This window comes from Pseudomonas segetis (genome assembly GCF_900188155.1).
Lineage (GTDB): Bacteria > Pseudomonadota > Gammaproteobacteria > Pseudomonadales > Pseudomonadaceae > Aquipseudomonas > Aquipseudomonas segetis.
In genome coordinates this window covers 461374-519044 of sequence record NZ_FZOG01000001.1, presented here as the reverse complement: position 1 = coordinate 519044, position 57671 = coordinate 461374, and the positions used below count along the sequence as shown (strand labels likewise).

Annotated in this window: 52 protein-coding genes and 2 pseudogenes (1 of these 54 running past the window's edge); 32 read left to right on the top strand and 22 right to left on the bottom strand. The window is 56.1% G+C overall.

What is annotated here, in order from left to right; all coding sequences use genetic code 11:
• Together CHB79_RS02515 and lpcA are read left to right on the top strand one after the other, a co-directional pair.
• Positions 1-653, top strand: partial view of a M18 family aminopeptidase gene (locus CHB79_RS02515; protein ID WP_089358781.1) — the 3' portion only. 637 nt of this gene lie to the left of the window's left edge; 653 of the gene's 1290 nt are visible here — the last part of the coding sequence; its start codon lies off the left edge, out of view; it ends in the stop codon at positions 651-653.
• Positions 654-660: 7 nt separating this feature from the next.
• Positions 661-1248, top strand: a complete 588-nt coding sequence (gene lpcA, locus CHB79_RS02510) for a D-sedoheptulose 7-phosphate isomerase (RefSeq protein ID WP_010485060.1) — start codon at positions 661-663, stop codon at positions 1246-1248.
• Positions 1249-1402: 154 nt separating this feature from the next.
• On the opposite strand, the gene CHB79_RS02505 is transcribed toward lpcA, so the two are convergent.
• Positions 1403-2119 carry a UTRA domain-containing protein gene (locus CHB79_RS02505; RefSeq protein WP_010485058.1) on the bottom strand — a complete coding sequence of 239 codons (717 nt, stop codon included), beginning with the start codon at positions 2117-2119 and terminating at the stop codon, positions 1403-1405.
• A 325-nt stretch (positions 2120-2444) separates the two neighbouring features.
• Between CHB79_RS02505 and CHB79_RS02500 the strand changes: the two genes are divergently transcribed.
• The 8 genes from CHB79_RS02500 to CHB79_RS02465 all read left to right on the top strand — a co-directional run bounded on the left by CHB79_RS02500 (position 2445) and on the right by CHB79_RS02465 (position 8700).
• Positions 2445-3503, top strand: a complete 1059-nt coding sequence (locus CHB79_RS02500) for an ABC transporter substrate-binding protein (protein WP_089358780.1) — start codon at positions 2445-2447, stop codon at positions 3501-3503.
• A gap of 91 nt (positions 3504-3594) precedes the next feature.
• Positions 3595-4401, top strand: coding sequence for an alkaline phosphatase family protein (locus CHB79_RS02495; RefSeq protein ID WP_089358779.1), 807 nt, complete (start codon positions 3595-3597; stop codon positions 4399-4401).
• On the top strand, positions 4398-5252 hold the full coding sequence (locus CHB79_RS02490; protein WP_010485053.1) for an ABC transporter permease: 855 nt from the start codon (positions 4398-4400) through the stop codon (positions 5250-5252). The genes CHB79_RS02495 and CHB79_RS02490 overlap by 4 nt, the downstream gene beginning before the upstream one ends.
• Complete coding sequence (locus CHB79_RS02485) at positions 5239-6036, top strand: ABC transporter permease (protein ID WP_089358777.1); 798 nt, start codon at positions 5239-5241, stop codon at positions 6034-6036. Before CHB79_RS02490 ends, CHB79_RS02485 begins: the two co-directional genes overlap by 14 nt.
• A complete protein-coding gene (locus CHB79_RS02480; RefSeq protein WP_089358776.1) occupies positions 6033-7022 on the top strand; it encodes an ABC transporter ATP-binding protein in 990 nt (329 codons plus the stop codon). Before CHB79_RS02485 ends, CHB79_RS02480 begins: the two co-directional genes overlap by 4 nt.
• Positions 7022-7675 (top strand): HAD family hydrolase, encoded by a 654-nt coding sequence (locus CHB79_RS02475; RefSeq protein ID WP_010485048.1) that lies wholly within the window; start codon positions 7022-7024, stop codon positions 7673-7675. The genes CHB79_RS02480 and CHB79_RS02475 overlap by 1 nt, the downstream gene beginning before the upstream one ends.
• 237 nt (positions 7676-7912) lie before the next feature.
• The gene (gene msrB / locus CHB79_RS02470; protein WP_089358775.1) at positions 7913-8356 is read left to right on the top strand and encodes a peptide-methionine (R)-S-oxide reductase MsrB; all 444 of its coding nucleotides are present in this window, start codon (positions 7913-7915) and stop codon (positions 8354-8356) included.
• Positions 8357-8418: 62 nt separating this feature from the next.
• On the top strand, positions 8419-8700 hold the full coding sequence (locus tag CHB79_RS02465; protein WP_089358774.1) for a DUF427 domain-containing protein: 282 nt from the start codon (positions 8419-8421) through the stop codon (positions 8698-8700).
• A gap of 28 nt (positions 8701-8728) precedes the next feature.
• Here the strand turns inward: CHB79_RS02465 and CHB79_RS02460 are convergent, their stop codons facing one another.
• Positions 8729-9127: a nuclear transport factor 2 family protein gene (locus CHB79_RS02460; RefSeq protein ID WP_010485043.1), complete on the bottom strand. Its 399-nt coding sequence runs from the start codon at positions 9125-9127 to the stop codon at positions 8729-8731.
• 189 nt (positions 9128-9316) lie between these two features.
• Here CHB79_RS02460 and CHB79_RS02455 point away from each other — a divergent pair, with 189 nt between their 5' ends.
• The 7 genes from CHB79_RS02455 (at position 9317) to CHB79_RS02425 (ending at position 17744) form a co-directional block, all read left to right on the top strand.
• Entirely contained in the window at positions 9317-10513 is a 1197-nt protein-coding gene (locus CHB79_RS02455) for an ABC transporter substrate-binding protein (protein WP_089358773.1), read from the top strand.
• A 49-nt stretch (positions 10514-10562) separates the two neighbouring features.
• Positions 10563-11432, top strand: a complete 870-nt coding sequence (locus tag CHB79_RS02450; RefSeq protein WP_089358772.1) for a branched-chain amino acid ABC transporter permease — start codon at positions 10563-10565, stop codon at positions 11430-11432.
• A complete protein-coding gene (locus CHB79_RS02445) occupies positions 11429-13921 on the top strand; it encodes a branched-chain amino acid ABC transporter ATP-binding protein/permease (RefSeq protein ID WP_089358771.1) in 2493 nt (830 codons plus the stop codon). Before CHB79_RS02450 ends, CHB79_RS02445 begins: the two co-directional genes overlap by 4 nt.
• Positions 13918-15177 (top strand): amidohydrolase family protein, encoded by a 1260-nt coding sequence (locus CHB79_RS02440; RefSeq protein ID WP_089358770.1) that lies wholly within the window; start codon positions 13918-13920, stop codon positions 15175-15177. The genes CHB79_RS02445 and CHB79_RS02440 overlap by 4 nt, the downstream gene beginning before the upstream one ends.
• Before the next feature lie 33 nt (positions 15178-15210).
• Positions 15211-15795: a TetR/AcrR family transcriptional regulator gene (locus CHB79_RS02435; protein WP_010485033.1), complete on the top strand. Its 585-nt coding sequence runs from the start codon at positions 15211-15213 to the stop codon at positions 15793-15795.
• A 212-nt stretch (positions 15796-16007) separates the two neighbouring features.
• Positions 16008-17045, top strand: a complete 1038-nt coding sequence (locus tag CHB79_RS02430; protein WP_010485031.1) for an NADP-dependent oxidoreductase — start codon at positions 16008-16010, stop codon at positions 17043-17045.
• A 21-nt stretch (positions 17046-17066) separates the two neighbouring features.
• On the top strand, positions 17067-17744 hold the full coding sequence (locus CHB79_RS02425; protein WP_010485029.1) for a type 1 glutamine amidotransferase domain-containing protein: 678 nt from the start codon (positions 17067-17069) through the stop codon (positions 17742-17744).
• A 26-nt stretch (positions 17745-17770) separates the two neighbouring features.
• Here CHB79_RS02425 and CHB79_RS02420 read toward each other — a convergent pair whose 3' ends face one another.
• A complete protein-coding gene (locus CHB79_RS02420) occupies positions 17771-18466 on the bottom strand; it encodes a GntR family transcriptional regulator (RefSeq protein WP_089358769.1) in 696 nt (231 codons plus the stop codon).
• Between the two features lie 87 nt (positions 18467-18553).
• Entirely contained in the window at positions 18554-20122 is a 1569-nt protein-coding gene (locus CHB79_RS02415; RefSeq protein WP_089358768.1) for a gamma-glutamyltransferase family protein, read from the bottom strand.
• A 178-nt stretch (positions 20123-20300) separates the two neighbouring features.
• Between CHB79_RS02415 and zapE the strand changes: the two genes are divergently transcribed.
• Together zapE and CHB79_RS02405 are read left to right on the top strand one after the other, a co-directional pair.
• Positions 20301-21473: a cell division protein ZapE gene (gene zapE / locus CHB79_RS02410; RefSeq protein WP_089358767.1), complete on the top strand. Its 1173-nt coding sequence runs from the start codon at positions 20301-20303 to the stop codon at positions 21471-21473.
• Positions 21474-21564: 91 nt separating this feature from the next.
• A complete protein-coding gene (locus tag CHB79_RS02405; RefSeq protein WP_089358766.1) occupies positions 21565-22440 on the top strand; it encodes a YihY/virulence factor BrkB family protein in 876 nt (291 codons plus the stop codon).
• Between the two features lie 29 nt (positions 22441-22469).
• On the opposite strand, the gene CHB79_RS02400 is transcribed toward CHB79_RS02405, so the two are convergent.
• A complete protein-coding gene (locus CHB79_RS02400) occupies positions 22470-23528 on the bottom strand; it encodes an NAD(P)H-dependent flavin oxidoreductase (RefSeq protein WP_089358765.1) in 1059 nt (352 codons plus the stop codon).
• Positions 23529-23622: 94 nt separating this feature from the next.
• Positions 23623-24801, bottom strand: a complete 1179-nt coding sequence (gene hmpA, locus CHB79_RS02395) for an NO-inducible flavohemoprotein (RefSeq protein WP_089358764.1) — start codon at positions 24799-24801, stop codon at positions 23623-23625.
• A 172-nt stretch (positions 24802-24973) separates the two neighbouring features.
• Here hmpA and norR point away from each other — a divergent pair, with 172 nt between their 5' ends.
• Entirely contained in the window at positions 24974-26527 is a 1554-nt protein-coding gene (gene norR / locus CHB79_RS02390) for a nitric oxide reductase transcriptional regulator NorR (protein ID WP_176443133.1), read from the top strand.
• Positions 26528-26616: 89 nt separating this feature from the next.
• Positions 26617-27084, top strand: a complete 468-nt coding sequence (locus tag CHB79_RS02385) for a nuclear transport factor 2 family protein (RefSeq protein ID WP_089358762.1) — start codon at positions 26617-26619, stop codon at positions 27082-27084.
• A 148-nt stretch (positions 27085-27232) separates the two neighbouring features.
• Here the strand turns inward: CHB79_RS02385 and CHB79_RS02380 are convergent, their stop codons facing one another.
• Entirely contained in the window at positions 27233-27901 is a 669-nt protein-coding gene (locus CHB79_RS02380) for a TIGR04211 family SH3 domain-containing protein (RefSeq protein WP_010485012.1), read from the bottom strand.
• Positions 27902-28259: 358 nt separating this feature from the next.
• Here CHB79_RS02380 and CHB79_RS02375 point away from each other — a divergent pair, with 358 nt between their 5' ends.
• Positions 28260-28814, top strand: coding sequence for a UPF0149 family protein (locus CHB79_RS02375; RefSeq protein ID WP_089358761.1), 555 nt, complete (start codon positions 28260-28262; stop codon positions 28812-28814).
• 16 nt (positions 28815-28830) lie between these two features.
• Here the strand turns inward: CHB79_RS02375 and CHB79_RS02370 are convergent, their stop codons facing one another.
• The 5 genes from CHB79_RS02370 to CHB79_RS02350 form a co-directional block, all read right to left on the bottom strand.
• Positions 28831-30330, bottom strand: a complete 1500-nt coding sequence (locus CHB79_RS02370; RefSeq protein ID WP_089358760.1) for a flavin-containing monooxygenase — start codon at positions 30328-30330, stop codon at positions 28831-28833.
• A 172-nt stretch (positions 30331-30502) separates the two neighbouring features.
• The gene (locus tag CHB79_RS02365; protein WP_010485007.1) at positions 30503-31750 is read right to left on the bottom strand and encodes a c-type cytochrome; all 1248 of its coding nucleotides are present in this window, start codon (positions 31748-31750) and stop codon (positions 30503-30505) included.
• A gap of 10 nt (positions 31751-31760) precedes the next feature.
• Positions 31761-33941, bottom strand: coding sequence for a xanthine dehydrogenase family protein molybdopterin-binding subunit (locus tag CHB79_RS02360; RefSeq protein WP_089358759.1), 2181 nt, complete (start codon positions 33939-33941; stop codon positions 31761-31763).
• A gap of 14 nt (positions 33942-33955) precedes the next feature.
• Positions 33956-34408 carry a (2Fe-2S)-binding protein gene (locus CHB79_RS02355; RefSeq protein WP_010485003.1) on the bottom strand — a complete coding sequence of 151 codons (453 nt, stop codon included), beginning with the start codon at positions 34406-34408 and terminating at the stop codon, positions 33956-33958.
• Between the two features lie 330 nt (positions 34409-34738).
• Positions 34739-35404, bottom strand: a complete 666-nt coding sequence (locus CHB79_RS02350) for a phosphatase domain-containing protein (RefSeq protein WP_089358758.1) — start codon at positions 35402-35404, stop codon at positions 34739-34741.
• Between the two features lie 344 nt (positions 35405-35748).
• On the opposite strand from CHB79_RS02350, the gene CHB79_RS02345 reads away from it, so the two are divergent.
• Positions 35749-37182, top strand: a complete 1434-nt coding sequence (locus CHB79_RS02345; protein ID WP_010485000.1) for a catalase — start codon at positions 35749-35751, stop codon at positions 37180-37182.
• A gap of 247 nt (positions 37183-37429) precedes the next feature.
• Here the strand turns inward: CHB79_RS02345 and lpdA are convergent, their stop codons facing one another.
• The gene (gene lpdA / locus CHB79_RS02340) at positions 37430-38833 is read right to left on the bottom strand and encodes a dihydrolipoyl dehydrogenase (protein ID WP_010484998.1); all 1404 of its coding nucleotides are present in this window, start codon (positions 38831-38833) and stop codon (positions 37430-37432) included.
• Between the two features lie 61 nt (positions 38834-38894).
• Positions 38895-40103 (bottom strand): MFS transporter, encoded by a 1209-nt coding sequence (locus tag CHB79_RS02335; protein ID WP_010484996.1) that lies wholly within the window; start codon positions 40101-40103, stop codon positions 38895-38897.
• Positions 40104-40247: 144 nt separating this feature from the next.
• On the opposite strand from CHB79_RS02335, the gene CHB79_RS02330 reads away from it, so the two are divergent.
• Together CHB79_RS02330 and CHB79_RS02325 are read left to right on the top strand one after the other, a co-directional pair.
• On the top strand, positions 40248-40787 hold the full coding sequence (locus tag CHB79_RS02330; protein ID WP_089358757.1) for a PaaI family thioesterase: 540 nt from the start codon (positions 40248-40250) through the stop codon (positions 40785-40787).
• A 93-nt stretch (positions 40788-40880) separates the two neighbouring features.
• Positions 40881-41444, top strand: coding sequence for a TetR/AcrR family transcriptional regulator (locus tag CHB79_RS02325; RefSeq protein ID WP_089358756.1), 564 nt, complete (start codon positions 40881-40883; stop codon positions 41442-41444).
• Positions 41445-41521: 77 nt separating this feature from the next.
• On the opposite strand, the gene CHB79_RS02320 is transcribed toward CHB79_RS02325, so the two are convergent.
• The 4 genes from CHB79_RS02320 to CHB79_RS02305 all read right to left on the bottom strand — a co-directional run bounded on the left by CHB79_RS02320 (position 41522) and on the right by CHB79_RS02305 (position 46135).
• The gene (locus CHB79_RS02320) at positions 41522-42316 is read right to left on the bottom strand and encodes an SDR family NAD(P)-dependent oxidoreductase (protein ID WP_089358755.1); all 795 of its coding nucleotides are present in this window, start codon (positions 42314-42316) and stop codon (positions 41522-41524) included.
• A gap of 292 nt (positions 42317-42608) precedes the next feature.
• Positions 42609-44165 carry an alkyl hydroperoxide reductase subunit F gene (ahpF, locus tag CHB79_RS02315; RefSeq protein ID WP_089359184.1) on the bottom strand — a complete coding sequence of 519 codons (1557 nt, stop codon included), beginning with the start codon at positions 44163-44165 and terminating at the stop codon, positions 42609-42611.
• Between the two features lie 179 nt (positions 44166-44344).
• Positions 44345-44908 carry an alkyl hydroperoxide reductase subunit C gene (gene ahpC, locus CHB79_RS02310; RefSeq protein ID WP_010484989.1) on the bottom strand — a complete coding sequence of 188 codons (564 nt, stop codon included), beginning with the start codon at positions 44906-44908 and terminating at the stop codon, positions 44345-44347.
• A 261-nt stretch (positions 44909-45169) separates the two neighbouring features.
• Complete coding sequence (locus CHB79_RS02305; protein ID WP_089358754.1) at positions 45170-46135, bottom strand: alcohol dehydrogenase catalytic domain-containing protein; 966 nt, start codon at positions 46133-46135, stop codon at positions 45170-45172.
• Between the two features lie 127 nt (positions 46136-46262).
• Here CHB79_RS02305 and CHB79_RS02300 point away from each other — a divergent pair, with 127 nt between their 5' ends.
• From CHB79_RS02300 to CHB79_RS02270, 7 genes and pseudogenes are all read left to right on the top strand, one after another.
• Positions 46263-48344, top strand: a complete 2082-nt coding sequence (locus CHB79_RS02300) for a carboxy terminal-processing peptidase (RefSeq protein ID WP_238530366.1) — start codon at positions 46263-46265, stop codon at positions 48342-48344.
• A gap of 148 nt (positions 48345-48492) precedes the next feature.
• Positions 48493-49836: pseudogene (locus CHB79_RS02295) on the top strand (EAL domain-containing protein); the annotation flags it as partial.
• Between the two features lie 270 nt (positions 49837-50106).
• A complete protein-coding gene (locus tag CHB79_RS02290) occupies positions 50107-51351 on the top strand; it encodes a hypothetical protein (protein WP_089358752.1) in 1245 nt (414 codons plus the stop codon).
• Positions 51348-51872 (top strand): hypothetical protein, encoded by a 525-nt coding sequence (locus tag CHB79_RS02285; protein ID WP_089358751.1) that lies wholly within the window; start codon positions 51348-51350, stop codon positions 51870-51872. Before CHB79_RS02290 ends, CHB79_RS02285 begins: the two co-directional genes overlap by 4 nt.
• A complete protein-coding gene (locus tag CHB79_RS02280) occupies positions 51860-53824 on the top strand; it encodes an AAA family ATPase (protein WP_089358750.1) in 1965 nt (654 codons plus the stop codon). The genes CHB79_RS02285 and CHB79_RS02280 overlap by 13 nt, the downstream gene beginning before the upstream one ends.
• A gap of 98 nt (positions 53825-53922) precedes the next feature.
• Positions 53923-54360: pseudogene (locus CHB79_RS02275) on the top strand (diguanylate cyclase domain-containing protein); the annotation flags it as partial.
• Positions 54361-54497: 137 nt separating this feature from the next.
• Positions 54498-55544: an FUSC family protein gene (locus CHB79_RS02270; protein WP_089358749.1), complete on the top strand. Its 1047-nt coding sequence runs from the start codon at positions 54498-54500 to the stop codon at positions 55542-55544.
• 25 nt (positions 55545-55569) lie between these two features.
• Here CHB79_RS02270 and CHB79_RS02265 read toward each other — a convergent pair whose 3' ends face one another.
• The 4 genes from CHB79_RS02265 to CHB79_RS02250 form a co-directional block, all read right to left on the bottom strand.
• Positions 55570-56037: an SEL1-like repeat protein gene (locus tag CHB79_RS02265; RefSeq protein ID WP_089358748.1), complete on the bottom strand. Its 468-nt coding sequence runs from the start codon at positions 56035-56037 to the stop codon at positions 55570-55572.
• A 4-nt stretch (positions 56038-56041) separates the two neighbouring features.
• Positions 56042-56407, bottom strand: coding sequence for a hypothetical protein (locus tag CHB79_RS02260; RefSeq protein ID WP_010484977.1), 366 nt, complete (start codon positions 56405-56407; stop codon positions 56042-56044).
• Entirely contained in the window at positions 56404-56721 is a 318-nt protein-coding gene (locus CHB79_RS02255; RefSeq protein WP_010484976.1) for a helix-turn-helix domain-containing protein, read from the bottom strand. The genes CHB79_RS02260 and CHB79_RS02255 overlap by 4 nt, the downstream gene beginning before the upstream one ends.
• A gap of 202 nt (positions 56722-56923) precedes the next feature.
• Complete coding sequence (locus CHB79_RS02250) at positions 56924-57373, bottom strand: YkvA family protein (protein ID WP_089358747.1); 450 nt, start codon at positions 57371-57373, stop codon at positions 56924-56926.
• Positions 57374-57671 lie beyond the last annotated feature (298 nt).

Sequence of the window (57671 nt, the reverse complement as noted above, 5' to 3'; positions counted from 1 at the left end):
GTTTCTACGACACCCAACCAGCGGCAGTCATAGGCCTCAACAGTGATTTCATCGCCGGTGCACGCCTGGACAACCTGCTGTCGTGCTACGCGGGGCTGCAAGCACTGCTCAGCGCCGGCGATGCCGAAACCTGCGTCCTGGTCTGCACCGACCACGAAGAAATCGGCTCCAGCTCAGCCTGTGGTGCCGACGGCCCGATGCTCGAACAGGTCTTGCGCCGTGTCATCCCCCAGGACCAGGACTTCGTGCGCACGATCCAGCGCTCGCTGCTGGTATCGGCTGACAATGCCCACGGCATTCACCCCAACTACCCGGACAAACATGACGAAAATCATGGCCCTAAGCTCAACGCCGGCCCGGTAATCAAGATCAACAGCAACCAGCGCTATGCCACCAACAGCGAAACAGCGGGCTTCTTCCGGCACCTGTGCCTGGAAAACGAAGTGCCGGTGCAAAGCTTCGTGGTACGCAGTGACATGGCCTGCGGCTCGACCATAGGGCCGATCACCGCAAGCCAACTGGGTGTCCGTACCGTCGATATCGGCTTGCCAACCTTTGCCATGCACTCAATCCGCGAACTTGCCGGCAGCCATGACCTGGCTCACCTGGTCAAGGTCCTGAGTGCGTTCTACAGCAGCCCGGAGCTGCCTTGAGGCCCCTATGATCGAGCACATTCGCAACAGCCTGCTGGAGGCGCAACGCGCGCTGGACGACTTCATCAATAACGAGCAGACCCTGCAAAAGATTGAAAGTGCAGCGCAAATGCTGGTCGAGAGCTTCGAGCAAAAGGGCAAGGCCTTCTCGTGCGGCAACGGCGGCTCGATGTGCGATGCCATGCACTTCGCCGAAGAGCTGACAGGACGATATCGTGGCAACAGGCCCGGTATCGCAGCCGTTTCAATCAGCGACGCCAGCCATATCAGCTGTGTGGCCAACGACTTTGGCTACGAGTACATCTTCTCGCGCTATATCGAATCGCACGGCCGTGAAGGCGATGTATTGCTTGCATTCAGCACCAGCGGCAAAAGCCCCAACGTGCTTAACGCGGTGGCGGCGGCGAAACAGCTTGGGGTCAAGGTCATAGGCCTGACTGGCAAGCCCGGTTCCAAGCTCGAAGAGCTGGCGGATATCTGCATTTGCGCTCCGGGCGGCAATTACGCCGACCGTATCCAAGAGCTGCATATCAAGGTCGTGCATATCCTGATCGAGCTGATCGAGCGTAAGCTCAACCCTGAAAACTACGCATGATGCAGGGCGTGACAAGGCGCAGCCTGTCCGCCAGAACTCGACAAATCAACTCAATATCCGCTGCGAAAATGGTGGGTGGTTAAAGCGCCACCCACCCTGCAAAACAGCCATTAGGGTGTGACAACGCGAGGCTTGCCCACCAGACCCGGCACAATTAATCCGGCACCTCGACGCTGACGTGAATGGCGTCATGACGCCAGTATTCGAGGTCACAGTCGATCAGCCGACCATGTTGATCGCGATTGACCCGGGTGATACGCAACGCCGGGCTGCCCACTGCCACTTTCAAGCTACTCGCGGCCTCGGCATGCAGCGCCGTGGGCATCATGTCGAACCGCACCCGCCCGTAACGAATCTGGTATTGCCTGGCATAGAGTTCGGTGAGCGAGCGTGTCAGGTCAAACTCGAGAATCGCCGGGAAATACAGCGGGTTCAAGTAATGCTCGACGTAGAGCACCAGGCGTCCGTCTATACGCCGCGCACGGCGTATCTGAAACACACTGGTCAAGGCTGGCAGGTCGAGTATCTGGCAGATTTCCGCATTCGCCGGAATCAACCGGGCGCTGAGCACCTCAGTCGCGGGCTCGCGTCCCTGTTCGGCGACCATTGCATGAAAATGGCTGCGCACTAACGGGTTGTAGGCTACGCGCGCGGGGGAAACAAACCAGCCACGGCGTTCCTCCCGGTACACCAGCCCTTGAGCCTCCAGCTGCCCCAGCGCCTCGCGCAAGGTGATGCGCGTGGTAGCAAACAACTCACTCAGCTTACGCTCGGCGGGCAACTTGTTACCGGAGACGAGCAAGCCGTGCTCTATCTGCTCTTGCAGCGCCCGGCAAATAGTAGTGACCGCTCGCGGAGTGACCTCAGGCATCAATTTGATCCTCCTGGACTAGTCCAGCCCTATTGAGGGGCATGAAATACGGCATTTCGGTTGCACAACGATTGCTGCAAGCCTAGGCAGTCTAGATGACCGCTAGATGACAGCCAGGCTCCAAGCAGATTTCCTGCCAGCAGATGGTTAGATATGCCCCATTAAAACAGCGACTTATCTATGGTCTACGCTTGAAGAGCAGTACGCCGCCAGAGCGTATAAACAATTAGCGGTAGCGCACGACATAAAACTGTCATTTATTGCGCCTAAATTGGCTCGGGTATTGCTGATCTAGACCAACACTTAATCTGCAAGGGAGTTTCAAATGAAACAACTGCTGCTAGCTACTTTGATGGGCTCGGCCATCGCCATGGCAACACAGGCAATGGCTGCGGATACAGATGTCAAAGCACTCGAGCAGGCCGCTCGCGCCGAAGGACAAGTCAATAGCGTCGGCATGCCTGACAGTTGGGCCAACTGGAAAGATACCTGGGAGGACCTGAACAAGAACTACGGCCTCAAGCACCTCGATACCGATATGAGCTCGGCGCAGGAAATCGCCAAGTTTGCCGCCGAAAAAGATAACGCCACGGCCGACATCGGCGACGTTGGTGCTGCATTTGGTCCCATTGCCGTGCAACAGGGGGTCACCCAAGCCTACAAACCATCGACCTGGGAGCAGATTCCAGACTGGGCCAAGGATAAAGACGGCCACTGGATGCTCGCCTACACCGGTTCCATCGCATTTATCGTCAACAAACAGCTGGTCAAAGATGTACCCAAGAGCTGGGCCGACCTGAAAAAAGGCAGCTACAAGGTTGCCATCGGTGACGTCAGCGCTGCTGCACAGGCGGTAAACGGCGTTCTGGCCGCCGCGATCGCCAATGGCGGTGACGAGAAGAACATTCAACCGGGCCTGGACTTCTTCGGAGCAATTGCCGAACAAGGGCGCTTGTCGCTGTCGAACCCGACTATCCAAACCCTGGAAAAAGGTGAAGTCGAAGTCGGTGTGGTCTGGGATTTCAATGGCCTGAGCTACCGCGACCAGATCGATCCTAGCCGCTTTGAAGTACTGATCCCGTCCGACGGTTCGGTAATTTCGGGCTACACCACCATCATCAACAAATACGCCAAGCACCCCAATGCAGCCAAGCTGGCCCGTGAGTACATTCTCAGCGACGCAGGCCAGATCAACCTGGCCAAGGGTAATGCGCGGCCGATTCGTGCGGAGCACCTGACGCTGCCAGCCGAGGTTCAGGCCAAGCTGCTGCCCAACGAGCAGTATGCCAAGGTCAAGCCGATCAAGGATGCAGCCGCCTGGGAAGCAACCTCCAAGGCATTGCCGCAACTGTGGCAGGAAAACGTCATCATCAATATGGAATAAGCCATCACGGCTAGCTTGAACCATAGGGAGGCAACCTGGGTTGTCTCCCTATATCAATTTGCAACAACCCTGAATCTGCTGTGAGTCGCCTATGAAAGACAATGTCATCCTGGTGATTTTGGATGGCCTGAACCATGAGGTCGCCCAGCATGCCATGGGCCATCTACAGGCCTATTGCGGTGCCGGTCGCGCCAGGTTGTATAAGCTTGAATGCGAGCTGCCATCGCTGTCGCGTCCGCTCTACGAATGCATCATGACCGGAGTTGCCCCCATCGACAGCGGCATAGTGCATAACGATGTGGTGCGCCTGAGCAACCAGCGCAGCATTTTTCATTACGCCCGTGAGGCGGGCCTGAGCACCGCTGCCGCTGCCTATCACTGGATGAGCGAGCTGTATAACCGTGCGCCGTTTGTAGCCGCACGTGACCGCCACACCAATGACACTACGCTGGCGATTCAACACGGCCACTTCTACTACGTCGATCACTACCCGGACTCACACGTCTTCGATGATGCCGAGCATTTGCGCGCAGCACACAAGCCCAACTTCCTGCTGGTCCATCCCATGAATATTGATGATGCCGGGCACAAGCATGGGCTCGATTCAGCGCAGTATCGCAACAGCGCCAGACGTGCCGACTTGTTTCTTGCCGAGTACCTGCAGCGCTGGCTGGATGACGGCTACCAGATCCTGGTGACGGCTGATCACGGCATGAACAACGACCGCTCGCACAATGGCTTGCTTGCCGAAGAACGTGAAGTTCCCTTATTTGTGCTGGGCGATGCATTCAGCCTGGACCCACAGGCCGCGCCCAGGCAAACCGAGCTGTGCGGCACCATATGCCAATTGCTGGGCGTGGCCCACGACAAACCAATGTGCAAGGAACTGCTCAAGTGAGTGCAACCGAACCACGCCAATCACGGAGCAAGTGGCTGGCGGCCCTGTGGCTTGTCCCCTTCGCGCTGTTTTTCTTCGCCTTCCAGATCGCACCGCTGATCTGGATTACGCTGAACAGCGTCAACGTTGATGGCAGTTGGAGCCTGGCCAACTTCGAGAAAATATTCTCCTCCAAGTTCTACCTGCAAGCCATCAAGCACAGTTTGCAGGTTGGTTTTTGGTCCAGCCTGTTCGGCATCATCATCGCCATCATCGGTAGTTACTCACTGCATCAGGTTGATTCAAAGTTGCGCGACTTTGTCATGGCGTTCTCCAACATGACCAGCAACTTTGCCGGAGTGCCCTTGGCGTTCGCCTTTATCATCCTGCTTGGATTCAATGGCGCGATCACCTTGCTGCTCAAGCAGATTGGCTGGATTGACGATTTCAACCTGTACTCCAAGACAGGGCTGATCGTGCTCTACACCTACTTCCAGATTCCACTTGGAGTCATGCTGCTGTATCCGGCGTTCGATGCCCTGCGCGAGGACTGGCGCGAGTCGGCGGCCCTGCTCGGTGCCAACACCTGGGACTTCTGGCGCCATATCGGCCTGCCGGTACTGACTCCGGCGCTGCTTGGCACCTTCGTGATACTGCTGGCGAATGCACTCGGGGCCTATGCCACGGTGTATTACCTGACCACGGGTAACTTCAACATCATGCCGATTCGTATCGCCGGCCTGGTTTCGGGCGATATCTCGCTTAATCCGAACCTGGCCAGTGCCTTGTCAATGGTGCTGCTCGGCCTCATGGCGCTGATCACCATCGTCCATCAAGTGCTGCTGAAGAGGAGCTATCATGTCGCGCGCTGATACGACCGCCAGCATTCTCTATCACCGCGTGGTGGTTTGGCTGCTGTTCCTGATCTTGCTGTTGCCCCTGGCCGGCACCTTGCTGTATTCGTTGTCGACCAGTTGGTCGGCAACCATTCTGCCCGATGGCTTGACCTTCAAATGGTACTTCGAGCTGTGGGGCGAGCCGCGCTTTCTCAAGGCCTTTGGCCAGTCGCTGCTGATCTGCTTTTCCGCGTTGTTCCTGGCTTCGATACTGATCCTGCCGCTGCTGTTTGTGGTCCACTATCACTTCCCCAGGCTCGATGGGCTGATGAACATCCTCATTCTGCTGCCTTTCGCAATGCCACCGGTGGTGTCCTCGGTTGGCCTGCTGCAAGTCTATGGATCAGGGCCTGTGCAATTGGTCGGCACACCCTGGATCCTGATTGGCTGCTACTTCACCATCGCCCTGCCCTTCATGTATCGCGCGATCACCAATAACCTCCATGCCATCAACCTGCCGGACCTGATGGACGCCGCCCACCTGCTAGGCGCCAGCACCTGGAAGGCAGCCTTCCTGGTGGTGCTGCCAAACCTGCGCAAAGGCCTGATGGTGTCGCTGTTTCTGTCGTTCTCGTTCCTGTTTGGCGAGTTTGTATTTGCCAATATGCTGGTCGGTACGCGCTACGAAACCCTGCAGGTCTACCTCAACAACATGCGCAACAGCAGCGGCCACTTCAACAGTGCGCTGGTGATTTCCTATTTCTTCTTTGTGTTGATTTTCACCTGGGCAGCCAACCGCCTGAACAAGGACAAGTCATGAGTTATCTGAGCATCAAGGGCCTGAACAAAAGCTACGGCAGCACGCAGATTTTCAGCGACATCAATTGCGAGATCGGCCAAGGCGAATTCATTACGCTGCTTGGCCCGTCGGGTTGCGGCAAATCGACCTTGCTGCGCTGCATTGCAGGCCTGACCACGGTCAATGGCGGGCAAATCCTGCTCGACGGCGAAGACCTGGTCCCCGTGACCCCGCAAAAGCGCGGCATCGGCATGGTATTCCAGAGTTATGCCCTGTTTCCCAACATGAGCGTCGAACAAAACGTTGCCTTTGGCCTGCGCATGCAAAAGGCGGGTAAGGCGCAAAGCCAGGCGCGGGTCAAGGAAGCCCTGCAGATGGTCGAGCTCAGCGATTTCGCCAATCGTTACCCGCACCAATTGTCTGGAGGCCAGTGCCAGCGTGTGGCGCTGGCACGTTCGCTGGTGACCCGTCCGCGCCTGTTATTACTGGATGAACCCCTGTCGGCGCTCGACGCGCGCATTCGCAAGCACTTGCGCGAACAAATCCGTGAGATTCAACAAGAGCTTGGCCTGACGACTATTTTCGTTACCCACGACCAGGAAGAAGCGCTGGTCATGAGTGACCGCATCTTCCTGATGAATGCGGGCAGGATCGTCCAGAGCGGCAAAGCTGAAACCCTGTATACCGAGCCTGTCGATGCCTTCGCTGCAGGTTTTATGGGCAACTACAACCTGCTGGATGCAGAAACGGCCAGCCGTTTGCTCGACCGCCCTATCAGTACAGGCGTGGCCATTCGCCCGGAAGCCATCGCAATCACGGCCGATGGCGAAATTGAAGGCCTTATTCGCAGCCACAGCCTGCTCGGTAACGTTATTCGCTACCGGGTAGAGGCGCGTGGCGTCGAGTTGCTGGTCGATGTGCTCAACCGCAACGAAAGCGACCTGCACGACAAAGGCCAGCGCATCGTCCTGAGCATTGATAGCCAAGCTGTACGCGAGGTGGCGTGATGACCCTGGCAATCTTTGACCTTGATGACACCTTGATCGACGGCGACTGTGCCAGCTTGTGGAGCGCCGAAATGGCCAAGATTGGCTGGGTCGATGCCGAGAGTTTTATTGCGCGCGATCACGAGCTGATGAACCTCTATGCCCAGGGCCAACTGGCCATGGAAGACTACATGGCGTTCAGCCTCGCACCACTTGTGGGCCGCACCCCGGAAGAGGTTGCCTTTGTCGTCGAGCCCTTTGTCGAGGATGTGATAGAACCGGTTTTGCACAGCGATGCAACACGCTGCCTGGCCACTCACCGCAAGGCCGGCGACCGCGTATTGATTATCTCCGCCTCTGCGCACTTCCTGGTCAGTGCCATTGCCCAGCGGCTGGGCATCGAGGACGTACTGGCCATAGACCTGGAAATTCAGCACGGCTGCTACAGCGGTCAGACCCAAGGCATATTGACCTATCGCGAAGGCAAGGTCGCACGCCTGCATCAATGGCTGGCTGACAACAACGAACCCCTTGATGGCGCCTATTTCTATTCCGACTCACGCAACGACCTGCCCTTGCTCAAGCAGGTCGATAACCCGCGGGTGGTAAACCCGGACCCACAACTGCGCGCGCATGCCGAACAGGTCGGCTGGCCAATCCTCAACTGGCGCTGAGGCTCCTGGCCCGGATTGGCTGGATGACGGCTTTTCATCCAGCATCAGGCAAGCCAGGCCTTGTAACACCGGGCCGGTTTGCACGTCTCTAGCTAGGCAATCGCTCGACGGCCCGCCGCTGGGGCTCGTGTTCCGGTATTCTGCATACCAGAACTGAGCCCCAAACAGTGGTACAAAGAGCGGCTACCTGCACTGCCTCAGACGGCTGCACAATCGATATTTAGCTAGGAGCCTTAGATGCATAACTGGAACGATGTTATTTCTCGAGCCACCCACGGCAACCCAGCGCCTGATCGCAAAGTCATCAAGACCGAAGAAGAGTGGCGCGCCCAACTCGATGCCGAACAATACCGGGTCACTCGCCAAGCCGGTACTGAACGGCCCCACAGCTCGCCAATGTGCAGCCTGTTTGAACCGGGTATATACGGTTGTGTGTGTTGCGGCACGCCCTTGTTCGATGGGAACAACAAATATGAGTCCCATAGCGGCTGGCCGTCATTCACCCAGCCGATCAAGGACAACGTGATTGCTTATCACAACGACTCAAGCCACGGCATGTCCCGTATCGAGAACAGCTGCAATGTATGTGGCGCGCATTTGGGCCACGTATTCCCGGATGGCCCGGAGCCCACTGGCTTGCGCTTCTGCATGAACGCGGTCGCCCTGAAAAAGCTCGATTAGGACAATTTGGATAGCGTGGCGCGATTGTGCGCCACGCATTGGCATTCGATGAGGACCGGCAGATGAAAGCAATCTGGAACGACCGCGTAATCGCCCAGTCAGACGCAACCGTGGTCGTCGAAGGCAATCACTATTTCCCCGCTGACGCCATCGTCAGCGAGTACTTCAAGCCCAGCGACTACAGCAGCCATTGTCCATGGAAAGGCCAGGCGCACTACTACAGCCTGGAGGTCGAGGGTAAGCGTAATCCCGATGCCGCCTGGTATTACCCGCAGCCCAAGGAAGCAGCAGCCAATATCCGTGGCTATGTGGCATTTTGGAAGGGCGTGGTCGTAAGCGATTAGACGGTATTGGCTCACGACCAGCCAATGATCAGGCCTTCGCCACTTCTGGTGCCAGTATCCACTCGGCGCTGTCATTCCATACATCCATCCGGGTGATCTTGCCATCACGCACTTCAAAGCGATCCAGATAGCGATTGCCACTGAAACTGCGCCCATCGGGCCATTCGCCATAAAGGGTACCGTTGGAGTACACCACCGTATGGTCGCCACGATCTGTCCAGTCGAACTGACCCAGCGCCTTTTTCACCCAGTTGTAGCGTGCGGCATTGAAGGCCGTGATCTCCTTTGCGCTTGGCATCAGCCGCCCGCCGGTGAAGGTGATGCGGACATCGGCTGACATATAGGTCGCCGCCTTGACGGGGTCGGGTGCCATCGATGCGTCTAGAAAGTCACTGACAATTTGTACTGCCGGGTTGTCGTGCTGCATGGTCGCTAACTCCGAATCCATAAACATTGGAATGATTAGATTGGCGCATTGCTCTGGTGCAAGCCGCCCAAATGCTGTGCGCAAAGCTCAAGCATTTTCGCCACAAGCCCCGTAAATACTGGGGTTTCATATGTGGCACCCAGTTTGCTAGCAAACTTCATACAAATGCTAGCAATCTGGAGAAACTACATGCAAAACTTGCAAAAAATACTCTCTCCCCTCGCCAAGCTACTGCCTCGCGCAGTGGCCGTAGCAACTTTGGGCTTGATGACACTCAACAGTGCCCATGCCGCAGAGCCCATCAAGGTGGGTCTGGTTGCAGCGCTTTCCGGGCAATCGGCAAAGTCAGGTGAAGCCCTGACCCGCGGCTTGACTGTGGCCATTGACGAAATCAACGCCGCAGGCGGGATTCTCGGTCGCCCGGTCGAGTTGATCCGCCGCGACGATGAAAGCAATCCGGCCAAGGGCATGCTGGCGGCACGCGAATTGATTCAGCGCGAGCAGGTCGCCGTGCTGTTCGGCGGCCTGGACACCCCGGTTTCATTGGCCATAGTGCCCCTGGCCAACCAGCTCAAGGCGCCCTTCATGGGCATCTGGGCGGCCGGAACCAAAATCACTGAAAATGGCGCCAAGGATAACTATGTGTTTCGCGTGTCAGCCGTTGATGAACTGGTCGACGAAGCCTTGGTTGAATACGGCGTCACTAAAAAAGGCATGCAAAAACCCGGCATGATCCTGATTAACAATCCATGGGGCGAGTCGAATGAAATCGGCTTCAAGCACGCACTGGATAAACGCGGCATGCAAGCGGCAGGCATTGAACGCATAGAAGGCAGCGACCTTGACGTTGTGCCACAGCTGACCCGCTTGAAGAATGCCGGCGCCGACAGCCTGTTGATGGTCGGCAACGTGGGGCCATCGGCGCAGGTGGTCAAGTCTCTGGATCGCATGGGCTGGGATGTACCCATTGTTTCGCACTGGGGTCCGGCAGGGGGACGTTTCGGCGAGTTGGCAGGGCCAAATGCAAGCAAGGTCCACTTCATCCAGACCTATGTATTTACCGACAACAACAGCGCCAAGGGCGACTCGGTGCTGGCGGCCTTGAAAAAACGCTACCCCGAAATCAAGACCCTGGCCGATGTCACTCCAGCTGTTGGTATTGCCAACGCCTACGACGCCATGTTCCTGGCCTCGCTTGCCATTGAGAAAGCAGGCAGCACCAAAGGTACAGAGGTGCGCGATGGCTTTTATGCGATCAATGAGTACAACGGCCTGATCAAGGATTACAAGCAACCATTCACCCCCACCAAACACGATGCCCTGGGCCCGAATGATTATGTGTTCACCCATTTCGTAAACGACCAGATCGTCCCGATAGCCCCTTAAACGCAGCTGTGAGCGGCCCTGGGTCCAGGGTCGCCAAAAGGATACTCAGATGATCACCGCCGCCATCATTACCGGCATAGGCCTGGGCAGCATGTACGCCTTGCTGGCCTTGGGGTTTCACATTACCTACGTGGTTTCACGCACGGTCAACTTTGCCCAGGGCAGTGCCATGATGGTCGGCGCCGTCTTCGGCTACAGCTTCTACATCACCTGGGGCTGGCCGCTGTGGCTGGCAGTGCTCGCGACCTTGACGCTGTGCGCAATCTACGGCCTTGCGATTGAACGCTTCCTGGTCAGGCCTTTCCACTCGCGCGGCTCGGAAGCCTGGCTGATGGCGACAGTGGCCGGCGGTATTCTGGTGGATAACCTGGCAATGTTCAGCTTCGGCAAAGAACCCCGCCAGTTCACCTTGGAATTGGCCAATCAAAGTATCGAGTTGTTTGGCAACAGTATCGGCGCATTGCAGATCCTGATTCCGATTGCAGGTGCAAGCATTGCGCTGGCACTGTTTTTGGTGCGCCGCTACACCCGCCTGGGCAAGGTCTTGGAGGCCTGTGTGCAGAACCCGCGTGCCGCCATGCTCATGGGTATAAGAGTCAACCGGGTGGTGGCCATCGCCTTTGCCGTGTCGAGTGTCTTTGCCGCACTGGCCGGCTTACTGATCGCCCCCTTGTTCAATGTCAGCGCCGAAATGGGCACCTTGTTCGGGCTAAAGGCCTTTGCCGTGGCCATCCTGGGCGGTATTTCCAGCGCCAGCGGAGTCTTTGCTGCCGGGCTGATTTTCGGCCTGGCCGAAGCCTTGATTACAGTGTATTTCGGTTCGGCATTTACCCAGATATTTACCTTTGCCCTGGTCATAGTGGCCCTGGCATTGCGTCCCAACGGCCTGTTTGGCAGCAAGACACTGGTGAAAGTATGAGCCTGAACAAAACACTGATCGCCCCCGCCAGCATCGCCTTGCTCGCCCTTGCCAGCACTGTCCTGGCACTGACACTCGACAGCTACTCGCTGCTGGTTTTCACATTCTGCGCCCTGACCGTCGTGGTCGGCGTCGGCCTGAATATCCTGATCGGCTTGAGTGGACAAATTTCGTTCGGACACATCGCTTTTTATGCAATTGGCGCCTACATCTGCGCCTTGCTCACCATGGCGCAGATCCCCCTCGGCCTGGCCATGCTGGCTGCTGGTTTAGCCTGCGCCGCCATTGGCGGGCTGTTGGCAATTCCCGCCTTGCGGGTGAGCGGTCCATATCTGGCGATGATTACCATTGCATTTGCATTGGTGGTGCATCACGGCCTGATCGAGTGGCGCTCAGTAACCGGTGGCGCCAATGGCTTGATGGGTATTCCACTGCCGGAGTTTGGCGACCTGGACCCGACAATATCGCTGGCCTTGCTGTCCAGTGCGCTGATGATTGCCTCCCTGGTGTTTTATCAGTGTTTGCGCAATAGCGGCTGGGGCCTGGCGATGCGCGCAGTCAAATCCACCGAGATCGCTGCCAGATCGCTGGGCTTTAACCCGATGCACAGCAAGACACTCGCCTTTGCCCTGTCGGCGGCACTGGCTGGGCTTGCAGGCGCCCTGGTTGCGCCCTTGATGATGTTCATCAACCCGGCCTCCTTTCCCTTCTCGCAATCGATCCTGTTTGTGCTGGCCGTGATTGTCGGCGGCAGCGGGACATTGTTTGGCCCCTTGCTGGGCGCCTTGCTGATTGTTCTTCTGCCCGAGTTGCTCTCGGACTTTGCCGAGTATCGCCTGCTGATCTTTTCTGCGCTCTTGCTTGCTGTGCTCTGGGTCGCGCCACGCGGTGTCCTGGGCACCCTCGCCAATCTGTGCATGCGCCCAAACCAGGTGCTTGTGCAAGGCACGCTCAATAACCAGTTACTGGCAGAGTTCTTCGCCCAGCCCGAGGCAAGCGAAGGCTTGCAGGTCAAGGATATCGGTATTCGCTTTGGCGGCGTTCAAGCCGCCCAGGATGTGAGCTTTTCAGCACGCCCGGGCAGTATCACCAGCATCATTGGCCCCAACGGCGCGGGCAAGACCACAGTACTGAACATGATCAGCGGCTTTTATGCACCCGACAGTGGTTGCATCGACCTGGACCAGCCGCTTGCGGGCAAGCCGGCCTGGAAAGTGGCCCGTGCCGGTATCGCCCGCACCTACCAGACCACCCAATTGTTTGCTGAGTTGTCGGTGCTTGAGAACATATTGGTCGCCCTGCAGAAAGGCCGGCTGCAGCATCCGTTCAGCCGGGCGAATGGGCAGCAGCGCGAACTGGCCATGCAGCTGCTGGGCCTGGTTGGCTATGCCGGTTCGGTAAATACCCCGACCGAAGATCTACCCCATGTCGACCGACGCCTGGTCGAGATCGCCCGCGCCCTCGCCACGGGCCCGGCGGTGCTGTTGCTGGACGAGCCGGCAGCAGGTCTGAGCCGCAGCGATACTGACAAGCTGGCCGTTCTGTTCAAGCAACTCGCCGGCTTCGGCATTGCCGTAATCCTGGTGGAGCACGACATGACCTTGGTCATGGCTGTATCCGAGCGATTGCTGGTGCTTGATGCCGGCAAGCCTATTGCCTGGGGTACGCCCGAGGAAGTGCGCGGTAACGAACGTGTGATTGCGGCCTACCTGGGCGGCACCAGCTATCAAGCGACTCCGCGCGAGTGCCCATGGGATGGCTCGCGAGATGCTCGCCTGTTCGTCAAGGACCTGGTGATTGACTACGGCGCCTCGCCTGTTGTGGACAAGGTCAACCTGCTGGTCAATCCGGGTGAGTTGGTGGCGATTCTCGGCGCCAACGGTGCGGGCAAATCAAGCATTCTGCAATGCCTGGCGGGCCTGCACCCGGCAACGTCCGGCAGTATCCTGCTGGATAACGAAAGCATCCACCATGCACCGCCCAACAGCATTGCCGCCCAGGGGCTGGCGCTGGTGCCTGAAGGACGCCAGGTCTTTGCACTGCTGAGCGTGCGCGACAACCTGTTGCTGGGTGGCTATTCACGTCGCGATAGCTATGACGCCGCGGCAGAGGTTGAGGCAATCCTCAAGCGTTTTCCGCGCCTGCGCGACCGTATAGACAGCCCGGCAGGCCTGCTCTCGGGCGGTGAGCAACAGATGGTTGCCATTGGGCGCGGCCTGATGGCCAAACCGAAGATACTGTTGCTCGACGAACCTTCCCTTGGGCTGTCGCCAGCCATGATTGGCGAGCTCTACAACACGCTCGCCGCGCTACGCGATGAAGGCGTGACCATACTGCTGGTCGACCAGATGGCCAATCTGGCCCTGCAAGTCGCCGACCGCGCCTACGTGCTTGAAACCGGACAAATCGTTAAAACTGGCAGTGCCGAGCAATTGCGAGGTGATCCTGAGCTTGAAGCCGCCTACCTCGGTGAAGGAGCCGCAGCATGAACGGCCTGACCATCATCAACGGGCGTCGCACCGACCGACCGGCACAGAACGTCGAACTCTATATCGAAGACGGATCTTTTGTTGCCGCGCCCTCCCCCGGCCGCCAGCATGAGGTGCTGGACCTGAAGGGAAAACTGATAGTGCCGGGCCTGGTCGAAAGCCATATTCACCTGGACAAGGCCTGCATCATGTCGCGTTGCCAACTGCTGCACGGCACCTTGAGCGAAGCGATCAGCCAGACCCGTGCGGCAAAAGCCGGCTTTACCGAAGAAGACGTCTACCAACGTGGCGCAAGCGTGCTGGAAAAAGCCATAGTCCAAGGCACCAGCCATATGCGCACGCACATTGAAATCGATCCGCAAATCGGCTTGACCGGGTTCAACGCCATCAAGCGCTTGCAGGCCGACTACGCCTGGGCTATTTCCTTGCAGCTGTGCGTCTTTCCCCAGGAAGGACTGCTGAATAATCCAGGGACCGAGGCGCTTATGCGCCAGGCGCTTGAGCAGGGTGCAACTGTCATCGGTGGCTGCCCCTACATGGACGATCAACCCTTGGCGCATATCCAGCGCGTGTTTGAATTAGCCCGCGAATACGATTGCGATATCGATTTTCATCTCGACTTTGACCTCAACCCTGAAGGTTTGACGGTTGACGAAGTGATCCGCTGCACCCTTGATCATGGTTGGCAAAACCGTGTTGCCATCGGTCATGTGACCAAGCTCTCGGCACTCCCCAAAGCGCAGTTGACCAGCCTGGCGATGGCGCTCGGCGAAGCCGGCGTGCAGGTGACCTGTCTACCCAGCACCGACTTGTTCCTGACTGCCCGCGAGCATTTCCATAACAAGCCCAGGGGCTTGGCGCCTCTGGCCCACTTGCATGCCTGCGGGGTGACCTGCTCGCTCTCGACCAACAACATCGGCAATCCATTCACCCCCTATGGCGATGCCTCCCTGGTGCGTCAGGCAAACCTGTTCGCCAATGTCAGCCAACTCGCCACCGAAGCAGAACTGCTGAACTGCATGAGTTGGATATCCAGCGAATCAGCCAAGCTTCTGCATTTGCAAAACTATGGGCTTGAACCAAACTGCCGGGCTGACTTTATTGTCTTTGATGCCGCAAGCAGCGCGGCGGTAGTTGCCGAAATAAGCCCCGCGCTGATGGGGTTCAAGGCGGGCCGGCAGACCTTCCGGCGCGATCAGGCACAATTGCTGCATCCCGGCCTAGAACCTGCAGTCATCAATAGCGACAGCCGCTAGCTCATGGGTCGATGTTTCCATTAAGCTATGGACATGAAGCCCAAATACGACGACACCCGCCAGCACCTACTCGACACCGGTCACCAGATCATGTCGAGCAAGGGCTTTTCGGGCGTAGGTCTGAGCGAAATCCTGCAAACCGCCGGGGTTCCCAAGGGTTCCTTCTATCATTACTTCAAATCCAAAGAGCAATTCGGCCAAGCCCTGCTCGAAGACTATTTCAAGCACTACCTCGCCGAACTCGACCAGCGTTTTTCCGAACAGGCTGTCACTGCCCGGGAACGCTTGCTTGGCTACTGGCAGCACTGGCTCGACGGCTACAGCAGCCCAGGATGCGAGGGCAAATGCCTGGTGGTGAAATTGAGCGCAGAAGTGGCAGACCTGTCCGAAAGCATGCGCATTACCCTGCGCGACGGCACTGATCAAATCATTGCTCGACTGGCCGATTGCATTGACGCAGCCAATGCCGAGGGCTCGCTGCCTGGTATCGACGCCAGGGCCAACGCGGTAATGCTCTACCAGTTGTGGCTCGGCGCCAGCCTGTTAAGCAAGCTGCACCGCACCAACGCCCCCATGCAGCACGCCATGCGTGTATCGCAGCAGGTGCTCGCGGCCTGAGGCTGCCCCGCCATCCTCCAACTGCTGTCAATCAAGTATCGGCTGCGTGCTTTAACGGCTTGAACTTTTACTAGACGACCGGTCTAATAAATCCAGTGACAGTCAGGGCAAGATCAATCCAGCGCTGCAATAATTGAAACGATTGGCCGTAAAAGGCACCTAATGCTGGACGCCCCTTTGATAGTGCCAACCAAACAAGGAGTCATGCAGATATGCAGCAATCAACAAGCATCAACCGACAAGTTGTCCTGGCCTCCCGCCCACATGGCGCACCGCGCGTGGAAAACTTCCGGATCGAAGAAAAGCCGCTGCCCACGCCAGGGCCGAATCAGCTGTTATTGCGCACCGTATACCTGTCACTCGACCCCTATATGCGTGGACGCATGAGCGATGCCGCCTCCTACGCAGAGCCTGTCGAAGTCGACGGCCTGATGGTTGGCGGCACCGTTTGCCGGGTCATGAACTCAAACAATCCGGATTTCAAGCCTGGTGACTGGGTATTGTCCTATAGCGGCTGGCAAGATTATTCGTTGTCCGACGGCACAGGCCTGACCAACCTGGGCAGCAAGCCGCAAAACCCCTCATATGCCTTGGGCATCATGGGCATGCCCGGGTTCACCGCCTACATGGGCCTGCTCGACATTGGCCAACCCAAGGCCGGGGAAACCCTGGTGGTCGCCGCGGCCACCGGCCCTGTCGGTGCAACAGTGGGCCAAATCGGCAAAATCAAGCAATGCCATGTCGTCGGCATCGCCGGTGGCGAGCAGAAGTGTCGGCATGCGGTCGAAACCCTGGGTTTTGATATCTGCCTTGATCACCACGCCAGCGACTTCGCCGAACAGTTGGCCAAGGCCTGCCCCAATGGCATTGATGTGTATTACGAAAACGTCGGAGGCAAGGTCTTCGATGCGGTCTTGCCGCTGCTCAATACTCGGGCCCGGGTTCCGGTTTGCGGACTGATTGCCCAGTACAACATGACCGCCCTGCCAGATGGGCCGGACCGCATGACACTGCTGACCCGCACCATTCTCACCAAGCGCTTGAAGATTCAGGGCTTCATCATTTTCGATGACTACGCACACCGCTATGACGAATTTGCCCGTGACATGAGCCAATGGCTCGCCGAAGGCAAGATCAAATACCGCGAACAGGTCGTACAGGGCCTGGAGAATGCGCCCGAAGCCTTTATCGGCCTGCTTGTAGGCAAGAATTTCGGCAAGCTGGTGGTGCAGGTCGGCGCCGAAGACTGATGATCCAGGAGGAAGATTTCCATGAAAGTTCTGATGGTTTTGACATCCCATGACCAATTGGGCGACACCGGCAAGAAAACCGGTTTCTGGCTCGAAGAGTTCGCCGCCCCCTATTACCTGCTCAAGGATGCAGGCGCAGCAATCACCCTCGCCTCGCCCAAGGGCGGCCAGCCACCACTTGACCCCAAAAGCGATGAGCCCGATGCACAAACGGCGGCAACCGAACGCTTCGCCGGGGATGAAGTCGCCAGGAAAGCCTTGGCCAATACCCTCAGGCTTGAAACTGTAAACGCCACCGACTACGACGCGGTGTTCTACCCTGGCGGACACGGCCCGCTATGGGACCTGGCTGAAGACAAAGACTCGATCGCACTGCTCGAGGACTTTTACGCGGCAGGCAAGCCCATTGCCGCGGTCTGCCACGCGCCCGCCATTTTTCGCCATACCCAAGGTGTGGATGGCAAGCCGCTGGTCAATGCCAAGAGCGTAACCGGTTTCAGCAATAGCGAGGAAGCAGCGGTAGGCTTGAGCGATGTGGTCCCGTTCCTGGTTGAAGACATGCTGCAGGCCAATGGCGGTATCTATTCCAAGTCCGCCGACTGGGAAAGCTATGTAGTAGGTGACGGCCATCTGATTACCGGCCAGAACCCCGCCTCATCCGAGGCGACAGCTGAAGCCCTGCTGAACCTGCTTCAGTAGACACCGTTGTGCCCCTCTGCGCCGAGCTAGAGTCCGGCTAGGGCCTGGCGCAGATTCACCTCCTCTGGCTCTTGCTCGTCAAGGGCCAGTTGCCCCTCAAGCTCGTCAAGATGTTCGAGCATGACCCGCACAGCCTTGTCTGTATCGCCTTGTTGCAATGCGGTGATGATCTCCTGATGCTCGTCCGAGGCGCAGGATGGCACGTCGTTGCGCTGGTACAAGGCCACAATCAACGAACTGCGCACCATCAGGTTGGCCAGTATTTCACTGAGCACGCTATTGCCACTCAGCTCGCCCAGCAACAGATGGAACTCACTTAACTCGCGCACTATCGCACGCCGATCCGTGGCATTGGTGGCGCAGCGTTCGTTGCATAGATGAGTACTCACCCGCTGCGCATGCTCAGCCATCATCCGTGGGCTGATGCTTTCGACTATCGCGCGCTCGATGGCCCGGCGTGCGGCAAAGACTTCACGCGCCTCTTTAGCGGTCGGCTGGGAAACCAGGGCACCGCGATTGGGCTCGATGGTGACAATGCGTTGCATGGCCAAACGCTGCAATGCCACCTGAACATGATTGCGGTTGGCCTGGAGGGTTTCGACGATCTGCGCCTCGACCAAACGTGTACCTGGGCGCAAGCGATGCTGGGCAATCGCTTTAGACAGCACATCAACGATGCGCTGCACCTCAACTTGTTTAGCACTGACGCTCATCGAACCCATCTTGTCCTCGGTTACCCAGTCGCTAGATTGCAAAAGCCGAGGCTATTATCCGCCACAGTCGACAACCCGGCAAACGCCTGGCCTGACTTAATCCGCCTGGCCCAAACTGACGCCCTGACCACGCGGATCATGCATTGCAAAGCGCTTGCCAGTGTTTTCAATGGCGATAGCCCCGGCTTGGCCGGTAAATGGACTGCGTGCGGGTATGACTTCCACCTCATGGCCCAATGCGGCCAACTGCTCGATCACCTGGCTGTCGATATCTGCTTCAAGCTTCAGGTTGTCAGTGCTGTCAAAGAAGCTTCTGCCCAACAAAAAACGTGGCATGCTCAAGGCTTTATCAATGGGCTGGGCGAAGTCGATCAACTGGGTCGCCAGCACCATCTGTGTTTGCGGCTGGCCATCGCCACCCTGGGAGCCAAAGAACCAGCGACGCCCGTCGTCTGCCAGGTAACAGGAAGGATTGAGCGTATGGGCCGGACGCTTTCCCGCCGCCCAGGCATTGGCGTGCGCGGGATCTGCGCTGAAACCTGCCGCCCGGTTTTGCCACAGAACGCCGGTGTCACCCAGGATGCAACCCGAACCAAAATCATGGAACAGGCTCTGGATCAAGCAGGCGGTGCGTCCATGCTCATCAGTGGCCGCCATCCATACCGTGTCGGCTGGCCGCCCCGGCTCGGTCCATGCTGCGGCTCGGTTCTCATCAATCTGCGCGGCATAGTGTTGGGCACTGGCATCAGACAGGCTGGCGTTGAAATCCCATTGGCAAGCACGCGGGTCGCACAGTTGCGCATTACGCCGCAACAGACCTTGCTTGATGGCCTCGACAAGGGCGTGATAGTAACGCGCGGAGCCATTGCCATAGGCATCCAGCGGCTTGTGCTGCAATGCCGACATGGCCTGAAGGGTATAGAGCCCCTGGCACGGAGGGGCAACATTGAATAGCTGGCCCTGGCGATAGCGAATGGAAATTGGCGCGACCTCCGGCGCTGTTGTTGCCGCAAGATCTGCGGCGGTCAAGCCACACTCCAACTGGCTGAACGACTCGGCGAATGCCTGTGCCAGTTGTCCTTGATAGAAGTCGTCAATCCCGGCGTGCGACAGCTGCAGCAAAGTATTGGCCAGTGCAGGCTGACGCAGGATATCGCCCCTTTGCAGCCAGCGACCATCACGCTTGCACAGCGCGTGGAGGTCGGGCAGCTCCTCGATCATGTCTTTACGCCGCGCTTGCCAGAACAATTGCGACTCAGAAACTTCAACCCCCCGTTGCGCGGTTGCGGCAGCGTCTGCCAATAAATCACTCCAGCCCAGGCGTGAACCCCATTGCTGGCTGATTTGCCGAGCGGTTTTCCAACTCGCCATGGCCCCCGCAGTGGTTGCAACCGCACCGGGGCCGCGCAAGGTAATGGCACCGCCCTGTGGTAACTGCTGCCCAGCCTGCCCTATCCCCATAATGGTGCGCACGCGACTATCGTGAATCATCCATAGCGCATCGCCACCCAACCCCGTCATGTGCGGATACACCGCCGCCAGCATCGCACTGGCCGCCAACATGGCATCGATTGCCGTACCACCGGCATCCAATATCTGCATGCCCGCGGCACTTGCATCGGGGTGCGGGGTACAAATCACGCCGCGACGGGACTCTGCTATCATCGGTTCAGCTCCTGACTTTGCTAGCTATCTACAACCACTTTGCTAACAAAGTAAGCAATAACTGTTCCCGGTCTTTTCGCCCCCTGCGGTGGGCAGGTTACAATCGATCATTTGTCATCAAAGCTGCGCGGTCAATTACGCTGTATCGCCGAGCGCAACCTACAGCGAGCCATGCATCATGCCCGATCTTGCCCCTCTTGCAGCCTATCAAAATGCGCTGGACCACCAGGGTTTCAAGCCCGATGAGTCGCAACGATTGGCCGCTGAGCAACTGCAGGCCTGTTATCAGGCACTGCATCACTCGACAGCTGATACAGCGCCAGCAATCGGCGTGTATCTATGGGGGCCGGTGGGGCGCGGCAAGACCTGGTTGATGGATCAGTTCCATAAAAGCCTGCAGCTACCAAGTCGGCGCCAGCACTTTCATCACTTTATCCGCTGGGTACACCAGCGCATGTTCCAATTGACAGGTACGGCCGATCCACTGCGGGCACTGGCTTGCGAGCTGCGCGATGAAGTTCGGGTTTTGTGTTTTGACGAGCTGTACGTCAACGACATTGGCGATGCGATTATTCTCGGCAAGCTGTTTCAGGTGATGTTCGAGGAAGGCGTGGTTATGGTCTGCACTTCAAACCAACCGCCCGACCAGCTTTACGAAGGCGGTTTTAACCGTGAGCGCTTTCTCCCCGCCATCGCAGCGATTGAAGCCAATATGCAGGTGGTGAGGGTCGATGGTGGCCAGGATCATCGCTTGCATCCAGGAACACAAATACAGCGTTACTGGCTCACCGCCGATGATAGCCCCAGCGCCCTGCACGGCGTCTTCAACCGGTTGAGCGAGGGCCAGGCCAACACGGCTGAGCCAATCAGCCTCAACCAACGCAGTATAGAATTGGTACGCCGCGCTGACACTGTAATCTGGTGCCGCTTTGCCGACCTCTGCATAGCCGCCCTGGCAGCCAACGACTACATAGCCCTGTGCGACCAGTTCAGCGCTATCTTGTTGAGCGAGGTGCCAAATCTAAGCGCTCGGCAGCGCAGTGCAAAAATCGCCAGGGGCACCGAGGATGGCGCGCAACGGATCGATGCCGGTGATCGCGAGCTGCCCAGCCTGTCTGTACACGACGACAGCGTTCGACGTTTTATCGCGCTGGTCGACGAATGCTACGACCGTCGCGTGCCCTTGTACATTGAAGCTGCCGTGCCGCTCGCTGAGCTCTATACCGAAGGCTATCTTGAGTTTGCCTTCAGGCGCACGCTCAGTCGCCTGCAAGAGATGCAGTTGCAGCGCTTCACCGGTCAGTCTCAGCATGAGCACACAGAACCAGCTGTGGAACTGGACAGTGTTTAACCGCTCAAGCGACTGAACTGTTGTCGCTCAATCGTGCTCAAAACCAGGCAGCATATCGAGTTCATATCACCACGCGCAGAAAGGAAGCCGCATGCTTTTTCCGGATTTGACCGGTATCAAACTCCACCGGGTCATCAAGAAAACCGTCATCGATTTCGTCGACGACGAGTTGCCCACCTATGCCTCGGCGCTGGCCTTCCAGATTTTTTTCTCGCTGTTCCCCTTCCTGCTGTTCTTGGTCGCGATCATAGGTGTGCTTGATTTGCAGCCATTCTTTGACTGGCTGCGCGAACAGGCCGCGCTGGTCATGCCACGGGCGGCGTATGACCTGGTCAACCCGGCGATCGATCAACTGCAAACGCAAAAAGCCGGGCTGTTCTCGGTCGCGATCCTGGTTGCATTGTGGACGGCTTCATCAGCCGTTCGCTCAGTGATGGTCGCGACCAACCGGGCTTATGGCGTCAAGGAGGGCCGCCCGGCGTGGAAGCGCTTTCCACTGTCGTTTGTCTACACCATCGCCATCGCCATAACCTTGCTCGGCGCTGCGGGCCTGATGGTGCTGGGACCACAGGCGATGAACTGGCTTGCGCAGCAACTCGGCATCGAGCAAATCGTGGTGACGCTCTGGTCCATCCTGCGCTGGCCCGTCGCGATCTGCATGCTGATGCTGGTGGTATCGGTGGTCTATTATGTGGCGCCGGATGTGGAGCAGGAGTTCCGTTTTATTACCCCTGGTTCCATTCTCGCGGTAATCGTATGGATTTCGGCGTCGATGGGCTTTAGCTATTACGCGCAGAACTTCGCCAACTACAACGCCACCTACGGCAGTATTGGCGCAATCATCATCCTGTTGCTCTACCTCTATATCTCTTCGGCGGTGCTGTTGTTCGGGGCCGAACTGAACGCCGTAATAGAGCACAGTGTCGAGGAGGGCAAGGACCCGGGCGAAAAGGAAATCCACCCTTGACCCAAAGCCCTGCCCTACCCGACAGAGGGTCAACGCTGCGCCGCTTGATACTCCTGCACCAGTAGCGCAAAGAGCTCGGCCGCTGGCAGTTCGCGAGCCAGTGCAGCGCCCTGCCCGGCCCAGTAGGCTGCGAACTCCAGGTTGCCCGCTGCCGCAGCCGCTGCGATCAACTGTTTGCCCGCGTCATAACCGATGCCGAAACCAGGTACGGGCGGGTGCCCGGCTGCGCCAACCTCGCGCATAAAGCGATTAACCATGCCCCGCGCCGGACGTCCGGAGATCACCTTGGTCACTTGCGTGGTGCGTGCCCGCTCGCTGGCGAGCATGCTGCGATAACCTGGGTTAGCTGCGCTTTCAGGGCATAGCACAAAAGCCGTCCCCAATTGCGCGGCACTGGCACCAAGGGCCAGAACCGAGGCAATGCCTGCGCCATCCATAATCCCGCCTGCCGCAACCACCGGCAGGCGTGTGTGCGTGACCAGCAAGCGCACCAGGGCAGTTGTACCAATCGCCTGATCCTGTTCAGGGTCGAATACACCGCGATGGCCACCGGCCTCAATCCCTTGGGCGACAATCACGTCAATGCCAGCCTTTTCCACCAACAAGCCTTCTTCAAGACTGGTTGCCGAGGCGAACAAGGTAATACCGGCCGCCTTGAGTGCGTCAATTCGCGACTGCGCCGGCAAGCCCAAGTGAAAACTGACCACTGTCGGGCGCTCAGCCAATAGCACTTCGAGCTGGTCATCGTTGTTGCAAAAACTGCTGTAGATATCTTTCAAGCCGCTGGGCGCGGGCACGCCGAATTCATCGAAATAGGGTTTCAGATGCTCGATCCACGCCTGCTCGACCGCTGCATTTGCACTGCTCGGCTGGTGACAGAATACATTCACATTAAAGGGCGCTGAGGTCAGTGCCCGTGTCTCGGCAATCATCCTTTGTCCGCTGCTGGCATCTACCGCGGCAATCGCGATAGAGCCCAGCCCTCCGGCATTGCTGACCTGTGCAGCCAGTTGCGCGGTTGAGGTTCCCGCCATGGGTGCCTGGATAATTGGGTGTTCGATTCCCAAACGCTGGGTTAAAACTGTCATCTTGCGCCCCTTATGAACTCACCCGGCTGCCAACGCGGCTTGGTCGTTAAACCGCGTCGCCAGCTCAATTTACATGTCAAGCCTAACCGAATGCTCAGGCCTCGAGCGCACTGGCTGGACCAAAAAACTCGTAATGGCATTGGTCGCCCGGCACGCCCAGGTCGCTCAAGTGCCTCTTGACCTGCGCCATAAAGGGTTTTGGCCCAAGGAAGTAAGCATCCAGGTCCAGGTTCTCTGGCAGCCACTCAGCCAGTTGTTCGCGGCTCAACAATCCCTTGGCATCGCTCTGATCATTGACCGCAGGCTCGCTGTAGCAGAAGAACCTGAGCAACTGCGGATGGGCCGCCACCTGGCTATCGACCCAATCCTTGAATGCATGCACGGCCCCATTGCGCGCGCAGTGGATAAAGTGGATGGGCCGGCCACTGGCTTTGGCGGCATCAAGCATGGTCAGTGCCGGCGTAATACCAACACCTGCGGTGATCAGCGCCAGCGGCTTTTGCGATTCACGCAGGATAAAGTCACCAGAGGGTGCGAACAGCTCAACTTCATCACCCTCGGCCAGGTTGTCATGCAAATGGTTGGAGACCAGCCCCTTGGGCTCGCGCTTGACGCTGATGCGATAGGATTCGCCGTTGCTCAACGCCGACAACGAGTAATTGCGCCGTACCTCTTGGCCGTCAAGCCTGAGCAGCAAACCAATATATTGGCCTGGCTGATGCACCAGCACGGGCTTGCCATCGACAGGGACCAGGTAGAACGAAGTGATTTCATCGCTCTCGACCACTTTCTGCGCAATCTTGAAACTGCGCCGACCACGCCAACCACCGGTAGCGTTTTCATTGGCACTGTAAACCCCCTCTTCGGCCGCAATCAAAATATCGGACAACTGGCCATAGGCCTGTGCCCAGGCTTCGATCACCTGGTCAGTGGCGATCTCTGCACCCAGGACTTCGCGGATTGCCCGCAGCAGGCAACTGCCAACTATCGGGTAGTGTTCCGGCAAGATATTCAAGGACACATGCTTGCTGACGATCTGACCGACCAGCGGGCCAAGCGCATCCAGATGATCGATATGCTTGGCATACATCAACACGCCATTGGCCAGGGCGCGCTGCTGGTCACCACTGGCCTGGTGTGTCTGGTTGAACAAGGCACGAACCTGTGGGTATTCACTGAACATCAGCGCATAAAAATGCCGTGTCAGGGCTTCACCACCGGTTTCAAGCAGTGGCACGGTTGATTTGACGATTGCACGTTGCTCTGGAGTCATTCTGGCATTTCCTTGTTCAAGGTTTGCACGCTGGCAGTCGCGTGATACTGTTTGTTCACTGTCAAACAATCATTTTCCATGCCATATTTTTTATTCATTAAATTCAATAACTTAAATAATAACTAGTCTTTATGACCTAGCAATATTCAAGTCATAAAGACTCCATGGAGTCATTTTGACAAACCCTTTGTTGCTGGCACTTATTCCGCTGGTGGCCGACCTTTCGCGCGATCTGCCGGACGATGAGCGCTATCGACGCCTGCTGCTTGCGCTACGCCAACTACTGCCCTGCGATGCCGTGGCCCTGCTCAAGCTGGAAGATCAGCAGTTGATCCCCCTGGCAGTCAACGGCTTGAGCACCGATACCCTTGGGCGGCGCTTCAAGGTGGATGAACATCCACGCTTGAAAACACTGCTGGAAAACACCGGACCAACCCGTTTTGCGACTGACTGCGAGCTGCCCGACCCCTATGATGGTCTGGTCGAAAACCACCGGGGCCACCTTGAAGTTCATGACTGCCTGGGCTGCCCACTCTATGTTCAGGAACAACTCTGGGGATTGATCACCCTGGACTCGCTCGATCCCTCCAGTTTTGGCGCCGTTGACCTGAGCAACCTCGAGGCGTTTGCCAGCCTTGCTGCTGCAACAGTGATGGCCAGCGAACGCATCAAGCTGCTTGCCCGTAACGCTGAAGATCAACGCCAACTGGCCGAGATCTACAAACGTGCAGCCAGCACTCATAACAGTCGCGAGTTGATTGGCCAGAGCAACAGCCAGCGACAGCTACGCCGAGAAATCGAAATTGTCGCCAACAGCGCATTGAGCGTGTTGATCACCGGCGAAACCGGCGTCGGTAAAGAGCTGGTCGCTGAAGCCATTCACAGACAGTCGCCACGGGCGCGCAAGCCCCTGATCAGCCTTAACTGCGCCGCCCTGCCGGAAACCCTCGCCGAGAGTGAGTTGTTTGGCCACGTCAAAGGCGCGTTTTCCGGCGCAATGAACGAACGCAGCGGAAAATTCGATTTGGCCGATGGCGGCACCTTGTTTCTGGATGAAGTCGGCGAGTTGCCCCTGGCCATGCAAGCCAAGTTGCTGCGCGTATTGCAGAGCGGACAGTTGCAGCGTGTCGGCTCCGATAGCGAACACCATGTCGATGTGCGGGTGATTGCAGCCACCAATCGCGACCTCGCAGAAGAAGTGCGCAGCGGACGCTTTCGCGCCGATCTTTATCATCGCCTCAGTGTTTACCCCTTGCATGTGCCTGCGCTGCGCGAGCGCGGTCGCGATATCTTGTTGCTGGCTGGCTATTTCCTCGAGGAAAACCGTGCACGCCTGGGCTTGCGCAGCTTGCGTCTAAGCAACGACAGCCAAGGCGCACTGCTCGCCTACGGCTGGCCCGGCAATGTGCGCGAACTGGAGCATCTGATCGGCCGCGCAGCACTCAAAGCCATGCAGGCCAAGCCTGAAAGGCCGCGTGTATTGACCATTGATCAAGATGCTTTGGGGCTGGATATCCAGGCTTCGAACAGGACTATCGCGGCCCAATCCGGCAGCGCAGCGCCCGTACGCGGGCGAGACTTGAAGGAGTCTGTAGATATCTACCAAAGCAGCTTGATCAGCGACGCGCTGATCCGCCATCAGGGCAATTGGTCCGAAGCAGCCCGCGAACTGGGGGTCGATCGCGCCAATCTCAGCCGCCTCGCCAAGCGCCTTGGGCTGCGTTGAACACAGGCCAGGACAATAGGTTCAGCAGATAACCGAACACCCCACTACAACAGCTTGATCCGCCAGGCCTCAGACAGGAAAACCAACCGATGACCTCAGTAAGCACAGATGAGTTTATGGCCGTAAACGACACCTTGAGCCGGTTTTTCCTGGCATTCGATGATCGTGACTGGCAACTCATGGGCGACTGCCTGGCGCCGCAGTTGCATATTGACTACGCCTCGTCGGGGCGAGAGCAGCCCGGCACTATGAGCAATCAGGCGTTTGTCCAACGCCGGCAAAATGCCGTGGACAACCTGAACAAGCACCACAGTTTTTCCAATCTTTTACTGTCGAAAAGCGCCGAGGGGATCAAGGCCCGCTGCAACTACCTGATATTGCGATTCGACAGCAGCGAGCGCACGGAAGGCGACGATTTTTTCCACTCCTGCGGCGCTTATGAGTTTGTACTCAGCGAAGTGGACGTGGACGGCCAATTAAAAATCACCAGCATTACCCAGCGAGCACTACGCAGTTGGGGCAACCGCCAACTGCATGGTGGCTCCCGAAAAAGTTAGCCCCTGGTTGGGTGCGCAGCTGTGGTGGACAAGCTTCGCGTTGTTACACCCTACCAGCCGCCTATCGTTTTATATCCAGCTTGATTTGTGGACAACGCATGTTGTCCACCAACTGCCGCAGCTGAACGCCAGGATCTATTCATCCCGTTTAGAACCACTGGTCATTACGCTTACGACGCACTCGCAACAAAGACGGCAGGATCAAGCCAGCAAACAAGCCACCCCCCGCAATCGCACCGCCATACACCATATAACGCATCAATACTTGCTGCTGCTCATTACCCAGTTGCGCCCTCGCTTCGCGCAGTTCCGATCGAGCCTGGCTCAACGCGGTGTCTTGCGTGGTTCGCGCAGTTTGCAGCTCGTCGATCAGCTTCTTGCGCGCATCCATGGTTTCCTGCATGCCCTGGACCCGGTTTTTCCAGTTCTCATCAATGCCGGACAACTCTGCCGTCAGCTCGGCCACTTTTTGCTCAAGCTGTGGCAAGCGCTCGGCCTGCCCCGGCACCTCCTGCAGGTCGCGACTTGGAATCCATACCGTGTCGCCATTTTCACTGCGTACCTGGCTGTAATCACCTTGGGTTTTCAATAGCTCAAGTTTCTGCCCGGAGGCCAGGGTTCCGACAATACGGTAACCATCGGTAGGCCCACTGCGCACATAGGTGTTGAGGCTATCACTCACCCAACGTGCATTGGTTGCTGGCTCCTCGGCCTGCACAGGCGCGCCAGCTATAAGCAAGCCGCCGAGCACGCAAGCACTGAGTGCGCGGTGCTTGAATGGGTAAACACGAACAAGGGAATGGCTAAATAAGGACATGAGGCAATATCTTCACATGACAAACGAATGAAACCCGGCAAACGGGCGCGCAAATAAATCGGCCAAGTTAAGTGCACAAATACGCGCAGGTGCAGGCATGGGCGACCAGGTAGCCCTTTGCTCCCCCTACAGCTCACCCGGCGGACCGACAAGAGACAGACAGCAGCCCAATAGATTGAGTTCACTGTAAAGAGATAGATGGTGACGGCGATTGCGCACGCGTGCGTGCAATGGGCCCAAGGTCTCACAACCCAGCGTGGCAAACCGAATCAAGAGACTGGATAAAATCGGCCAAGACCGCCATCCTAGCCATAGATTTTCAATACAGCCCTGATGCCGTCGTTAGCGGAGCACTCCCATGCAAGACCAACCTCTCAATGCTGTCGACTTCGACTTTATCGAAGACACCCTGCTCGAATACGGCGATGATAATTGCGTACTCAATTGCTCCGAACTTGATGGTTATTTCACGGCGCTGGTTTCAAGTCCCGTCCAGGTGGATATCAGTGAGTGGTTCCCAACAATCTGGGGTGGCCAAACGCCTGACTGGAGCAGCCCCGAGCAAGCCAAGCAATTTATCGACCTGTGCGTACGCCACATGAACAGCCTGGCCAGCCAGTTGGCGATGAACCCTCAGGCGTTCAATCCACGGTTTGAGCAAACCGAGCATCAAGGTCAACCGCTGCCCCTGGCTGAAGAATGGTGCTTTGGTTACCTGCGCGGTGCCGCCTTGGGCAATTGGCCAGATTTGCCTGCGCCCCTGACGGCCAAGTTCCAGGCCATCTCGCTATGCGCCGAACAGGACAACTTTGAACCGGCCGCAGACCTCGACATGGCGCTTCATAACCAGAGCGTTGCCGCCATCAAACCGGCGGTGCTGGCCATTCACGATCACTGGATAGCCCAACGCTGAGCCTGCTCTATACCATTTAGCCCGGTTGCGGCTCGGCCTTGAGCGAGGCGCGCACAGCCTCGGCCGGGGCAAACTGCAAATAGCGATCGGCAATTGGCTCGTCGAGCAACATTCGTGAATCGCGAGCGTAGTCATTCAGCAGTCGCCATGGCAGCTTCGAGCCCTGACGCGGCAGGACTTCATTGGCACGCTGCACATAGCCAGATTTCAATGCCCCCATTATGGACTCGCTTTCAGCACAGCCCTCGGCATCGTGCGCCACCACGGTTTGATACTGGTGCTGGTCCATGTGCTTGAGCAGGCGACAAAAGTACCCTGCCGCAATATCGGCCTTGAGTGTCCAGGACGCATTGGTGTAGCCAAATATCCAGCCCATGTTTGGTACGCCATCTACCATCACCCCTTTGTAGGTCAGGTGCTGGTTGAGCTGGCACGGCACGCCATCCAGGCTCAATGCAAGGCCGCCAAGTACCTGCACCTGCAAACCCGTTGCGGTGATGATGATATCGGCATCCAGTTGTTGGCCGGACTCAAGCGCAATGCCCCGTTCGCTAAAGGACTTGATTCGATCCGTCACGATAGACGCCTTGCCATTACTGATTGCGCGGAACAAATCCCCATCGGGCACGGCGCACAGGCGCTCATCCCAGGGCATGTAACTCGGGCTGAAATGGCGCATATCAAAATCATCGGGCAGCTGTTTCCGCACGCCCTTGAGCAATATCGCACGGACTTTATTGGGCCAGCGCCTCGCCGCCTTGAACATCCAGCGTTGCAGGCGGATATTGCGCTTGCGTGCCAATTTGTAGACCCAGGACTCAGGCAGAAGACGGCGCAGCAAGGCACTCAACTTGTCCTGCCCCGGTACCGAAAAAATATAGGAAGGCGAGCGTTGCAGCATGGTGATATGCGCAGCGCTCTCAGCCATGGCCGGCACCAGCGTGACCGCCGTCGCACCACTGCCGATCACCACAACGCGCTTGCCTTGGTAATCGAGATGTTCAGGCCAATGCTGTGGATGAATACACTGTCCATTGAACTGCTCGATACCAGGAAAATCAGGCAGGTAGCCACTGCGGTGGTTGTAATACCCCGTGCAGGAAATCAAGAAATCGCAGGTGATATGCCGGGTCTGGCCGCTGGCATTGTCCTGTACCTCCAACGTCCAGCGCTGCTCAGCGCTCGACCAATCGGCGGCACTGACCTCGGCGCCAAACCGAATATGCCGGGTGATACCGTATTGCTCGGCCGTCTCGCTGATGTACTGGCGTATCGAAGGGCCGTCGGCCAGCACTTTCAACTCGTTCCAGGGGCGAAACCGGTAACCGAAGCTGAACATATCCGAATCCGAGCGAATACCCGGATAGCGAAACAGATCCCAGGTACCGCCGATATTGTCACGTCGCTCAATAATGCTGAAGCGCTTGTCCGGGCACTCCCGGGCGAGATGACAAGCCATGCCGATACCAGACAAGCCTGCACCAATAATGACGATGGAGTGATGTTCATGAGCCATATAGTTTTATTCTCGCGCTGAACACATTTGCTCTTGCAAACAATAGCACCAAGCAACTGCTTGGTTTCACCCAATACCCAATAAACATTGGCGCTGATAGGCGCTTATAAAAACGCCGGGACTCTGAATCAAGGGGCCCGGCGCAGGTTTGGGGTCGCAACCGTGGTTGGGATCAGTGACTTTTCACCTTGCGCCGCTCCGCTACGGCTTCTGGTGTCACCACGCCGCCACTCTGGCCAAAGTGCTTGAGCACGAAGGAACTGACGGCGGCCAGTTCCTGGTCGTTATAACCCTTGGCAAAGTTCGGCATGCGTTGATCAACAGGCGAACCCATATTGCTATGGCCATTGAGCAGGACCCCGAGCAAGTTTGCCGCCGCTGGATCATTTACGGTCTTCAAACCAGCCAACTTGGCGGTTGGGCTCTGGTTACCCTCGCCGTCCCAGCGGTGACATGCGGCACAGGCTTCAGCAAAAATCTTGCTGCCCAGATCATCGACAACCACGGCTCTGGCGCTCAGGTCGTCGGTTGTGGCGCGAGCAATTCCGCTGCTGTGCGCTGGTGTGCTTTTCAGGTAGACGGCGATAGCCTTTTGATCTTGCGGGGTCAGCTGGCTCAAGCTGTGTTCAACCACCGAAGCCATTGGCCCACCTGCAAAGCCATGGCCAGATGCATAGCCCTTGGCCATGTAGTGAGTGAGATCCTCGACCGACCAGGCACCAATGCCGTACAGCGGATCAGCGCTTATGTTGTAGGCCTGCCAACCCTGGATAGGCGCACCGGCCAGGGCTTGATCCTTGTCGAGCGACTGGAAAATGGTACGCGGCGTGTGGCACTCACCACAGTGGCCGGGTCCCTGAACCAGGTAGGCACCTCGGTTCCACTCGGCCGACTGCTTGCTATCCGGCTCGTACCGCTGGTTATCGAGAAACAGTGCATTCCAGAAGAACATGCCCCAGCGCTGGTTGAATGGAAACGACAAGGTGTTTTCGATCGGTGCCTGCTTGACCGCAGGCAAACTGAACAGATATGCCTTGATCGCCAGGATTTCATCCCTTGGCATCAGGCTGTACGAGGTATAGGGAAATGCCGGGTAATAGTGCTTACCGTCACGCCCCACGCCTTCTTGCAGCGCACTGACAAATTCATCATCAGTCCAGGCTCCTATCCCGGTGTCGACATCAGGGGTGATATTCGGCGAAAAAAGCGAACCGAAAGGCAGCTCGAATTCGACGCCACCGGCAAAGGGCTTGCCCTTTTTGGTGGTATGGCAAGCCACACAATCGGCTGCCTTGGCCAGGTAGGCGCCCTTCTTGACCAGCGCATCGGCCGAGGCTTGTGTATCGGTGCCAGCAGCCATAGCCCCGCCGGAGACGAGGGACAAGCCTAAAAGCACCAGGATGTTTTTCAAAGTGTTCATGAGTTCATCCTTAAACAATGTAGTAACCCGCGCGGGTCAGCGGCAAGCGCCGCACGCGCTCGCCAGAGGCGGCATGCAGTGCATTGACCAGCGCCGGTGCAATGAGCGCGGTGCCGGCTTCACCTACGCCACCAGGCAACTCCAGGCTAGGCATCAGATGCACCTCCACCCCAGGTACTTCGCTGATACGTATCTGCCGGTAGTTATGGAAGTTGGTTTGCTGGACCTGGCCTTGCTCGAGCAAAATCTCGTTGAAGAATGCTGCGGACAAGCCGAACAAGGTGCCACCTTCAATCTGCGCCATGACCGAAGTCGGGTTGGTCACCAGGCCACAGTCGATAACACTGACCAGACGCTTGATGCGCACGCCTTTGTCGCCCTGCATCTCCAACTCGACCATGCTCGCCACAAAGCTGCCAAACACCGCACTCACCGACAAGCCGCGCCCTTGCCCGGCAGGCAGCGGCGTTTTCCAATCCGCTTTTTCCGCAAGCATTTTCAACACCGCCTGTGCACGGGGCTGGCCTTGCATCAGCTTGAGGCGATACTCCAGCGGGTCAGCCTTGGCGTTATGCGCCAGCTCATCGATAAAACTTTCCAGCACATAGGTGCTGCGCAATGGCCCAACTCCGCGCCACCAGGAGACCGGGATGGCTTTTGGCTCTTCACGGATGTAGTGCACCTGCAAATTGTCCATGGCGTATAGCGGCTCGATTGCCACTTCCACGGCGTCGGCATCCACGCCGTTTTCCGGCAGGCTACCCGCATAACGGGCCAACACCGAAGCACCTGCAATGCGATGCTGCCAGCCCAGCAGCTTGTCGCCCTCGAAGGCGGCAGTGATGCGATCGACATAGTGAGGACGGTACATGTCGTGGGTCATGTCCTCCTCCCGGCTCCAGATCAGCTTGATCGGATAGCTGACCTGCTTGGCAATGGCCACCGCCTGGGTGATGAAGTCGAAATCCAGCCGCCGGCCAAAAGCACCACCAATCAACTGGTTATGCACGGTGATCGTTTCCGGGGCCAAACCTGTGACCTGTGCAGCGGTCTGCTGGGCAAAAACCGGCACCTGGGTGCCGACCCAAAGATCGCAAGCATCCGGGCGGACATGGACAACGCAGGTCATGGGTTCGAGCGGCGAGTGAGACAGAAAGGCTTGCTCATAAACCGCTTCAAACTGGCTGCTGGCCGATTTCAGGCTGGCGCTGATGTCGCCTGTTTTATGGGCAATCACGCCATCACGGCTGCTGGCATCTTGCAGGGCCTGCTCCAGCTCAGCCGAGTTGATCGACGCATTGGCGCCCAGGTCCCAGTCGATTTTCAGGGCATTGAGGCCTTGCTGGCAGGCCCAGTAATTACTGGCGATAACCGCGACGGCGTTGTCTAGCTTGACCACATCACGCACCCCCGGCACTTTACGCGCGGCGCTATCATCAACACTGCGCAAGGTTCCGCCATGCACCGGGCAAGTAAGTGTCGAGGCGATCTGCATGTCCGGGACACTGAGATCGATGGTGAATTTGGTTTTGCCATTGACCTTGTTTGGCGTATCGACACGCTGCAGAGGCTTGCCAATCAGCTTGAACTGCTCAGGCTTTTTAAGCGGCACATCAGTGGGCACCGGCAAGGCACTGGCTGCATCGACCAGTTCGCCATAGCCTGCTCGCAAACCATTGGGGCCAAACACCACTGCGTTTTCTGCGTGGCACTGGCTTGGCGCAACCTTCCAGCCCAGCGCAGCGGCCTGGATCAACAGGATCCGCGCAGTTGCCCCAGCCTGGCGCAATGGTTCCCAGGTGACACGCGTCGCAGTTGAACCACCGGTGCCCTGAAACTCCAGCAACGCATCACTGTATAACTTGTGGTTTGGCGGCGCATCGACCACCTCGACCTGGTCAAGGCTGACTTCAAGCTCTTCGGCAACCATCATCGCGATGCCGGTATGGGTACCCTGGCCCATTTCGATCTTGGGTGAAATCACCGTTACCCGGCCATCATGCCCAACCCGCACAAAAGCGCCATAACCCGTTGGGCTTTGTTCGCCAAGACGGCCTGGAGCTACGGCGTCGGCCGCCGCACTACGCGCTATCAGGGGCGGCAACCAGGTACTCAATACCAGCCCCCCCATGGCCAGTGTGCTGCCTTGCAAAAAGCGTCGACGAGAAGATTTAAAGCGTGGCTTTTCCATGGGTAGACTGCTCCTTAAGCCTGGCTGACGCTTTTGATGGCGGCACGAATACGGGTGTAGGTGGCGCAACGACAAAGATTGCCAGCCATGGCCGCATCAATGGCCGCGTCATCCGCGTCTGGCTGTTTCTCAAGCAAGGCCACAGCGGACATTATTTGCCCGGACTGGCAATAACCACACTGCACCACCTCATGCTCGAGCCAGGAAGCCTGGACCTTCTGGCCGACCTCGGTTTCGCCTATGGCCTCGATGGTGCTGATCTCATGGCCAACCGCGGAGCTGATGGGCAGTACACATGAGCGCACGGCTTTGCCATCAAGGTGCACAGTGCAAACCCCGCACTGGGCAATTCCACATCCAAACTTGGTGCCGGTCATCCCCAGCACATCACGCAGCACCCAGAGCAACGGCATATCGCCGGGCACATCAACCTGTTGTTCATTTCCATTGATCGAAAGTGTGTGCATGGCGACCTCACATAAAAATTAGCTAAGTCCAAAGACAAGGTTCACGCAGCGAGCATCCTCTGCCCTGGTAAGACAGGGAAAACAGCGCAATGCCGACACCCGGTCATCTAAATCCATTGGCTAAAATACCCTAAAAGTCAAACTTGCCCAGTGCAAAGCAGCGCGACCTATCTAAAGTTCTGGGTCAGAAGAATAGACCAGTCGTCTATTAAATTCACCCTGTAACTGAAGCAGCACCTGAAATGTTGCAGCTTGCCTGACACCAGAAAGAACAGCCGCCCCACCGAGGAACAGCCGTGATGCAGGCGCGCCAGCAGGCTTGGCTTGAAGTTAGCGACTAGCTGCCAGTACGCTCTGAAGCCACTCCCTGGCATAGCAGGTCGAAAATAGCGTTGTGCTGCATTGGCCTGCCCGATATGCGGCGCGAATGGCCACGGGATCAACCTGTTCAAGGTAAGCCAGCGCGTCTTCCATCTCGCGGGGATTGCCATAACCACCGCTGCGCATCTCGCTCAACGCCTCTGGCTTGCTCCAGCCCTGGATAACCATGCGATACATCGCGGCCATCAGGCCTGTGCGGTCGCGGCCATGCTTGCAGTGCATCAATACCGCGCCCTCTGTCTGCGCCCGCTCAATCACGTGCAGCACCCGGATGACATCGGCATCGGTCACCCGATCAGCATGCAGCGCAATGTTTACCCTGTGCATTGGCGTGTCACCAAGCCATTGCTTGTCATCATCCTTGATAAAACTGACAACGGTGCCGATCCCGGCGGCCTGCAGGGTTGCGACATTGTCCTGGTCCGGCAGCGCGCTACGGTAGAGGCTTGGAGTCATCCGATACAGGTTGAAGCGCTTATCCACCGGCGTGGCCCATTGCTGCTGGTGCTGCTCCGCAACCGGACTGATCGGGTGACGAGCCGCGCTGGCAAAAGCAGTGGCTGCAATGCCGATGGCAGCGAGGCCCAGAATGATTTTTCGAGACAATAATGGCATTGACAGCTCCCGTTATCAGGAGCACAAGGGTATGAGCCAGCATGTGAAAAGCCGATGAAATGGATGTGAAGAAAACGCCATGCGTAATCTTGGGCAATAAAGACTGTCTAGTCTCGGGAGCCTCTGAAAAGGATCGCGAGCGACGCAGCGCAGAGGTTTTTCAGAGGCTCCCCAAGAACGTATACCAATAGACAGTAGAAGCCCTGCATAAAGCTGACTAGTCTGGGTGATAGTACCCACCGTAAAGCCCAGCAACCTGGCCCATGAAGCCCTGAAAACTCCAGATTCAGCCGTTTTTCAAGTGTTTCAACTGCAGAGCCAACTCAATAACTAGGAACTCAGCAATGACCGAGAAAAGCCTGACCCACGCCACTGGCGCCCCCGTAGTCGATAACCTCAATACCCAAACGGCCGGTCCCCGTGGTCCGGCACTTCTGCAAGACATCTGGCTGATTGAAAAACTGGCGCATTTCGACCGTGAAGTGATTCCAGAGCGGCGCATGCATGCCAAGGGCTCCGGCGCCTACGGAACCTTCACCGTAACCCACGACATCAGCCAATATTGCCGCGCAGCACTGTTTTCCAAGGTCGGTAAGGAAACCCCGCTGTTCCTGCGTTTCTCAACGGTGGCCGGTGAGCGTGGTGCCGCCGATGCCGAGCGCGACATCCGTGGCTTCGCCGTCAAGTTCTACACCGAGGAAGGCAACTGGGACCTGGTCGGCAACAATACCCCGGTGTTCTTCTTCCGTGACCCAATGCGCTTCCCTGACCTCAATCACGTGGTCAAGCGTGATCCACGCACGGGCATGCGCAACGCGACCAGCAACTGGGACTTCTGGACCCTGCTGCCGGAAGCGTTGCACCAGGTAACCATCGTCATGAGTGACCGTGGCATCCCGAAAGACTTCAGGCACATGCACGGCTTTGGCAGTCACACCTTCAGCATGCTCAACGCAGCGAACGAACGGGTCTGGGTCAAGTTTCACTTCGAGTGCCTGCAAGGCATCGAAAACCTGACTGACGCAGAAGCTGAAGCCGTAGTCGGTAAAGACCGCGAAAGCAGCATGCGCGACCTTTACGAAAGCATCGAAGCGGGTGATTTCCCGTCCTGGAAGCTGCGTATCCAGGTCATGACCGAAGACCAGGCGCGCCATCACAAACACAACCCATTCGACTTGACCAAAGTCTGGCCCCATGGCGACTACCCGCTGATCGACGTCGGTGTCATGCAGCTCAATCGCAACGCTGAAAATCATTTCGCCGAGGTTGAACAAGCCGCCTTCTCGCCCGCCAATATTGTGCCCGGCATTGGCTTCTCACCCGACAAAATGCTGCAGGCGCGCCTGTTCTCATATGGCGATGCACAGCGCTATCGCCTGGGCGTCAACTTCAACCACATCCCGGTCAACGCGCCAATCTGCCCGCACCAAAGCTTCCACCGCGATGGTCATATGCGCACCGATGGCAATCTCGGTTCGAAAATCGCCTACTGGCCCAACAGCCAGGGCGAATGGGCCGATCACCAGGCATTGGCCGAACCGGCGTTGCCACTCGATGGCGACGCCAAGGCCTGGGATCACCGGGTTGATGATGACCACTACGAACAGCCAGGCGACCTGTTTCGCCTGATGAGCCCGGAGCAACAGCAAGCCTTGTTCGACAACACCGCTCGCGCCATGGACGGGGTGCCGAATGAGATCAAGCAACGCCATGTCGACAACTGCACCAAGGCCGACCCGGCCTACGGCGCAGGCCTGGCCAAGGCTCTTGGTCTGTAAAGCCTAAAAAGCCCGCCAGGCCAAACCTGGCGGGCTTTCGTCACGCAGGCCCAATCCGGTTTCCCGGTGATCCTCTGAGAAAGGCAGCGAGCGACAACAGGACAAGGCGCATCGAACAACGGGAGCAACAGCCAAAGGCTGGCCCGAAGGGCGAGCGCAGCGAGTAAAAAACTGCGAAAAAGCCACCGGATCGCGCTCGACTTTAGGTAGCGAAGTATATCGAGCGCAGCAGTTTTCCAGAGGGTTTCTAGGCTTGCATGGCCCAGCCGTGCACATTCATTGCCGCCTGGCGCAATGCCTCCGAGCGTGTTGGATGTGGGTGGCAAATCAACGCAATATCTTCGGCACTGGCCGAAAACTCCATCGCCACGCAATACTCACCAATCAACTCACCGGCACTTGGGCCAATGATATGCACGCCGAGGATCTGATCGGTGCGCTCGTCCGCCAGCACTTTGACGAAACCTTCGGCCTCATGGTTTATTTTCGCCCGGCTGTTGGCCGTGAACGGAAACTTGCCGACCTTATAGGCACGCCCCTGCTCCTTGAGCGCCTGCTCGCTGCTACCGACACTGGCCACCTCGGGCCTGGTGTAGATCACACTGGGAATCACCCCGTAATTCACTTCGGCAGCATGGCCGGCAATGCGCTCGATACAGGCAATGGCCTCATCTTCGGCCTTGTGCGCGAGCATCGGCCCCGAAGTGACATCACCTATGACCCAGATACCTGGCACTTCGCTGCGATGCTGTTGATTGCCGAGCATGCCACGCTTATCAGTACTCAGGCCAACGTTCTCCAGCCCAAGGCCTTCTGTGTATGGACGCCGGCCAATGGCAACCAGCACATAATCGGCCTGCAAGACTTCACTCGCACCACCTGCGGCAGCTTCTATATTCAGTTCAACTCCACTGTCCGAACTTTGCGCGGCCACAACTTTGGCACCCAACTTGAAGCTGATGCCTTGTTTCGCCAGCGTGCGTTGCAGCGCGGTGGCCGTCTCGGTGTCCAAGCCGGGGCAGATACGATCCAGGTACTCAACCACAGTCACCTTGCTGCCCAAGCGTCGCCATACCGAGCCCAGTTCCAGCCCAATAACTCCTGCGCCGATAACCACCAGATGTCCGGGCACCTCAGGCAGTTCAAGTGCGCCGGTAGAGTCGATGATGCGCTTGTTATCGACCGCGACGCCCGGCAAAGGCGCTGGCTCCGAGCCGCTGGCCAGCACGATGTCGCGGGCCTGCAACTGGCTCTGGCTACCGTCGGCATGGCTGACGCTGACCTTGCCAACGCCCTCGAGCCTGGCCCAGCCCTTGATCCAGTCAACCTTGTTCTTGCGAAACAGAAACTCGATACCCTTGGTCAACGCGCTGACGCTGGCATCTTTCTGTTTCATCATTTGCGCCAGGTTCAGGGTCGGTTGCACCTCAACACCCAAGCTGTTCAGCTCGCCGCTGCTGGCGGCCTCATACAACTCAGAGGCATGCAGCAGGGCCTTCGATGGCATGCAGCCAACATTGAGGCAGGTGCCGCCCAGGGTTTCACGGCCCTCGACGCAGGCAACCTTCAACCCCAATTGTCCGGCACGGATGGCTGCGTTATACCCGCCAGGCCCACCGCCAATAATCACCACGTCGTAGCTTTCACTCATGTCGATTACCTTCAAGATTGCTGTTGTTCAGCTTAAAACGGCACCAAAACGCAGCCAGGGATCATTGCACTGCAAGCTCGGCGGCACGGCGTCGGCGTTGCAGCAGGTGGAACAGCGACCAGGCAATAAATGCGAAGCTGGCATTGAGAAAAACCATAGCCCAGGCGCTGCCATCTTGCAGAGCGGTCAACAGCACACCGCTGAAGGTTGCCCCGGCCATCTGGGCAAAGCCCATGAACCCTGCCGCCAGGCCGGCCCTGTGGGCGTTGGGTATCACCGCACCGGCGACGCTAGCGGGCAGCACCATGCCGCCGCCCAGGGTCACCAAAACCTGTGGTAGTGAAAGCCCCAGCACGGACAACCCCAGACCTTGATGAATCGCCAGGGTCGCAACCGCACCAAAGGCAGCCAGGCTCACGCCGATGCTGACGATTTTGTCCGGTCCCAAGCGGCTGATATTGCGTTGAGTAAAGAGCGCACCGCCAATCAAGGCTGCCACAATCGCGCTGATGGTCATCCCGTATTGGCTGGGACTCAGGTGCAGCAGGCCGATATAGACAGCTGAGGAACCGGCAATCACCGCAAACATCGCGCCATAGGTGAACGCCAATGTCAGGGCCAGGGCCCGGAAGGAAGAGTCCTTGAGCAAATCGGCATAGTTGGCGACCAGTTTTGTCAGCCTTCCAGCTTGAGGGTCCAACTGCCGGTTGCTTTCCCGGTAAAAGCACAACGCCGCCAGGACAATTGCACCAGCAACCAGCAGCGCCATCAGAATAGGCGCCTGCCAACCGCCGATGCGCACCAGCAAGCCGCCCAGCGCCGGGGAAACCACGATGGCGCAGAGCATGCCTATCACGGTCATGGCCAATGCCGGCCCCGCCTCGGCCTGCCATACATCGCGCACAATAGCCCGCGCCATGACCAAGGCCGAACAAGCCCCCAAACCTTGCAAGGCACGGGCGGTGATGAATTCCACCATGCTGTTGGCCAGCAACATCCACAAGGTCGCACACAGGTAAACCAGCAACCCCGCGAACAGGATCGGGCGCCGCCCCAGTCGATCGGAAAGCGGGCCAAGCACCAGTTGGCCCAGGCCAAAAGCAGCTACGAACACTGACAGCGCCAGCAAGCTACTGCCGGGCTTGGCCGCCATCACCCACTCGATTGCCGAGAGGGCGGGAATAATCAACTGAGTAGAGATTTCACCCAGCGCGGTGAGCGCCATGAGTAATACGAGGAGCTTGCGTGAAGGTGTAAGGACGCTGTGCATAACGATTTCCTGCTTAGCAATGCTCGGACCAATGATCCGATAGCCCTGGACATATTTATATTACGACTATAATTTACACAATTAGATTACACATGTAATTTAATAAAGCAATCGACTTATCCAACATCCGCAGAGGACCGTCAGATGGACAAGGTTTCCCGAGAAGAACAATTGGCAAGCTGGATTGATGCCGAGCAAGTCGCCCGCAGCAAGCTGGCCGCACCTGGCAGCATGAGCCTGGCACAGGTCAGTGAATTGTCACCCACCGAGTTCTTCAATGGCATTGGCCAAGGGCAACTGCCTTGCCCACCGTTCGGGCACTTGGTCGACTTTGTGCCGATTGAATGGGCAGAAGGTTTTTTCTTGTTTCAAGGCTCCCCCGATACCCGCCACTACAACCCATTGGGCATAGTGCATGGCGGCTACGCTGCCACCCTGCTCGACTCTTGCATGGGCTGCGCGATTCATACTCGCTTGCAGCGCGGCCAGGGCTATACGACAACCGACTTGCGCATCAGCTATATACGCGCCTTGACCGATAAAGTCGGGCCGGTACGGGCCGAAGGCCGCATCGTGCACCTGGGTCGCACGACGGCAATCGCCGAAGGGCGCATTTATGATGTTGATGATCGCCTGTACGCGGTTGGCTCCACCACTTGCTTGATAATGGGCAGCCCCAGCTAAGGTATTCAGCACCAGGCTGGCCATCAACCTTTACCCAAAAGATGCAGGGTCAATTAATATGTTGGCCAGCATGTAAAAAACGCGAGGCAAGCTATGCGTTACTCGGACGATCACAAGGCCAAAACCCACCAGCGCATCATTGAAGAGGCAGCACGCCTGTTTCGCCGTGACGGCATTGGTGCAACCGGATTGCAGCCCTTGATGAAAACCCTGGGCCTGACTCACGGTGGCTTTTATGCGCACTTCAAGTCCAAGGATGAATTGGTTGAAACCGCATTAACCCATAGCGCCGACCAACTCAGCGGCCAGACGCAACAGCTGTTCGCCGGTGAAGCGCCGCTGGCCACATTTATTCGCAGTTATCTGTCCAGCGCCCATTGCGCCAATCCGGCAGAAGGTTGCCCACTGCCAACCATGTCAGCGGAACTTGGCCAGCGCGGCCAGGCCAGCCCGGTTACCGACCAGTTGATACAAGAGCGCCTCAAATCCATCGAGGATTGCCTATCGGGCGACAATGCCGCCGAACAAAGCGTGGCCCTGCTTTCTACGATGGTGGGCGCACTGGTTCTGGCCCGCAGTGTCAGTGATCCCGAACTGTCGCAACGCCTGCTCAAGACAGCTCGTCAACAATTGTTGGAGCAGGTCCCGGCCGGTTGATTGAGTCAGGCTAAAACCTTGCCCAAATAAAAAGCCCGAACCAGGACTGCTGGCTCGGGCTTTTTGGTCTTGCATTCTTAGCTGTAGCGCGCCGCCGCCTGATTGCGCGATAGATTCGGTCCCAGTTTGGTCCGCGCCGTAACCAATGCCTGCCAGTCCGCCGCGTCCGGAAGGGATGGAATAGTCACCAGTTCACCCTGGTCAAAACCTGCCAGGGCGGCATCCACCATATCGCCAACTTCCATGATCATCTCCGCAGGCAAGACCGAAGCATCCATACCCGAACGCTCCCAGATTTCGGTGCGGGTAACGCCGGGCAATACCGCCTGGACCCGCACCCCTAGGCTGCTGACCTCTGCCTGCATGGTTTGAGTCAGGCTCAGCACATAAGCCTTGCTGGCACTGTAGACCGCGTTGAACATTTCGGGAATCAACGCGACAACCGAAGCGATGTTGATGATTGAACCGCGCCCCGCTGTACCAAAGCTTGCAGCGGCGGCGGCGGAGAGATGAGTCAGGGCCACGATATTCAACTGAATAAGAGTGTTGACCTTGGCCGCGTCCGCCTCGGCCAGGGTGCCATTGATTGCAACGCCGGCATTGTTAACCAACATGCTGATGCTCGGGTCCGTACGCAAACGCTGTTCGACACGCTGCAGGTCAGCGCTGTCAGTCAGGTCGGCCCTGAGCACTTCTACCTTGACCCCAGATGCCTGGCGCAGGTTCTCGGCAAGCCCATCGAGCCGTTGCTGGTCACGCGCGACCAACAACAGGTCATAACCACGCTTGGCCAGGCGCTGCGCATAGGTGGCGCCGATCCCCGAGGATGCGCCAGTAATCAAGGCAGTGCCTTTGTTTGTAGATTGATTCATTGCTGTTTCCTCAGGTTGGTGTGGCTGCTATCGAGCCGGTGAAGTCACTATCGCGCACATTAGATTACGATCATAATTCTATATTTATATTACAGTTATAATCTAAATCAACCAATAGAAATCTTGCGCGACCAGGAAAGTCTAGCCGAGGGTTGAACCGTGCAACCCGGCAGTTGTTATCGATCCAAACCACAGACTGCCAGGCCAATAAGGCATTGACCCAATCTGCGGGCACAAAAAAGCGGGTAACCATCTCTGGTTACCCGCTCGGAGGCCTAGCGCCAGCGCGGATCTAGACGCTGCGGATCAAGTGATCGAAGGCGCTCAATGACGCCTTGGCACCCTCACCCACGGCGATGACGATTTGCTTGTAAGGCACTGTGGTCACATCGCCTGCGGCAAAAATGCCGGGGATATTGCTCTGGCCTTTGGCATCCACGATGATTTCACCCCTTGGGGACAGCTCGATCGTGCCTTTGAGCCAGTCACTGTTTGGCAGCAGGCCGATTTGGACGAAGATGCCTTCCAGCTCGACAGTCACTGACTCATCCGTATTACGATCCTTGTAAACCAGGGCATTGACCTTCTGGCCATCACCCAGCACTTCAGTGGTCAAAGCGCTCTTGATCACAGTCACGTTGGCCAGGCTGGCAAGTTTTTTCTGCAACACCGCATCGGCGCGCAACTGGCTGTCAAACTCGATCAAGGTCACATGGGCAACAATACCGGCCAGGTCAATCGCGGCCTCAACACCCGAGTTGCCGCCACCAATCACAGCCACGCGCTTGCCCTTGAACAACGGGCCATCGCAATGCGGGCAATAGGCCACGCCACGACCACGATATTGCTGCTCACCAGGCACATTCATCTCTCTCCAGCGCGCGCCCGTGGCCAGGATCACCGTCTTGGCCTTGAGCGATGCGCCGCTGTCGAATTTAACCTCGTGCAAACCACCTGCCGCACTGGCTGGGACCAGTGCGCTTGCGCGCTGCAGGTTCATGATATCGACGTCGTATTGGCGCACGTGCTCTTCCAGAGCGCGGGCCAGTTTCGGGCCCTCGGTTTCTTGTACCGAGATAAAGTTCTCGATGGCCATGGTATCGAGTACCTGGCCGCCGAAACGCTCGGCAGCCACGCCAGTGCGAATGCCTTTGCGCGCGGCATAGATTGCCGCCGCAGCACCAGCCGGACCACCGCCGACGACCAGGACATCGAAGGCATCCTTGCTGTTGAGTTTTTCAGCGTCACGGGCGGCGGCACCGGTGTCGATCTTGGCCAGGATCTGCTCGACATCCATGCGTCCCTGGCCAAACAGTTCACCGTTGAGGTAGATGCTCGGCACGGACATGATCTGGCGTTGCTCGACCTCGGCCTGGAACAGTGCCCCGTCGATAGCCACGTGACGAATATTAGGATTGAGTACCGCCATCAAGTTCAGCGCCTGCACCACATCCGGGCAGTTCTGGCACGACAGCGAGAAGTAGGTTTCAAAGCTGAATTGACCTTCGATAGCCTTGATCTGCTCGATCACATCAGCGGCCAACTTCGATGGATGCCCACCGACTTGCAGCAGTGCCAGCACCAAGGAGGTGAACTCGTGCCCCATCGGGATACCGGCAAAACGCAAGCCGATATCAGCACCAGGGCGATTCAACGAGAACGACGGCGTGCGAGCATCGACACCATCGGTCTTCAAGGTAATTTTGTCGCTAAGGCTGCGAATATCTTCAAGCAAGCCATGCAGTTCGCGGGATTTGTCGCTGTCATCAAGGGACGCGACGATCTCGAACGGCTGGGTGACCTTTTCCAGATAGGCCTTCAACTGGTTTTTCAGATTGGCGTCCAACATGATTTGGCTTCCCTTTATATGAATTTCAGAGACAAAAACGCCCGGACGGATCGCGCCCAGGCGCTTGTGCGTTTCAATAGATTTGCCGGCTTTGTCTAACGGCTGAGGCACCTATACACCTCAGCCTTCATCGGCCATTACAAGCGCCAGCCGATTAGCTGGCGGCCCGCAAAACAGATTTAGATTTTGCCGACCAGGTCCAGCGATGGAGCCAGGGTGGCTTCGCCTTCTTTCCACTTGGCTGGGCAAACTTCGCCCGGGTGAGCAGCAACGTACTGAGCCGCTTTTACCTTGCGCAGCAGTTCTTGTGCGTCACGGCCAATGCCACCGGCGTTGATTTCAACGATCTGGATCTTGCCTTCTGGGTCGATGACGAAAGTGCCACGATCTGCCAAACCGGCTTCTTCGATCATCACGCCGAAGTTACGGGTGATGGTGCCAGTCGGATCACCAATCAGCGGGTACTGGATTTTGCCGATGGTGTCAGACGTGTCGTGCCAGGCTTTGTGGGTGAAATGGGTATCAGTCGATACGCCGTAGATCTCGACATTGAGCTTCTGGAATTCAGCGTAGTTATCAGCCAGATCGCCGAGTTCGGTTGGGCAGACGAAGGTGAAGTCGGCTGGATAGAAGAATACGACCGACCACTTGCCTTTCAGGTTGGCTTCGCTAACGTCAACAAATGCGCCGTTGTGATAGGCAGTGGCGTTGAACGGTTTAACTTCGCTATTGATATAAGACATCGATGAACTCCTTGGGAGGGTTGAAAATTTACCCTGCAAAGGTTACTCACCGCTTGGCAAAAGGTCATATTGATTGATCCCATTGCGCTGATTAACTTACTCAATAGAACCTTATAAAATCCTTTAAAAAACATATAGATAATCTGCATTCTCAATTACCAAAAATGCACATTCAGTACCCATGACAAGCCAAATAACAGTCGCGGGCCACCCCTTTCCCGCCAAATCCCGGGTGGGTCCGCGCTTTATCACCAGGGCTGATCAGGACAATTCAGGATCAATCACTAAGACCAGCTTGCCGTTGACCTGGTTAGTCGCAAGCTCGGCAAACGCCGCTTCGGCATCTTTGATCGGCAATGCCTTGAGCAACTGTGGACTCAGCCGTCCTTCGCTGAACAATGGCCAAACCTGCTGGCCAAGGTCGCTCATCAGGTCGGCCTTGAACTGATCATCGCGGCTGCGCAGGGTCGAACCGATAAACTGCACGCGTTTGCTCAACAGCAGCGCCATATCCAGTTCAGCCTTGCGTCCGCCCATCAGGCCAATATTCACCCAGCGCCCGTCGAGCCCGAGCAATTGCAGGTTGAGCGCTGCATATTTGCCACCTACCGGATCAAGAATCACATCGAAAGGCGCAAAATCGCGCAGCGCCTGCGGCCCTTCTTCGCCACGCAAAACACCGCCCTGCGCCCCCAGCCCTTCGCAATACGCCAGCTGATCGGCCGAGCCGACACTCACCCAGCACGGGCTGCCAAAGGCCTTGCACAACTGGATGGCCGCAGAGCCAACCCCACTGGCACCTGCGTGCAGCAAGACCCTTTCACCCGGTTTGAGCCCCGCCAGCTGAAAAAGATTGAGCCAGGCGGTTGCGTATACCTCGGGAATTGCCGCCGCTTCGTGCAACGAGACGCCTTCGGGAACCGGCAAGGCGTGCCGTGCATCAACCACCACTTCTTCAGCCATGCCGCCACCGGCGAGCAACGCACAAACCCGATCGCCCACTTGCCAATCACTGCCAGCACCGACTTCGGTGATCACTCCAGAGCACTCAAGCCCAAGCGCGGCGCTGGCTCCGGGTGGTGGCGGGTAAAGCCCGGCACGCTGCAACAAATCAGCTCGGTTGAGCCCTGCGGCAGCCACTTTTATGCGGATTTCACCCACATCACATGATGGGGATGTGATGTCTAACCATTCAGTACGGCCTTCAACGCCTTGCAATGCCTTCACGCTGCCTCCATAGTGCAATTGAACCGGGCCCGGCACGACTGTCGGGCTTTTGCATTGCGCCGTTGGAACTCGGCGCCCTTAAAGATGGCCTAATATGCTTTATCAACAGCCCCTACGTCGAATCAGCATGAAGCGTTCTTTTATCAGCGCCACCCTCGCCCTTGCCCTCGGATTGAGTGCATTGCCTTTGGCAGCAAAGACCACCAGCGATCACAGCTGGGACTATTTGACGCCTGATCGCGAACAAGTCATTGCCAGCCTCAACGTAGTGGAGCTGCTCAAGCGCCACCACTACAGCAAGCCGCCGCTCGATGATGCCCGTTCGGAAATCATCTACGCGGGCTACTTGAAGATGCTCGATCCTCAGCGCAGTTATTTCACTGCCGCCGATATCGCCGAGTTCGACAAGTGGAAAGATCAGTTCGATGACTTTCTCAAAAGCGGCAACCTCGAGCCCGGCTTTGTCATGTACAAACGCCATCTCGATCGCCTGAAGAGCCGCCTCAACTACGCATTGACCATGCTTGGCAAAGGTGTCGACAAGATCGACTTCAGCGTCGATGAAGAACTCACCCTCGATCGTGAGAAATCACCCTGGGTCAAGGACGAAGCGGCGCTTGAAGACCTATGGCGTCGCCAGGTCAAGGACGAAGTACTGCGCCAGAAGATCGCGGGAAAAGACACCAAGACCATCCAGGAAACCCTGATCAAGCGCTACAAGCGTCAGTTGGTTCGTCTAGACCAGACCCGCAGCGAAGATATCTTCCAGACCTACATCAATGCGTTTGCGATGTCTTACGATCCGCACACCTCTTATCTGTCACCGGATAACGCGGAAAACTTCGACATCAACATGAGCCTGTCGCTCGAAGGTATCGGTGCGGTGCTGCAAAGCGATAATGACAATGTCAAAGTCGTGCGCCTGGTTCCAGCCGGCCCAGCGGAAAAGAGCAAGCAGATTGCCCCAGCCGACAAAATCATCGGTGTCGCCCAGGGCGATGACGAGATGGTTGATGTCATCGGCTGGCGCCTGGACGAAGTGGTCAAGCTGATTCGCGGCCCCAAAGGCTCCAAGGTTCGCCTCGAAGTGATTCCGGCGAGCAATGCACCCAACGACCAGACCAGCAAGACTGTCACCATCACCCGCGAAGCGGTGAAGCTTGAAGATCAAGCGGTGCAAAAAAAGATTCTCAAGCTCAAGCACGACGGTCGTGACTACAAGCTCGGGGTCATTGAAGTTCCTGCGTTCTATCTCGACTTCAAGGCGTTCCGCGCCGGCGACCCGAACTACAAGAGCACCACGCGTGACGTCAAGCGGGTACTCACCGAGCTGAAGAAGGACAAAGTTGATGGCGTGGTCATCGACCTGCGCAACAACGGAGGCGGTTCCCTGCAAGAAGCCACTGAGCTGACCGGCCTGTTTATCGACCAGGGCCCGACGGTTCTGGTACGCAACAGCGACGGCCGGGTCGATGTGCTCAACGATGAGGAACCCGGTATCTTCTACAAGGGCCCGATGGTGTTGCTGGTCAATCGCCTGTCCGCCTCGGCGTCGGAGATTTTCGCGGGCGCCATGCAGGACTACCACCGCGCCCTGATCATCGGCGGCCAGACCTTCGGCAAAGGCACTGTGCAAACCATCCAACCCCTGAACCACGGCGAGCTGAAGCTGACCCTGGCCAAGTTCTACCGGGTTTCGGGGCAGAGCACACAAAATCAGGGCGTACTGCCTGATATTGCCTATCCCGATGTGATGGACACCAAGGAAATTGGCGAAAGCGCGCTGCCGGAAGCCATGCCCTGGGACACCATCAACCCAGCGATCAAGCCAGAGCGTGACCCGTTCAAGCCTTATTTGGTGCGCCTCAAGGAGCACTATGAACAGCGCACGGCGAACAACCCGGACTTCACCTTCTCCCGTGAACGCCTGGCGCTTGCGCAGAAGCTGATGAAAGAAACCGAAGTCAGCCTCAATGAGGTCACGCGCCGTGCACAGCATAAGCAGATCGAGGGCGAGCAGTTGGCCATCGAAAACAAGCTGCGCAAGGCTAAGGGCGAAGAGCCGCTGACCAAGCTTAAAGAAGTCGATGAAGACAGCGTTGCGGTCGAGGACAAGAAGACCAAGCCCGAGGATGATGCCTTCCTCAGCGAAGCCGGTCAGATCCTGCTCGACTACCTGAACCTGACTTCAGCCTTGGTTAAAAAGTGATCCCCGCCCGCTCAAGCTCGGAGCCGGGCTTGAGCGGGCTCGCGCTTGAGGCTGAGCCGAGCTGTCATTAAAGAGTCATTAATTTGTCGCAAAATCAGGGGCTGATATCACTATCAGCCCTTTGTTTTTTCCGACTCAGAGACTCCAAATGACCGTCACCGAGCAGTTGAGCACGCTGGACCACATCCTCGCTCACGGCGACTTGCATAGCCTCTTTCAGCCTATTTTTTCGTTATCCGAGCGGCGCATCGTCGGTTATGAGGCCCTGACTCGTGGCCCCTCCAACAGTGCCCTGCACTCGCCGATCAACCTGTTCAGTGTGGCGCGTCAAGCTGGTCGCCTCAGTGAACTGGAAATGACTTGCCGCAAAAGCGCCTGCCAGCAATTCAGTCAACAAAAGCTTGAGGGCAAGCTGTTCCTCAACGTTTCCCCCGACTCGTTGCTCGAAGCCAACCACCGCCCTGGTCGCACGCTGCAGTTGCTGCAAGCCTTTGGCATATCGCCCAACAATGTGGTGATAGAACTTACCGAACAAACCCCTACCGAAGACTTCGCCCTGCTCGATACGGCCTTGCATCACTATCGCGCCATGGGCTTTTCAATTGCACTGGATGATCTTGGCGCAGGTTATTCAAGCCTGCGCTTGTGGTCTGAGTTAAGACCCGACTATGTGAAAATTGACCGCCACTTCATCGATGGCATACATCTCGACTCGGTCAAGCGAGAGTTTGTCGGCTCCATCCTCAAGATGGCCCAGGCCTCACGCGCCACCGTAATTGCCGAAGGCATCGAGCTTGAGGAGGAACTGGCAGTACTTTCCGAAATGGGTGTCGACCTGCTCCAGGGCTATTTGCTCTGCCGCCCGCAAGAACAACCGCCGCGTGACGCACGCCTGTTGCTGCCACAACTGCTCAGCTCGCCCGGCACCCTCAGCGAAGAAGACAGCGACCTCTGCGCCCTGCTCAACGAGCAACCCGCAGTGACTATCGATACCTCGACATCCGCGGTACTCGAAGCCTTTCGCCTGCAGGCAAACCTGAACTCCCTGGCGGTACTCGATGAGCACAGGCAACCCGTTGGCATTGTCCATCGCCATGCGTTTGCCGATGCCCTGCTCAAACCCTTCGCCGCTGAACTCTTTGCCCGCAAACCCATCAGCCGGTTGATGAGCACGGACTTTCTCAGCGTGGAAGTAAGCCAGTCCCTGCAAAAGGTCAGCCGCCTGCTCACCAGCCGTGCACGCCAGCGTATCGAAGAGGATTTCATCATCACCCTCAACGGCCGCTACCAGGGGCTTGGCCGGGTCATCGATGTACTCAAGCTGATTACCGAGTTGAAGATCCGGCAAGCCAAACATGCCAATCCATTGACCATGCTGCCCGGCAACGTGCCCATCCAGCAGTGCCTCACGCGCCTGCTGCAACAAGCCATACCGGCAGTGGTTTGTTATGTGGATATTGATAACTTCAAACCCTTCAATGACCTGGTGGGGCTTCACTATGACCTGAAATCGCTCGATTCTACTGTCAGGATATGCAAATGCTGCGGAGGGGTGAGCAGAGCAGCTTTGGCTCCGTATGGAAATTCAACTAGATCTGCACAGGCCAGAGTTGACCTTACCCTCCAGTGCTACCCCCTGCCCCCAACCGGGAAGGCGTAAGCCAGGCAAGGCATAGCGGCATATCGACAGCATGGTTAGCTTTCAGTTAGGGTTCGGTCATAGAAATACCCGAACAACCTAGGTAACGGATTACACGTCCATATGACGCAGATAATAAACCGGGATGCTGCCGACAAAACAAAAGGCTTCCGGCTCCAAAAGCTCCGAGCTGCAACACTTCTACTGAAAGCAGCAAATGACTTGTCGAATGTAAACTTCTACTACGCCGCCATTGAAGCGGAAGAAGATGTAACAATAATAAAAACTGTAAATCTAAGCACAGAGCAGATAATCGAAGAAGACAAAAACTATAGCTCTGACAGCAACTTCACCATACACTCAGAAGCCGTACTAAACACCCTCGTAAGCTTTTTCGATATTTATATAGGCAAGTGGCATAAAAGCCAATCTACAGTATTTACATTTAGCTTTTACACCACAACAAACTTCGGAAAAGAGAAAAAGAAAGAACTTTCAGACGGAACAACCATAGAACTTCCCGACAAACCTATCCTTGAAATTATTCAGAATTCATCTGAAATCCCCGACAACATAGCCAGTATTATCAAAGCCATTCTGCTTGCAGAATACAAAAAGCAATATGGAAAAATCCCCGGCAATGGCTACCTCAAAGCTCTAGAAGACATTTCTTTAGAAGACTTCAAGATCTTCCTTAAGAAAATAAACTGGCTATCTGGGCAAGAAGACGAGTCAGAACTCCAAGGCAGTGCAGAGAAACTGATAAAGAGTTGTAAATATTATCAACTCAGCATGAGTGGCAAGGAGCAACTGATTCTCGCAAAAATCCTCGACAAAATTGATGAAAAGCAACACTTCGAAGACTTCGCAGAGAGATTTATAAACTCGGCCGAGGTAGAGCTAATTTTCAAAATGGCAGAATCTGAAGTCAGTGAACAGTTGCTTGACCCCATATGGAAAGAACTTCAAGAGTTATCAGCCAAAATCACCGACAAACGCAATTTAGAAGAAAAAATACTAGATAATTGCCCTGCATACCCAAAATCAAAAATTGCAACTCTTGCAAGAAAAGCCTGCAGCTCGAAAACAGAAGAAGAAGCAAGCAACAAAAGCTTTCTATCATTAAAGTACCGAGTCTTCGAAGCCTGCGAAGACTATTTTTTCGATAACAACAAATTCAGCAACACTGTTAATGAAACTTCAATCGACACCACAATAAAATCACTACAGCAAAAAGCAGCAGATACGATTGAAGAGCTAAAAAAAGATTACACATACACAGTATCAAACAAAGAAACCATCAACGGAATAGTAGTAAACTTAATAGATTCATGTTTCATATGCTTCGACGAGGAGAAATCCGAATGAACGAGGCAGCCAAAAAGAACTTAATGTTCATATCATCCAATGATTTCTATCTACTAACATACGCAACAATAATTATACTTGACTGCCTCAACTGCACCAAGGGGCGAGCCTTTAAAGACTACAGAAAAATCCCATTCATAATAGAACTAATAACCAACAATCGAAACATACTAATACTAGAGTCCTCAACCACAGAGAGACTACACAAAGGCGATAAAGACTTTCTTTTTCACAGCTATACAAATGGCCTTGCAAAAAGGAGCGAAACATTAAAAATCTTATTCACTCTTGAGAAAAAGGGATATGTATCTCTCCACAAGGGGGACACAGAATCACTAGTCAACATCACCCTAAACAAAGAAGAGCTACCCTCGGGCTTTCTATCCAAGGAAGTCTTCAAGAACGAGTACATGAATTGCGAGAAATTCAAGAGGGCAATTCAGAGAAGCACAGCCATTACTCTTGATACTTTTCTTAGCAAGACATATCGGGACAGAGGTGTAAAAATATGGGAAGTTTAAGAATTCAGAAGGTAGTTTATGAGGGTACAAACTACCATTTCGAATCACCCCTATTTGATGAAAACCTCATTCTAATAGAAGGTGACAACGGAACCGGCAAAAGCACTTTCTGCAACTTGATCTATTATGGGCTTGGTGGACGAGTTAGCGAATTCAGCCGTAAAGAGAAGAAAGAGCAGCACAAACAAATCACAGAAGACAAAAACAATCGTGTCGAGCTTTACATAAAAATAAACAATGAAAGCTACAAGTTAACTCGCCACATAGATGACAACGACATTACTGTATCATCCATTCTAGAAGCTTGTGATATCAGCACCAAATCAAAAATTTTAATACACAACAACGATGCCCCCACTTCCATATTTCAGGTATTCCGCTCCCCTGAAGTTGAGTACATATTTTCCGACTGGATTCTCTCGAAGCTTGGAATAACCGTCGTAGAGCTATACCAAGGTTATAGAAATTTTAAAATTAATTTCACTGACCTTATGCGGCTTATCTATCATGACCAGCAACCCGATCCTAAAGGGGTTTACAAAAAGATAGATACCCAAAGCAATTTCATGAATGACTCAGAGCTTCTGAGAAAAGCCATCTTTGAGCTTTTAGTCGGAAAAACATTTTCGGAATACTACGAATCCCTTTCCAAGTCAAAAGCCCTAGAAAAAGATAAAAATATTGCAGCAGGGCTTCTGAAAGAATACTCCCGGATCATTGAAGAGTTATCTGGAAGCTCAGAACCGCTAAATATTTCGTTCCTTCAAACGTCCTTGCAAGAAAAAGAGAATCAATTAGAACGCTTGCACAACGCCAGGAACAAATTCAAAAGCAATAGAGAGGTCAGAGGTACAGCAGTAGACCACGCATTGATAGACATCAAAAATCAAATCACTGAGAAACAACTAAAATTAAGCAAATCAAATCAAGACCTGATCTCAACCTTAGGTGAAAAGCAACAACTAAACACCGTAAAAGAAAATACTCTAAGAGAAATCTCTCAAATCGTAAAAATCATACACTCACATGATCAACTAAATTTATTCTCGGCAGATACATGCCCTTACTGCTTAGGAAAGGTTGAGCGAGCAACAGGTCATTGCGTGTGCGGCTCAGAAATACAAGAGGAACAATATCAACGTTTCTTCTACACATCAAAAGAATACAAAGAAATCTACAAAGCAAAAATCAAGACAACCCAAACTATTGAAATAGCTATAGCTGATTGCAACCAAGACCTAAATACCATTCAGAATGACATTCGCAGACTGGAAAAAGAAATTCCAGAGTTAATGAGAAAAATAGAAGAACGAATTGACAACCTAGATACCCCCGTAGACCTAGACACGATTAATGATATTGACGATGAAATTCTAAATACTCGTCAAGACATAGAAAAAATACGCCAGCAAATTGAAGCAGAGAGCAAAAATGTTCGCCTAACAAATGATTATGAGCGAAAGAGAAGCGAGCATGAAAGCTCAAAGCTACAAACAGATCAGTTAGAAGCAAAAGCAAAAATAGATATTCAAGACAAGGTAGGGAAGCTCAGCTCCATCTACAACAAGCTAATGACCGACTCTCTACCAGACTGCAACACTGCTCGCATAAGCTTAGATGATTACCTCCCGATAGTTGGTAGCGGGGAATATAGAGAGGCCAGCTCAGCCGTATCAAGACGACTCATGTATTACCTTGCCCTCATGAATCTATCTCTCTCACAAGAGGACGTACCGTTCCCTAGGTTCTTGCTTATCGACACACCAGAAACATCAGGAATTGAACTAGATAATCTTAAACGTTGCCTTGAAAAAATTGGCGAGCTTGGTAGCTATGGAAAATCCTATCAAGTCATACTCACTACCGGCCTTAAAAAATATCCTGACAGCTTTAAAGAGCATAGAAAAATATATCTTCCAGACAAGCAGCATCGCTTATTGGTCAAAAACTAAAAGCTCAGTAAGGGGGCTACACTTCTTCACAAATTGTGCCCCCCAACGTCTTGTAACGATCTGCTTGTGCCGCAGGGCATGAAATTTCACGAATTGAGCCGTTGAACGACCTGTATGGCTACGCCAAGGGTGACGAAGTGCTGCTGTATCTCGCCCAATGCCTGAGTGAATGTGTGGACCCAACCCGCGACTTCGTTGGTCACATTGGCGGTGATGACTTTCTCCTGGTCTTGAGTTCAGAGCAGTGGCGCAAACAACTGAGCAGGCTGTTTGAAACCTTCCAGAACCAGTGCCGGCGCTTTTACCGCGAAGAAGACCTGAATGCCGGTTGCTTTGTCTCCCATGACCGCCACGGTACGCGCCAGGAGTTTGCCTTGCTCTCGATTTCCATAGGCATAGTCCAGGTCACCCCCCAATACGCTGCCGACCTGGATGCAAGCCAACTGGCGGCCTTGGCCTCAGAAGCCAAGCACCACGCCAAGGCAATCCCCGGCTATAGCTTTCACCTGATTGACGCACAAAAAATCTCAGCCTGAAGCGCAAGCCATCGACAGTACTGCGACACAGGCCCGGCTTGAGCTAAGATTGTGCTGTCGACCGGTATGATGGTCGGCCACCAGAAATACTCTCTACCAAGGCCGGTAACTTGCGCACATCTTTTATCAGCGCCTTAATGCGCAAAATCGCACGCCCCATCACAGATCCTTATCGACGTTACCGCAATGCCCGGCTGATTCATTCAGCACGCATTTCGGTGGGCCTGCTGGCCTCCATCCTTTTGACCACCGGTTTCAACCTACCCCACGGCGAGTGGGCCTCGGTAACCATGCTGGTGGTCATTGGCGGCCTCCAGCACCATGGCAATATCCGCAGAAAGGCTGCCGAACGGGCTGTCGGCACATTGATTGGCGCGGGCCTGGGCTTGCTCTTGGTGATCCAGCACAACTACATGGAGCTAGCGGGACTCACCTATGTATTGATGTCCATCTGCTGCGGCTTCTTTGCCTATCACGCTATTGGCAAAGGTGGCTATACCGCCCTGTTGGCGGCAATTACCTTGTTTGTGGTCGCAGGCCACGGCGAGAATCCGGTCAGTGACGGTATCTGGCGCGGCGTCAACATTCTCATCGGTATCGCGCTAGCCCTGATATTTTCATTCGCCCTGCCGCTGTATGCCTTCTACTCGTGGCGCTATAACCTGTCGGGCGCACTGCGTGACTGCGCCACTATCCATCGGCGCATCATCACCGGCTTGCCAGTGACCGACGATGAGCACCAGAAACTGATCAATCGCCTGAATAAACGCATGGTTGAACAACGCTCGCTGATGCCATCTGCATCAAAGGAAATGCATGTCTCCATGACTCGCCTGGACGCGATCCAGCGCAGCTTGCGCATGTGCATCAGTACCCTTGAAATTCTCGCCCATACGCGCCCCGAGGCTGGCGACAGCAAAGGTTTGGAATTACTTCAGTCGACCTTGGCGCCTGAAAACAAGCGCATCCGGGTGTTGTTGCTCGGCATGGCACGCGCCCTGCGCCTGGGCTCGGCAAAAATGCTTAATGAAGCTGATCACAAACCAGAAAAGATGCTCGCACTGGAAGCTGCCGCCGCATCGGGCATGGCTGGTTATGTGCTGCTGACATTTGAGTTGTCCGCCACCCTAGAAACCTTGCGCCAACAACTTGCCGACACTGCCAAGCGCTGGAAAGCCCATTGAGTTCTATTGTGCGCGGAGGTTGGATTTATAACCCGAGCGACTCTGCGCGCATGGCAAAGTGCTCTGCTTGCACCGGGTCCGCCTCCAGGCCCGGCGCCCCGTCACGGTAGAGCTCAGACAACCGCTGGGCCGCAAGCGGATGACCTGCAGCCGCAGCCAAGGCCCACCAATGTGCAGTCTGACTGGCATCCGGAGCATGGCGAGTATCGCCCTTGAGACTCAGCAGCCCCATTTGATAAGCCGCCTTGGCATCGCCCGCCGTCGCAGCCAGTCGTAGCAGTCGCACACCCTCTTCCCGTGCACCCAGGCCCTGGCCACGAAACAACAGGATGTGCCCATAGAAACTTTGCGCCTGCACGTCACCCAGATTGGCCATCCGTGCAAACTGGCCTTCGAGCCATTGCCAACCACGCGGCTGCTTGACCAGCCATGACCAGTGGAACAAGCGTCGGGCTAGCCAGTAACTTAACCGAGCGCGTAATTTATGCAGCATCTAATTAATGCTCCGGCGGGTAATCAAACTCAAAGACCCGCGCCACCTCGGCAGCATGCCAGGAGGCAGCCGCCACGCCATCAGTGGGCCCGCTGAAACGGCCAAGACGAGTAACGCAGTCAAAGTAGCCGGTACGGGGAAGACGGCTTGCTCCCTGGCTGATCACCAGTGAACTGCGCAGTGGACGATCCGCTTGTGCATCCAGGGCCGCCAGGTGCTCGAGTGCGGCAGTCAGCGTCTGCATTGCCGGCGCAGGCAGTGCCAGGCGCTCGATCAATGCACGGTAGGTCAGGAGGTGCCGCTGGCGTCGAGCATCGTCCAGGGCAGTCAATAGCGCATCATAGTGTTGACGAGTAATTCGAACACTCAAGAGCTCGCCTCCCAACCCTCAATGCCAAGGTTCCAGGCCAGGGCACGCTGAATAGCCGCATCTGGTTCACGCTCGCCGCTTTCGATCATTTTCAGGTAATGGGGACTGATGCCAACGGCGCGCGCCAGGGTGTCTATATCCATGCCCTTGGCTTCGCGCAGGCTGCTTAGCCGACTCAGTGGGGAAACATCATTGGACACAGGCTCAGCAACAACCTGAAGGCTCCCTGCAGCTTGTAACAGCGCTTGATAATGCGCCCATGGAATCACTGCATATTCAGGCTCACCATCACGTGAGATAACTTGCACACTCATGTTCAACTCTCCACCCTGCTACTTCTACTAATGCAAAGCCGGTGCTTGCGAAAAGTGCGGCGCTTGATAACTATCTGCATCCGCTTATCAACATCTTAGCAGTCCATGGGACCAATAAGCGTGAACAGGGCCTGCTTGGCGCCATTGAACAAGTTTTGAGGTCGACTACTTGTCCGGGCACGGGTTGCCGGACGCGCTGGAGTCAGGGCTTGAGCTCTTCCATTTCCAGCGGTGCTGAGTCAGGCAGGTGCTCAATGCGCTTGAGCTCCTGGGCAGGCTGTTGCGACTGCCATAGACGAAACATGCGTAATTCATCCGACCAAGTCCGCAGCACCCAGGCCAGTGCGGCTATGTCATCGACAAAACCTATACCGAGAATCCAGTCGGGTAACGCATCGATGGGTGTTACGAAGTATAACAACGCCCCCACAAACGCCAGTAACGCTTCGCTACTTATCGCGCGATACTCGCCACGCCACCAAGCGATGCACAGGCTTTGCAAAAGCGCCAAGTCTTGTTTCAAACCGCTCAGCGCCGGGCCCTTCTTGGCGATTTTCTTGGTCGTCGCCGCCAACAGAGCCGGCAATCTGCCATTACTTAAAAATTTTTGCGCAAGCTTCAGGTAACGGGAAAAATTTCGAGGTGCTTTCATCGTGCCTCCCTCGCCAGCCCGCGTCTTTCAAGGGCTGGCATGGGTTATCCACCAAAGCTGTGGATAACCTTGTGAACAAATACTGGATTAGCTTACCAAACGCCCGGCTCATGCGGCTTCTCTACAGATCGGGCATTTTTTGCCCAGCAAATAAAACCCTTATTTTTCAATAAGTTACATAAATCAAAGGGTTTTTTAAGGCGCGCTAAAATCGCTAAAAATGAAACCCTCGCTAAATGTGCATAACCGTAACATTCACTCGCCACTGCCTTCACATTAAGACCGGACAGTCGCTTTT

What these genes read in the sequence shown, in the direction of transcription:
- lpcA (WP_010485060.1), top strand. Translation starts at nt 661, where the DNA reads ATGATCGAGCACATTCGCAACAGCCTGCTGGAGGCGCAACGCGCGCTG.
- CHB79_RS02505 (WP_010485058.1), bottom strand. Translation starts at nt 2,119, where the DNA reads ATGCCTGAGGTCACTCCGCGAGCGGTCACTACTATTTGCCGGGCGCTG.
- CHB79_RS02500 (WP_089358780.1), top strand. Translation starts at nt 2,445, where the DNA reads ATGAAACAACTGCTGCTAGCTACTTTGATGGGCTCGGCCATCGCCATG.
- CHB79_RS02495 (WP_089358779.1), top strand. Translation starts at nt 3,595, where the DNA reads ATGAAAGACAATGTCATCCTGGTGATTTTGGATGGCCTGAACCATGAG.
- CHB79_RS02485 (WP_089358777.1), top strand. Translation starts at nt 5,239, where the DNA reads ATGTCGCGCGCTGATACGACCGCCAGCATTCTCTATCACCGCGTGGTG.
- CHB79_RS02480 (WP_089358776.1), top strand. Translation starts at nt 6,033, where the DNA reads ATGAGTTATCTGAGCATCAAGGGCCTGAACAAAAGCTACGGCAGCACG.
- CHB79_RS02475 (WP_010485048.1), top strand. Translation starts at nt 7,022, where the DNA reads ATGACCCTGGCAATCTTTGACCTTGATGACACCTTGATCGACGGCGAC.
- msrB (WP_089358775.1), top strand. Translation starts at nt 7,913, where the DNA reads ATGCATAACTGGAACGATGTTATTTCTCGAGCCACCCACGGCAACCCA.
- CHB79_RS02465 (WP_089358774.1), top strand. Translation starts at nt 8,419, where the DNA reads ATGAAAGCAATCTGGAACGACCGCGTAATCGCCCAGTCAGACGCAACC.
- CHB79_RS02460 (WP_010485043.1), bottom strand. Translation starts at nt 9,127, where the DNA reads ATGCAGCACGACAACCCGGCAGTACAAATTGTCAGTGACTTTCTAGAC.
- CHB79_RS02455 (WP_089358773.1), top strand. Translation starts at nt 9,317, where the DNA reads ATGCAAAACTTGCAAAAAATACTCTCTCCCCTCGCCAAGCTACTGCCT.
- CHB79_RS02450 (WP_089358772.1), top strand. Translation starts at nt 10,563, where the DNA reads ATGATCACCGCCGCCATCATTACCGGCATAGGCCTGGGCAGCATGTAC.
- CHB79_RS02445 (WP_089358771.1), top strand. Translation starts at nt 11,429, where the DNA reads ATGAGCCTGAACAAAACACTGATCGCCCCCGCCAGCATCGCCTTGCTC.
- CHB79_RS02440 (WP_089358770.1), top strand. Translation starts at nt 13,918, where the DNA reads ATGAACGGCCTGACCATCATCAACGGGCGTCGCACCGACCGACCGGCA.
- CHB79_RS02435 (WP_010485033.1), top strand. Translation starts at nt 15,211, where the DNA reads ATGAAGCCCAAATACGACGACACCCGCCAGCACCTACTCGACACCGGT.
- CHB79_RS02430 (WP_010485031.1), top strand. Translation starts at nt 16,008, where the DNA reads ATGCAGCAATCAACAAGCATCAACCGACAAGTTGTCCTGGCCTCCCGC.
- CHB79_RS02425 (WP_010485029.1), top strand. Translation starts at nt 17,067, where the DNA reads ATGAAAGTTCTGATGGTTTTGACATCCCATGACCAATTGGGCGACACC.
- CHB79_RS02420 (WP_089358769.1), bottom strand. Translation starts at nt 18,466, where the DNA reads ATGGGTTCGATGAGCGTCAGTGCTAAACAAGTTGAGGTGCAGCGCATC.
- CHB79_RS02415 (WP_089358768.1), bottom strand. Translation starts at nt 20,122, where the DNA reads ATGATAGCAGAGTCCCGTCGCGGCGTGATTTGTACCCCGCACCCCGAT.
- zapE (WP_089358767.1), top strand. Translation starts at nt 20,301, where the DNA reads ATGCCCGATCTTGCCCCTCTTGCAGCCTATCAAAATGCGCTGGACCAC.
- CHB79_RS02405 (WP_089358766.1), top strand. Translation starts at nt 21,565, where the DNA reads ATGCTTTTTCCGGATTTGACCGGTATCAAACTCCACCGGGTCATCAAG.
- CHB79_RS02400 (WP_089358765.1), bottom strand. Translation starts at nt 23,528, where the DNA reads ATGACAGTTTTAACCCAGCGTTTGGGAATCGAACACCCAATTATCCAG.
- hmpA (WP_089358764.1), bottom strand. Translation starts at nt 24,801, where the DNA reads ATGACTCCAGAGCAACGTGCAATCGTCAAATCAACCGTGCCACTGCTT.
- CHB79_RS02385 (WP_089358762.1), top strand. Translation starts at nt 26,617, where the DNA reads ATGACCTCAGTAAGCACAGATGAGTTTATGGCCGTAAACGACACCTTG.
- CHB79_RS02380 (WP_010485012.1), bottom strand. Translation starts at nt 27,901, where the DNA reads ATGTCCTTATTTAGCCATTCCCTTGTTCGTGTTTACCCATTCAAGCAC.
- CHB79_RS02375 (WP_089358761.1), top strand. Translation starts at nt 28,260, where the DNA reads ATGCAAGACCAACCTCTCAATGCTGTCGACTTCGACTTTATCGAAGAC.
- CHB79_RS02370 (WP_089358760.1), bottom strand. Translation starts at nt 30,330, where the DNA reads ATGGCTCATGAACATCACTCCATCGTCATTATTGGTGCAGGCTTGTCT.
- CHB79_RS02365 (WP_010485007.1), bottom strand. Translation starts at nt 31,750, where the DNA reads ATGAACACTTTGAAAAACATCCTGGTGCTTTTAGGCTTGTCCCTCGTC.
- CHB79_RS02360 (WP_089358759.1), bottom strand. Translation starts at nt 33,941, where the DNA reads ATGGAAAAGCCACGCTTTAAATCTTCTCGTCGACGCTTTTTGCAAGGC.
- CHB79_RS02355 (WP_010485003.1), bottom strand. Translation starts at nt 34,408, where the DNA reads ATGCACACACTTTCGATCAATGGAAATGAACAACAGGTTGATGTGCCC.
- CHB79_RS02350 (WP_089358758.1), bottom strand. Translation starts at nt 35,404, where the DNA reads ATGCCATTATTGTCTCGAAAAATCATTCTGGGCCTCGCTGCCATCGGC.
- CHB79_RS02345 (WP_010485000.1), top strand. Translation starts at nt 35,749, where the DNA reads ATGACCGAGAAAAGCCTGACCCACGCCACTGGCGCCCCCGTAGTCGAT.
- lpdA (WP_010484998.1), bottom strand. Translation starts at nt 38,833, where the DNA reads ATGAGTGAAAGCTACGACGTGGTGATTATTGGCGGTGGGCCTGGCGGG.
- CHB79_RS02335 (WP_010484996.1), bottom strand. Translation starts at nt 40,103, where the DNA reads ATGCACAGCGTCCTTACACCTTCACGCAAGCTCCTCGTATTACTCATG.
- CHB79_RS02330 (WP_089358757.1), top strand. Translation starts at nt 40,248, where the DNA reads ATGGACAAGGTTTCCCGAGAAGAACAATTGGCAAGCTGGATTGATGCC.
- CHB79_RS02325 (WP_089358756.1), top strand. Translation starts at nt 40,881, where the DNA reads ATGCGTTACTCGGACGATCACAAGGCCAAAACCCACCAGCGCATCATT.
- CHB79_RS02320 (WP_089358755.1), bottom strand. Translation starts at nt 42,316, where the DNA reads ATGAATCAATCTACAAACAAAGGCACTGCCTTGATTACTGGCGCATCC.
- ahpF (WP_089359184.1), bottom strand. Translation starts at nt 44,165, where the DNA reads ATGTTGGACGCCAATCTGAAAAACCAGTTGAAGGCCTATCTGGAAAAG.
- ahpC (WP_010484989.1), bottom strand. Translation starts at nt 44,908, where the DNA reads ATGTCTTATATCAATAGCGAAGTTAAACCGTTCAACGCCACTGCCTAT.
- CHB79_RS02300 (WP_238530366.1), top strand. Translation starts at nt 46,263, where the DNA reads ATGAAGCGTTCTTTTATCAGCGCCACCCTCGCCCTTGCCCTCGGATTG.
- CHB79_RS02290 (WP_089358752.1), top strand. Translation starts at nt 50,107, where the DNA reads ATGACGCAGATAATAAACCGGGATGCTGCCGACAAAACAAAAGGCTTC.
- CHB79_RS02285 (WP_089358751.1), top strand. Translation starts at nt 51,348, where the DNA reads ATGAACGAGGCAGCCAAAAAGAACTTAATGTTCATATCATCCAATGAT.
- CHB79_RS02280 (WP_089358750.1), top strand. Translation starts at nt 51,860, where the DNA reads ATGGGAAGTTTAAGAATTCAGAAGGTAGTTTATGAGGGTACAAACTAC.
- CHB79_RS02270 (WP_089358749.1), top strand. Translation starts at nt 54,498, where the DNA reads ATGCGCAAAATCGCACGCCCCATCACAGATCCTTATCGACGTTACCGC.
- CHB79_RS02265 (WP_089358748.1), bottom strand. Translation starts at nt 56,037, where the DNA reads ATGCTGCATAAATTACGCGCTCGGTTAAGTTACTGGCTAGCCCGACGC.
- CHB79_RS02255 (WP_010484976.1), bottom strand. Translation starts at nt 56,721, where the DNA reads ATGAGTGTGCAAGTTATCTCACGTGATGGTGAGCCTGAATATGCAGTG.
- CHB79_RS02250 (WP_089358747.1), bottom strand. Translation starts at nt 57,373, where the DNA reads ATGAAAGCACCTCGAAATTTTTCCCGTTACCTGAAGCTTGCGCAAAAA.